A 57,671-nucleotide genomic window follows, 5' to 3' on the forward strand; every position below is an offset into this window, starting at 1 on the left:
TTTAGCGATTGTTGAAATAAGAATGCCTATAGATAATGTACATAGCACAAAAAGAAAACCCAACCCTAGAAATAGTGGCAAACTACCAGCAATGTGTACTCCAAACAGTAAGACACAAATGATTAGGGAAAATAAAAACCCAATATAACCGATTACAATATAAGGTATTAATTTACCAAAAATCAGCTCGCTCGCTTTTACAGGAGTTACTAATAATTGCTCGATTGTCCCCTTCTCCCGTTCTCGGACAAGTGTGAATGCCGACAGCATAATGGTGATATTCTGTACAATCAGAGCGATTAATCCTGGAATACTGAATACGGAGTTTTCCATCGTAGGATTATATTTAATATCAGTAGCTAATACTAGTGAAGTAGATCCAGAGCTTTCTCCAATACCAAGAAGGTTCATACGTTTCCCGGTTAGGTCTGTGATGTACTTTTTCCAGACAAGAGATGCACTATTTAAAGAAGTACCAGCGACTGTTGGATCTGTTCCATCAACCAGGAATTTCACCTTGGCAGCCTCTCCTAACTGTAACGCCCTCTGAAAATTAGGAGGAATCACTATTCCAGACCGTACTTTACCAGCATCAAGTAAATCAGACAACTCAGACATTGAAGCCACATCTTTAGCGACAGTAAATGATCCTGAATTAGAGAAGAGACTAACCAACTCACGACTCTCTTGTGTTTTACTCTGATCAAAAATAGCTAGAGCAATATGATCGACATTATTTTGTACCGAGTAACCGAACAACACAATCCAAACAATGGGGATGACAATAGGAACCTTTATACTGACTGGATCTCTTATAATCTGAAAAAACTCTTTCTTCACAATGGACCACAATCTTTGGAAGCTGAAGCGATTACGCATTATAGCCTCCTACCCCTGGAGAACTTTCCCTCTTGTTCATTCTGTCCACATAGCGAACAAATACATCCTCTATTCCCTTAACACGTTCCTGTTCTAACAGATGTACGGGAGACACAACATCACCAATAATTTTCCCGTTATAGATGAAACCTATTAAATCACAGCGTTCTGCTTCATCCATATAATGAGTAGTGATCAAAAATGAAGTCCCCTGATCCGCGAGTTCCCGAATGATTCCCCAGAACTCTCTACGGGAGATAGGGTCAACACCGGCAGTTGGTTCATCCAGTATCATTAGCTGTGGACGATGAATCATTGCACACCCTAGTGCCAGGCGCTGCTTCCATCCTCCTGAAAGATGTCCTGCAATCTGCTTTTCTCTTCCTTCAAGTTTGGCCATGCTTAGCAGTTCTCTTTTCCGAGCTTCACGGGCAGACTTGTTCAGTCCATAGATCCCGGCATAAAAATCCAGGTTCTTCTCCACACTTAGATCTTCGTACAAACTAAACTTCTGTGACATATACCCTAAATTCTGACGAACAAAATCAATATTGGTTTTTACATCTTTTCCGAGAACACGTAAGTTTCCAGCAGTAGGGAGCAGAACACCACACAGCATACGAATTGTAGTTGACTTCCCAGATCCATTGGGACCCAGAAAGCCAAAGATTTTGTTCTTTGGAACTGAAAAGCTAATGTTATCCACCGCAGCGTAATTCCCGAAATGTTTGCTTAAACCTTCCACTTCAATGGCGTATTCCATAACTTCCTCCTATTCCAAAGGAATAACTGCATCCACAGTCATTCCAGGTTTCAAATCTAGTTCCTTATCGATCTGCACTATGAATTTGAAAGATGAATTATCGTTGTTAATTGAATTTTTGGCATTTTCAGATGAAAAGTCAGCTTCTCCCGCTATGAATGTAATAGTCCCTTGTAGTTTATCGTCACTTCGTCCTGTAATTTCTAGATCCACTTTTTGATTCAGTTGAATGCGATCCAGATATGACTGTGGAATATAGAAGCTTACTTTTCTTTCCTCGGGATTTGTTAAGGTAGCAACTGCTGTTCCAACACTAATTATATCTCCGATTTGAACGAATCTATTTGTATATACGCCTGTTACGGTTGCAATAATCTTATGTTTCCTAAGCAATAGATTAGCTTGTTCTAATTGAGCACTTGCAGCATCGACGTCTGCGGTTAGTTGTGCAATAACACTTTCGGACCCCACACTTTCATTTTGGGCTTCTTTTAATTTCTCTTTTTTGCCTCGAACAATGGCTTCCTGTTGTTTTACTATTAACTGCTGCATAGAAGAATCGAGCACCAACAACGCTTCTCCCTTTTGTATCGAGTCACCTTCTTTTTTTAACACCTCGGTAACTGTTCCACTAACTTCACTTCTAACCGTATAATTATCCCCCTCGACATTACCACTTAATCTAAGTTTGGTTTCAGTAGAGCAGCCGGATATTAGCAATGTACAGAAAATGAGGGTTGCTGTAATAATACTTTTTGCTAACAGAGCATTCGGTCCAGAAGTATTTATCATTTTCCTATCTCCCATCATCATTATCTCTACCTCCAGCATCATTATCGGATAGCACTTCTATTTTTCCGCTCATCCCGTCCATTCTTATCGTCTGCCCTGTTTGCAATCGACTAGTTGCATTTATCGCTCCTACAATTGCTGGGATACCATATTCACGTGCAACAACAGAACCATGGGTCATCATCCCACCGACCTCCATTATTAATCCCCCTGCAATAAGGAATAGCGGTGTCCACGCGGGATCTGTTGCAGGACATACCAGTATATCCCCAGGTGTTAGGCGAACTTCTTTAGGGTCGTGCATCACACACACCCTTCCCTCCACTATACCGGGTGAGACGGGATTGCCGGATAACGTCTGTGATACCGCTCCACTTCCAAGTTGCTCATCGTAAAAAGCGGTCCCATCACTAAGCAATACACGCGGAATCCGTTTCCGCCGGGTCTCTTGCAGAAATTTTTCTTTTCGATCCTCAATCACTTTTCTCCAGTTATTTATAGCTTCGAATTGCCCATCTTCACTTACGACCAATTGCTCCACTTCATCAATATGCAAATAAAAAATATCTTCTGCGGCTGCAAGCAGATCTTTCTGGGTCAGTTCTGTTCCAATATGCATTAAATTAATGCGCATCTTATCCAAAAAACAAATAATTGCAAACTTCGGTGTTTCACGCAATCCCCCTAATAAGCGCAGTCGCCTCGCAGATATCAGGGCCAATCGTCTTTTCAGACTGCCGCGTAAACCTTTTTTGAATGATGACTCTAATTCACGCTCTGCTTCTGCGGCTCTAGTCACACCCATTTGATAGAGTTCAACAGGAGAAGACTGCCCATCTTTGATCTCTAAATAACTTTTTAATACATGAAATATATGCGTTGGGTCCTCTGACCATCTTTTTCGTCCAATATCAATTTCTGCAATTCCCCGCATCCCATATTTCTGGAAAAAATCCACCAGGAGCCCCTGTACTTTAAGCGGCAGTCGATTCTTCAAGTACTGATTGGAAAGCTCTGAATCAGTCAAGAGACGGATACATTCGTAACTTTCTTGATCCTCCTTCACAGCTAATGCAATCTTCCATAATTGAAAATCCATTTCAGAAGTAATGTTATGGGGAAGACTTCGCGTAAGATCCAATGAAAGTTGCAATCCTTGGGGTAGAGTCGAAGTAAGTTTAAGTAGCACTTGCATTGGAAGATGGCCGGACAAAGTCCCTGGCAGCAGGTATCGAAATAAAAGCTTAGGTAGAACTGCTGAATACTGTTTGATTTGCCGTAATAGTACGATTGACGTATCTTGATTTTGTCTGGCAATATTGGCTAATGCTAAATCAATAGATTTTTGCAATTTATCAGGAGCTCTTTGGGGAAACATTAAATTCCTAGCTGTTCCTGCCCACATTTGCCCTAGTTTCCACAGAAAAGATGGCTTCTTTAGAAGCTTTATTGCTTGCGAGGAAGAATTGAACCGCGGGTCTCCTTCTCCAGTAATCCTATTTAAAATATGATGAATTGTCGGATCTAAGGAAGACATAATCGTTAAGATAACTGTATGCCCCAAAGTGTCACGTACTAGTGGAGTAATATTTACATAGAAACGTTCTGCTGCTGTATAAAAAGCACGCTGTTTAAAAGTAAGCTCTTTAAATCCTAAATATCTTGATATATCTCCGATGATGCCTGATAAAATACTTTGCCCCATTGGAGTAAAGGGCGTCATGACCCCTTGCCAAGAAGCAAAAGAGAACCAAATCTGGAGCGACTTCTCCTCCTCTTTCGAGTATTGCTTATGGTAGGTTTGTGGTATTGGGAACAAAGAAGTTATTGAACGAGACTGAACGATATAAAAGTTACCTCGATCATCTAGAGCCCACTCTACATCTTGAGGATGCTCGAAGTACTCTTGAATCCGCTCCCCCAGCGACACTAATTCCATGATTTCAGAATCGTTAAGCGCTGGCTCAGATGAACCCGCTACTTTTTCGACCTCTTCAGTGCCTCCTTCTGGTTTACCACGAATTATTAATCCTTTCTTGCCCAAATACGTTGATATAATTTCTCTAGAGGACACGTCTATTACAAAATGATCCGGGTCTACTTGTCCTGAAACTAAAGACTCTCCCAAGCCCCATGTAGCATCGATCACAATTTCAGTTCTTTTTCCCGTCAATGGATTTGCAGTAAAGAACACTCCTGAAGCTTTGCTTGGAATCATTTGTTGTACAACTACTGCTAAAGCCTGGTCCTCATGGACAACAGCATTGCGGTTGCGATAGTCTATCGCTCTTGCTGTCCATAAACTGCTCCAACATTGAACAATATTCGAAAGCAGAGAATCGATCCCGGTCACATGTAAAAAGGTATCTTGTTGGCCGGCAAAGGACATATGCGGAAGGTCTTCAGATGTCGCAGAAGATCGCACTGCAACCGGACACGAATCTCCACTATCCGTTTGGTGATTTAGCTGCTGATAAGCCTGCTCGACTTCTTTAATGATTTCAACAGGTATCTTTCCTGCATCAAAAAAGGCTCTGATCTCCGCTTCCGAAGACTGTGTGTTGAAAAAAAGCTCATCTTCATTTTCAGTTAATGTATCTACGATTTTCTGAGCCAACTCATTACTCTTCACAAAATGCCAATAGGCATCCGTTGTAATGCAAAAGCCTGGGGGAACCTGAAAATCCCCTTTAATCAAATGTCCAAGGTTGGCAGCTTTTCCGCCGACCAGACTTAACGTCTCTTCATCAATCACATTTAAAAATTTAATATATTTCAAAAAATGCTCACCGCTTTCCGCGCTAAATCACTTAATAATTCCATTGAAAAAAATGTCAAGTATTCCTGCTGTACTATACGTTTGTTTCTCGCCAAGGCCGACTAATTGAATGGAAGCATATGTACCTTGTATAAGATTTAGCAGAACTATCGCAGCCTCTTGTGAGTTTATTGGTCTAAATGTACCCTCTTCTATTCCCTGATCAATAGCTTGAGATAGAAGTGATAGGTAGCGTTCATAGATTGGAAGTAACTCCAGCTTGCTTTTATTCCAAAGTTCTGGTAATTCCTTTCGTACCAACTGTATTACTGAAGAAGACTCATACAAGAAGGCAATAGTTATTTCAGCACTGGCTGTTAGTCTCGCTCTAGGTTCGGTTATTTCGCTTATTGATTGTGCAACATTATGAAATTGAGAGATAGTTAGTGTCAGCAACTGTTGCACAATAGCTTCTTTATCAGGAAAGTAGTGATAAATTGTCGCTTTTGCCAATCCGGAATGTTCAGCAATCTCCCTAATCGAAGTCCCTTTATAGCCCTTTGTTTTAAAAAGCATATTTGAAACTTCCAATATTCTAGCAAAAGAATTATCTATGAGTTCTCACTCCTTAGTTAGGCTTGTAGCCGACCGTCCGATCGGTCGGGACGATTTATAGTTATTTTATTTCCATTTTATGCTATTGTCAATAACCAAAAAAAGTAATTTAATGTTTTTTTAATATATATTTACAATTAATTTATTCTGTGTTAAATTTAATCCAATTTACACCATGTATTTACATATTATTCTATTAATTATTATGAGGAGGTAAAAAATGAACAGTAGAAAAATCAAAATCATGGGGACAGGCAAATATTTACCTAAAAGAAAAGTACTTTCAGAAGAGATCGATCGTAAATTAGGTTTGCCTGAAGGTTGGACAGAGCAAAAGTCAGGCGTAGCCTATCGTCATTATGTAGAAACCGAATCCACATCGGAAATGGGTGCAAATGCCGCCAGAGAAGCGATTAAGGATGCCGGTTTGGCACTGGAGGATATCGACTGCATCGTATCAGCAAGCGGTACTTATGAACAACCTATCCCTTGCACAGCTGCACTCATCAAAATTAAACTCGACATGGGAAATTCCAATATTCCCTGCTTCGACATTAATTCAACATGCTTAAGCTTCGTAACTGCACTGGACGTAGTTTCATTTCTAGTACATGAGAGGAAATATAAAAATGTGCTGATTGTATCCAGTGAAATTGCATCGCCAGGATTAAACTGGAAACAAAAAGAAAGCTGCATTCTCTTTGGCGATGGAGCAGCAGCAGCTATCATAAGTCGAAGCGAAGAGCATGAATCTTCTGAACTCTTAACCTCATTAACTGAAACCTATGTAGAGGGCGCCTCTTATACCGAGATTCGCGGTGGAGGAACCCGTATTCCTTCAACAGAATATAATGGAGATAATTTGGATGATTATTTATTTAATATGAATGGTCGAGCCGTCTTTAAACTTTCCTCCAAAGTCATTCATAATTTCATGAAGCGGCTTTTCGATCAGACGTCTATCAGCAAGCAAGACATACATATGGTTATACCACACCAAGCTAGTGGTTTGGCCATGAGGATCATGAGACAGAAACTAAATTATAAAGAAGAGAAATTTATGAATATCATTTCCACACACGGCAATGTAATTGCAGCCTCCATCCCTATGGCCCTGCATGAGTGCATCAAACAAAAACGAGTCCAAAGAGGAGAAAGATTATTGCTGATGGGTACTTCTGCTGGCCTTTCTCTTGGGGCCGTGGTTTTGGTCTATTAGTCGTTCATTTAGCCGAAATTCCCCTCATTTTTGCACCTACACTTGCCCTTCTTCTTAATATTTAATCGATTTAAACTAAAACAGCGTATAATTTGTGTTATACGCTGTTTTTTTAGGGTGTTTTTTACCCTCTATTAGACTGGCCAGCCTGATGATTTCCTGAGACATTTTGCAAAAAAAGTCCCTGTTCTTCTAAAGAGAACGGGACGATGACCTGCAACTGAATCTGGCCAAGAACCTACTTAGTCAATGGTTATGATCCTCCATATTCCATCTTTGCCTTTCTCAAAATAGAACGTATATTGTACGTCGGGTGAAAACCCTTCTTCTATTTTAAGACGTTCGCCTACAACGGGTATCAAAACCCGATTGTTTTCATCCATAGCTTTATATATCCCAGTAAATCTTACCGGATAATTCAACAAATAATCATGAGCTGTTCCAATGTTTGGAGCAAGCGCAGCGTGAAATTGATCCACATCATTTGAAACAAGAGCAGATATTGCTGTTTTGAGTGTTGTTAGCATGTCATCCTGAATCAGAGGGTCTTTAATTTCATTCCATTTGATCTCATCCAGGGAATGCACCGCAGAGGCTGATGGAGTTACTTGTGGTTTTGCGGTTTCTGAAACTGTCGGTCTTGTTGTTTCGGTGGATGTACCTATCGCTTCCCGCTTATCACAACCAGCAAGCATGCTCATACTTCCGCAGAGGATCAGTAAAGCGATGATATAAGCAGATTTAATCATTTTTTGAATAACACATCCCTTCTCTTACAATAAACGAATATTATATAGGGAAAAGTTGCACTTAATATGCAATTATTGGTTTTCCCCTCAGATTTCCAAGGTTAACAATACAGTAAAAAAAGAAAGCCGCAGAATTAGCGACTTTCTTTTTTCCAAACGTTGGCATGTGCTTTGGCAAACTCCTTAAATGACATAGGTGCTCGGCCAGTTACCTTTAATACTGTATCGGTGATAATATCTTCCGACCCTTCCTCACGAATTCTGTGGTCAAGTTCAGTCATGAACTCCGCATACTCCTCTCCTAGCCCTAACGCTAACCATCCACGGGTGAGTTCATGATCTGCGATAGATGTATGTTTTATTAGTCTTCCCGTTACATAGCTTATGATTTGACTGACCTCATCATGTGAGAGTGAATCCGGTCCGGTAATGATGTGCTCTGTATTATGGGCATGATCATCCACAAGTGCTCTTACCGCAACTTCGGCGATGTCTTCCGCAGTAACAAATCCAATCTTCCCTTGGCCTGCAGCGCTGATAATCCGATCTTCACGGGATATGGTCGCTGGGTGCTGACCTTCAGTAAAATTTTGCATGAAGTAGGATGGTCTGAGTACTGTCCACTCCGGGGCTTGCTTCTTCAGCAATCGATGAACTGGGCCAAAGACTGGACCGTTCTCTGAGACGGATGCGCTGCTAAGCAGCACAAAACGTTTTACACCCTTTTCCAATGCCAGCTCGATAAATGGTTTCATGACTTTAATAGGTTCAGGATCGCCTACTGGCGCCACCAGATAAACGCGTTCAATCTCCTTTAATGCCGGGAGAAATGTGGAATTATCGTACCAGTCGAAGTGGACTTCACTTGTAGAATCTGTAATTGCCTGAGCGTTCCGAAGAGTAGTTATATAGGAATATCCTCGTTGTTCTAGCCTCTCTGCGATTCTCGTTCCTGTCTTCCCTCTTCCGCCTGTAATGAGTATTTTGGGATGATTCATCTTAAAGTACATCTCCTTGTTATTTGTTAGTCCAAGCATCTAAACATTCATAGTTTCAAAATAAAAGCGTCGGATTCCAGTAATCCTTAAAATGCGTTATCTTCCCGTCCCTTGTGTGTATAACTGAAATATACTTCTGGTAGTACGATTTTTCAGTTCCTAGGACCTCTCCTTGGCACGTATACTCGGCAACAATTCGATCGTCAGAGACGATTAGTTCAGGTTTTGAAAAAGAGTGTATATTCAGCAGCTTGAACAGCTCATTAACGTAATTGCGAATCTCTTCAATACCGGCAAGCCTTTGTGTATAGCCCTCCGGAGCGTAAGGAAACTCGAAGATAGCATCTTCGCTAAAAAGGCTAAACCAGCTCTCAAAATCCCGTGCTACTAAATGGTTTTGAAATGCCTGTACAATTTCCGTTGCCTGCATCTCATTTGAATTTCTGTGTGTCATCTATGTTCCTCCTGTTTTTTCATGACCATTCAGTCCAGAATGATCAAAAAAATAACGTGATTAATAATTTTCCAGACTATTCAGTCTGGAATTGATAAAAATAATAATGAAGCAATCTATGGCTCCATTATTATTCTAATACAGATAAGCTGATCTTAACGTAATCATCCATTACAGCGGGATCATTCGTCATTTTTGCCAGCTGGGTTAGGGAATGTCTTGCATAATTTAAGTAACGTGCCAAGGCCCGTAGATCCCGGTCGCTTGCTATTTCTCCATTCCTTTGGCCGCGAAGCAGGGTCTCGTAGAAGACTTCCTCCAGCGTATTCAAATCTTGGGATAGAAAGTCTTGGATTTCCTGATCATGCGGCATCTGATCAATGGCTGAAAAGATGATAAAACATTCCTTTTGCCGGTCCGGATCTTTTAAAACCGCCGCTACTTCATGAAATACATTGGTTATGCCCTGCTTTGCCGATTCGGAGGTCGTTAAATACCGTATTGCCGCGTTGCTCTTCTCCGTAACATAATGCTTCAAAGCAAGGATAAACAAGTCCCTTTTCGTACCGTAGGTATCATATAAGCTTTGCCTGGCAATTCCCAGTCCTTTTAACAGCAGAGGTAGGGAAGTTCCTTCGTATCCGTAATGTCCAAAGACCTCCATAGCTTTATGCAGCACTTCTGTCGTATCGAATTCTTTGTTTCTGCCCATTTCATCCTCCTTTGATCCTTATCTTATCCATTCTAGATCAATCAGTCAAGAAAAACCGGAAGCAAATATAAAAAACCACAGCAAGCCATGAGAATTCTCTCATAATCTTGCTGTGCATTCTTCTTATTGGTTTTGCAAAATCTCTTTGTTCTTATCAAAAAAACGAGCATTATGAGACGAGACACCGGCCATATCGGTAGCCGTAGGCTCCAGATACATCTTTGCGCTATTCACAGCCAGAACGGCGTCATTAAATGCGCCGGCAATTAACCGGACTTTGCTGCCATAGGTGATAAAATCACCGGCACCGAAGATCCCTGGGAGACTGGTACGCATACGCGGGTCGACGGAAACGCCGTAGTCTTCTTTTTCCAATCCCCATGTCAAGAGTTGTCCAAAGTCACGGTCAAAACCATGACTCACGATCACTTCATCGACTTCAATCTGCTCAATGTCACCGGTCTCGGAATGCTCCAACGCAACTTGCCTAATCCGGTCCCCCTCCCCGTATAAGCGAGAGATGCTGTACGGTGTCATCACCTTAGCCGAAGCTCTCATCTCGGCAACCGGAAGTTCGTGTGCTGTAAACTGATCCCGTCTATGGACAACGGTAACCTGCTTGGTCCATTTGGCAATCTCATTCGCCCAATCTACCGCAGAGTCGCCGCCGCCGGAGATGAGCACCCGTTTATTCTTAAATCTCGAAAGATCTGTAACCAGATAGTGCAGATTCGTCAGTTCATAACGGTTCGCACCTTCCACATCCAGCTTCTGCACTTGAGTCATGCCGCGGCCTGCACAGAGTAGAATGGTACGTGTATAATGACGTTCCCCTGTTTTCGCTGTTAATACGAAGACTTGGTCCTCGCGACGTTCCATATGGGCAATTTCCTGACCAAAGATAATCGTTGGATCAAAGGTTCTCGCCTGTCTCTCCAATGAATCAATCAACTGTTCACACAGAATTGGATCAACACCACCAACATCCCATACCAGCTTCTCCGGGTAGGTCCGCATGAATCCCCCTAATTCGTGCTTGGCTTCGATGATTTTGGTGCGCATTGCTCTCATCCCACTATAGAAAGCTGCATACATCCCTGCGGGACCGCCGCCGATAATCGTAATGTCATAGATATCTTGCTCTTGTATACTCATTAAGGCACCAACTTTTCTACAATATAGTCAATAAGCATGCCAGTTCCGATTGGACCCTTGGCTTGAATATAATCGTTGGTACGTAATGGGAATACATGATTATTTTTAACAGCGCTCAGGCCTTTCCACAGCGGGTTGTCTTCTAATTCTCCTAAGGATTGTGTGCTATCAAAGTCCACCATACTTCTTGTTTCCAAGAAAACATAATCCGGTTTGATAGCTGGTAAAATTTCTAAGGAAAACTGTGTAAACCATACGTCCGAATCCTTAGTAACTTCAGGGCTGGTCAGCCCAAGCGTCTGATAAAAGAATCTACTAACATCGTCATCCGCTTTTGGACCCAAGTAGCGGTATCGGGTAGGTTCTACTCGAAGTACAAGTACGGTTTTGTCACCAATCGCTTGCTGAATTTTATCTTTAGCCTCGCTCGCCTTCTGATCTAGGGCAGTTAACACCTTGTCTGCTTCAGTTTCTTTATGGAAAAGCACGGACAGCTCTTTCATCGCGTCATGTACGCCAACACCAGCCTTTAGAGCGACTGTCGGTGCTATTTTGGATAACTCATCATATACCTTGGCTTCCACGCCTTCACCTGCGGTAACAATCATATCCGGCGATAAGCTCAGCAATTGCTCGAAATTGTATTCATATTGTGCTTGCGATATTGTTTTAACCCCATGCTTCTCCAAATAAGGGGTTCTGTAATCAGGTTCAATCTCTGGAACTACCACTGCATACTGCGGGGGAATCCCCATCTCAATTAAATCCTCTGCATAGCTTGAACTCGTGACAAGAATGTTTTTCGGGTCGGTCGGAATCGTTACATCACCAAAAATATCACTTACAACCCTTGTTTCACTATGACTTGCAGGTGCTTCTTCAGACACCTCTTCCTTCTTACTGGATTCATTGGAACACGCAGCTAAAACAACAACCAAAAGCGCTGTTCCAAGAAACTTAGACAATCGTCCTGCCATTATGTACTCGCCCCTTTTTTATTGATAATAATTATCATTATCAAAGATTATCAAATAAAAAGCCATCCTTCCATAGCGAATGGTGCGAATTCAAATGGATTATTGTGCTACACTCTATTCATGCCCCATTAAGCTGCTAACCACTTGATCAATGATAATGGACTGGCCAATGACTCCACACCCATCCACCCACAGGCTTGTATCAATGTAGAATACGCGATTGTTTTTTACCGCTCTCAAATCCTTCCACTGCTTACTTTCCCTTAGTTTCTCCATATTTTCTTCCGCATTAAAATACTCCATCCTGCGTTTCTCTACGAATAAATATGCCGGATCGGCTGCAGACAATTGATCCATTGTACAAGGGTTAAACCATGCCTCCCCTGCCTTTAGAGACTCGGGAAGCGCTAGCTCCAATCTCTGATACAGTAGCTGTGATACTCCGCTGGAGGTGCCGCCCAAATATCGATATCCGAACGGTTCTACTCGCAAGACCATTACTGTGGCCCCTGATTCAATGATTGATCTTAATTGTTGTCGTGCTGCATTCACTTCATTGTTCATTTGAACCTGGAGCGTGTTCGCTTCTTCTTGTTTATGAAACCAAGCACCAAATTGTTGGAGCAGGATCTCTACATCATTAGTCAGACCCGTTATGATTGGAGCGACCCCGCGCAATTTCTTCTTGATATCTTCGGTTATGAAATGCCCCATAATAATCTCAGGCCGCTCTTGTTGAATAAATTCAATATTAGTCTCATACTGGGGAACTTCCAGCAGTTTAATCCCATGACTTTCAAACAGCTCCCGTTGATGCTGAGGCAGTAATAAAGGTGTTACCATTACAGCTTGGGGAATGATCCCCAATGAGACGAGCAACTCGGCGCATAGTGCAGAGATCGATAATACCTGCCGCTCCCCTAAATGCTGCACATAATTTCTTGGTGACATGCCTGCAAATTGTTTGAAACGACGGCTGAAATAATGCACATCTTCAAACCCTACTTTTTTGGCAATTTCTTGAGAACTGGCTGAAGTAAGTAGTAACTCTTCCTGGGCACGATGGATTCTGTAATTTGCCAGGTAGTCTAGAGGAGGCTTGCCACACATTTCACCGAATTTGCGAGAATAATGCCACTGACTGACACCCGCAATCTGTGCCAGCTCTTCACGAGTGATCGTCTCATGATAATGCTCCTGCATATAAGCAATTGAACGCATTATGCCTTCTTCTGTCGTAGGCTGATCACTCGCTGGTTTATGATATAAATTTTTCAATAATCCATATAAAAGAAACTGATGCTCAACAAGCTGCTCGGAAATCCCCATAGACTGTAATGTATTTAAAGAATCACTTATGCTCGTTAAAAAACCGCCAGTCAGTTGCACAACCTGGTATGTACTACCTAGCGGTACTTTCCAATCTGTTTTCACTACCGTTCCTTCTGCTTTGAGAATGGAGTACGTATGAAATTGGATATGCCAACCTGCTAAATCCAGATTTCCACCTTCTAATACCTCAACGAAAGAGTTCTCTTCGATGGCAATTAATTGACCAAACGTTACATGAACAATCTGTCCGTTAATATTCCAAATCGCTTGGCCATCTGTGATCACGATTAATGTATGGGAGGTACAATAATTGACTTCGCCAGCAGTCATCCATTTATCGGATAGCAATGTGGTCGTCTCCCATTGAGCGATCCATGGTCTTACATACGGTTCCTGCTGTTCTGTCCAGCTCAAGATGTCTTAGCCTCCTTTTATCCTCTATAGCTCCATAACGCGCCCAATTGTCCACATTACAGTGCAGAGACTTTCATTCTACACGAAATTGCTATGAGACAGAAGTGAGAGCTGGACGCAAAAAACACCCCCAAATGCTATTCATTGGAGGTGTTCACTATTTCAATGATTCAGAGAAGCTCAACAAACCTCTTGCTCTTACTGCGGATGCGGAAGACTTAATTGCCAAGATACCCCGAAACGGTCAGCGGTCCAACCAAATTTTTGACTGAATGGGTATGCGCCTAATGGCATGAGGATTTGTCCTTGCTCCGACAGCTCTGCAAAGATCCGGTCAATCTCTTCTTCGGATTCGCAGGTGACGAACAGGGATATCGCAGGTGTGAACGTAAAGGCATGCTTGACATGGCTATCGATACACATATAGACTTGACCGTTCAACGAAAAAGTAGCCTGGACCACACTTCCTTCAGGACCGGCCTCATTGGGTCCATATCGCTTGATACTGATGATTTCAGAATTTTCAAACAAAGAAATATAGAAATTCATCGCTTCTTCGGCCTGTCCTTCGAACATTAAGAACGTGGCAATTTTCTGTGAAGCTTGTCCCATATATAATCAACTCCTGTATTTTAAATTATATGCGCCTCATTTTAACTTAGTTAGAAAGGAATCGCTACAACGCTCAGCTCCATTACCATCCTTATTCCTACTCCGCTGGAGGAAAAACAACTCTCTCATATACCTTTAACCGGGCATATACCGTTTGCAGGATAGGGTAATCGCCTTTATCCGAAGCGGCTAACGCAAGTAGAAAACCATGCAGATGATCGGCTTCGATCGGCAGCTGCTTCTGCATGTCCCGTTGCATAGATGACATCATTGATGGCTGTAAGGACACCATGGTTTGCAAGGTGGTAGCCTCCAGATCTGAATCCACCGGCATTCCGGCACGACGGGCAAGGGTGACAATTTCCTTGAGCAACCGAGAGTATATCTCCATGGCTTCAGGCGTGTGAAGTATCGGCCCAACCGGAGACTCCATGAAAGTAGTAATGCCGCTAAAGCTTGCGATAAATACATATTTCTGCCAAATTACACGCTGAATATCCTCTGAAAGAACGACCGTGAACCCCGCCTGATCCAGGTGGCTGAACAATTGTTGTGACCGCTCAGATCCCCCGCCTGACAATTCTCCAAATACAATACGATGAAACGGACTGGTCTGAATAATTGTTCCTTCATCATCTAGCGTAGATTCAATATAACACAGTCCGCCAAGCACTTTCTCCGGGCCAAAATGGTTGGCTAACGTGCCAAAATGGTCGTAGCCGTTAAGGAGCGGAAGAATTAATGTATGCTCTCCCACATAAGGGGCGATATCTGTCAGCAGTCCCGGCAGATGGTAGGCTTTAACCGACAGGAGGATACAATCAAATGGCTCCGCTTGGTCACCATATGTAATCGTGCGGATAGGGGTATGGAAATCTCCATGCACACTTTTAACCTTCAGCCCGTGATCCGCCAATTGACGCTGTTTGGACGGGCGAACTAGAAAAGTAACGTCTTCTCCTTTTTGAACAAGACGACCACCGAAGTAACCGCCAACTGCACCTGCACCTACAACCAGAAAACGCATATTTGCCATAAATGTTCAAATCCTCTCTATAACCTTATTGGGATAAATAAAAAGACCTCTTAGCAAATCTGCTAAAAGGATCCGACAGGCAAAAAAAGAGTCAAGTTTTGACCGTTCTTTTGTCTCGGTCCTTGCGGATCAGAGCAAAATCCAACGAGTTCACCTCCATGGCTTACGTGTAAAGCTATTCAATTCATGCAATCACGAAGGAGCACCATTCGACCCGGTCGATACAGCCTCCTTCGTGAGTATAACAGAACAGGTATACCTTGCCTATCTTTTTCACGATACGTCAGTTTCTTGAAACTAAAAGGTGAAGAGAACGGATGATTTCTTACACTTTTACTTCCCCCTTTTTCAGATAGAATTATACCTAAGATAAAGATAAAAAATAGAAAATCAGAACGGATTAGGAGTATTTCAATGAAACAACACTTGAAGCACATTCACCCGCTTGCCTGGACGATTATTATTGGTACTCTATTTGGACGTCTGGTGACCTCCATGAGTATTCCATTTCTCTCGATTTACCTAACTCAAGTCCTTGGCGCCACCCCAACCCAGACAGGGGTCACGGTTGCTGTCAGTTCATTGGCAGGCGTTCTAGTTAGCTTCTATGGTGGTTATATCTCCGATATCATCGGCCGTAAGCTTGTCATGCTGATCTCCGTATTCGGATGGGCGGCTGTGTTCTTCGGCTTCTCTGAGGCACGATATTTATGGGTCTTTTTCCTTGTGAATACACTCAATGGATTATGCCGGGCCGTGTTCGAGCCTACTTCACGAGCGCTATTGTCAGATATTACGCCTGCGGATCATAAGCTGCTGGTCTTTAACCTGAGATATGCCGCCATCAACCTTGGGGTTGTCTTCGGGCCCATTATTGGTTTGCAGTTAGGTGCTGCTGAGTCGACCTTCCCATTCCTGATCGCGGGATTCGTCTATATTGTCTATGGTTTGGTATTGTTCCTGCAATTTTACGTTCACCGTGCGAGCATGCCAGCCCGCTCTCATGCCACAGCTCCGCGTCTTCGGGAGGCGCTATCAACCACAGGCCGGGACCGCGTTTTTCTGCCAGTGTTGATTGGAACCACCTTCTGTATACTGGGCTATGGCCATTTTGATTCTACCTTGGCGCAATATTTGGCAATGAATACGCATTTTGCAAACGGGAGACAGCTCTTCACCTACATGTTATCCCTTAATGCAATCACTGTGTTAATTGTGCAATATCCCATTGTCCGAACTGCACGGAAATTTCAACCACTGATGCCTTTGATTCTGGGAAATGCCTGTATTGTCGCGAGCTTGCTTCTTTTTGGCATCAATAGCAGTGTCTTTCTCTTGATGTTCAGTGTCGTGCTATTTACGGTAGGAGAAGTATTGCTGTTCACGATGATGGATATGCTGATCGACAGGATTGCCAAACCTGAATTTAAAGGGACTTACTTCGGCACGATCGGCTTTAACAACATGGGGAATGTATTAGCTCCCGTGCTGGGTGGCATTATGCTGGATCGATTCGGTGCGCTTAACGGCCCCGCCGTCTTTGTCCCACTCGCTCTGATCAGCGCGCTAGCTTTCCCCTTCCTGTTCACAGCTCATAAAAGATTGACTGCCCGTGAAAAAGCTGCTGATAAAGCGGGAGAGGCCATGAATATAGCTTAATTGTATATTCAATAAAACGGACAAGACCCGGTAAAGAGATGAGTTCTCTTCGCCGGGTCTTTATTTTAGCGCATGTGTGTGCGAGAACGGAAAGCAAACTATAATTCTAAGAGCGATTATTACCAGTGGATCAATTGGCGAAGTTAATGCTTGTACGACTCAATGGAAGAGTAAAGTTAACATAATATTATTTCCGTAAACTTGGGTGTGTACTTCCTGAACATTGTAGCGATGCGCTCGCTGACAAACTTTCTCATATCTAAAGGGTCGACGATTTCAGCATAGCTCATGAGCTTAAGTGCTGTGTTACAAGCCGGCCCATAATCGTACATTGACTGTAAAGCAGCTGCTGTTCTCCCTCTTCTACCACGCTTGTGATCTCCAGATTCCCGAGCGCTTGAACATACTGTAGCTCTACATTGAGCCTAACTATATAGTACTCTGCTACTTTCCGCACCTGCGATGAGCCCCCCGCTGCTGTGTTTCTTGAGAGGGTCTTTAAAATCAGGTTTAAGAGGCTTTATACACTCATCCGGCGATTACTATGCGGAGTTGGAACAACACCCTGGAACGGAGATTTGATCCATAATTTCGAGAGATCCAGAAAACCAAAGGTGCTGGTGTGTAATCCATATAAACTTTGATCGAACAGCGCTCTCTTATTAAGATGGCATCCGTAAAGCACCCAGGCATTGTCACGCAAAATACTCTCTGCTTGATTCAGCAGCCTGGCCCTATCAGCTTCGTTCTGCTGCGCAAAATCCTCCAAGCTTCGGTCGATAACATCACACTGGCTCTTGAGCAGGAGGATACGCAAGTAATTGGACTCATTTTTAAAGTAGGTAATCATTCCCCACTGCCAATCCTCTTCCAGGATTTCTTCACCCAATATCAGATCCGCATGCTGCAAAACCTCTTGGGCGTTATGTTTCTTAAGCGGGTGAAACTTAAGCGTTATTCCCACCTCGGCACAACGCCGCTGCAGCCACTGCGCTTCTTCAACTTCTTCTTTTTTAGACATAAAAGCAGCAGTAATTGCTTCACCGCCATATCCGCAAGCTTGCAGCAGCTCTTTAATCTGCTCTGTTGAATCTGCTGTATTCTCCCAGTTCCTCTCTTTGCTATTCCAAGGCAACAAGCTGTCTGCCGGGGTCAATCGACTGCCTCCAAGCTCCTTGATCATAGCTGTCCGGTTATAAATCAGACGCAGGGCCTGCCGAAACTTAAGCTTGTGATGTATGCCTTCCTTATGGAAATTGAACAGAATATAGCGGCAGCCGAGCGCCGGATAATCAATTCGGTTATTGTTATCATTACGAGCATCATGTGCCTTCAGCAGCTGATCTGGCAACTCATATTGTCGTTCTGGCGCAACGTCATGGAGCACAAACCAGATTTCTACCCGGTCGAGCAACGCACGCAAACCGTAGTATTGGTCAAATGCCTCCAGCACAAGAACATTCTCATTCAGTTCCTTGACCCGGTAGGGTCCGGTACCGACAAACTCTGTGCTGAACTCCACGTCATAGGGCACAATGCTCATATGAATATTGCTGAACAAATGCAAGATAAACAAATTCGGCCGATTCAGATGAAAATGGACACAATGTTCGCCTTTCGTCTCGGCACTAATAATATCGCGAAAAAACCAAAGTGTCGGGCTATGCAAATTTCGCAAACGGTCTAGCGATCCAATCACATCTTTGGCGGTCATGACCCTTCCATGATGAAAACGGACCCCTTTACGAAGATAAAACACCCAATGGGTGTGATCCTCGCTGCTCTCCCACATATGAGCCAAACCCGGCAAAAAGCAATCGTTAACAGTGTCATAGATCACGAGTGTGCTACAAATTTGGCTGAGCAAATAGCATTCAAACGCAGAGTAGACAAAGGCAGGGTCCAGCTTATCCAAAGCTCGATTGCGAACCATCCGCAGCACATCCTGTCCCGAAGTAGACTCAGGCTCACTTTGAAAGCCAAGGTGTTTGTTAAGCTCATCCAGCAGACGTATCTTGAGCGGTTCATTTCCGGTGGCATTACCTAGCACCAAGGTCGCTTCTTTTATTTTCCCCTTACCTAGCAATTCCTGAAAGCTATTCTCCAGTATCTCCTCTTTACTCTGCAGGAAGGTAAGCTGGGACATATTCCCTCTCCCTCTACCCGGCTGCCACTGAATTAATCCCTTCTCTTCGAGCTTGCGCAGGATGAATTTCACATTACGGGAGGTGCAGCAGAGGATCTCGCTAAGTTCTTCAATACTTACAGGAAGCGGTTCATGTAGCCGAAAAGCAGGATTTAAAGATTCTGCCATACACAAATAATGCGATGTAGTCTGGTTATACATAAGGCCCCCCCTTTTTTCAAAAAGGTGAAAAGATGAAGGAATATATTACACTTTTACTTCCCCCTTTAATCATTACAATTATAATTAAACATTTATGAAAGATACAGAAAATTTACAGCGAATTAGGAGAACAGCTATGAAACAGCATTTGCAGCAGATTCATCCCTTGGCCTGGACCATCATTGTAGGTACAATGTTCGGTCGTTTAGTCACTTCCATGAGTATTCCCTTTCTGTCTATTTATCTAGTCCAAGTGCTCGGAGCCTCTCCAACGCAGACTGGCATTACGGTTGCCGTCAGCTCGCTTGCAGGGATTCTGATCAGCTTCTACGGCGGCTACATTTCTGATAAAATCGGCCGGAAGGTCATCATGCTGATTTCCGTCTTTAGCTGGGCCGGCGTCTTTTTTGGCTTCGCGGCAGCTAAAGAATTATGGGTCTTCTTTCTCGTTAATATGCTTAACGGAATCTGTCGCGCAGTCTTTGAACCCAGCTCTCGCGCACTGTTATCAGACGTTACTCCGGCTAAACACAAACTACTTGTTTTTAATCTGAGATACGCTGCGATCAATCTGGGGGTTGTATTCGGACCGATTATCGGGCTGCAGCTCGGCTCGGTACAATCCAAGTTTCCTTTTATCATTGCCGGGATCGTCTATATTATCTATGGACTGGTCATCTTCCTTCAGTTCACTTTGCATCGCTCCGCTCTGCCCGTTCACACCGATGTCACGACACCACGTCTCCGGGAAGCCTTAACCACTACAGGGAAGGATGGCGTGTTCGTGCCGGTACTCATTGGTACGATCTTTTGTATCATGGCTTATGGACTTTTTGATTCCACGCTAGCGCAATATCTAACCATGAACACGCACTTTTCTAATGGCAAGCAGTTGTTCTCATATATGCTATCGCTGAACGCAGTGACCGTATTGGTTATGCAATATCCTGTTGTGCGGATCGCCCGCAGATTCTCACCCCTAGTCCCGTTGATCTTAGGGAATGCTCTTCTTGCGTGCAGTATGATGCTCTTCGGCTTAGCTGGAGGCATTGGCTTAATGAGCTTTAGTGTTGTGTTATATACAATCGGTGAAGTACTGCTCGCCTCGATGATGGATATGCTGATCGACCGGATCGCTAAACCTGAATTGAAAGGCACCTACTTTGGCGTTATCGGGTTTAACAACTTGGGGAACGTAATAGCCCCGATTATAGGTGGTCTTCTGTTGGATGAGTTCGGCATGCAGAACGGACCTGCCGTCTTTCTCCCGCTGGGATTAATCATAGCTCTCGGTATCCCCTTCCTGCTCATCGCCAAGAAAAAGCTTGCTGCCAGAGAGCGAGAGACTGTGCAAGCGAGGGAGCGCATGGATATAGCTTAATTACATCTTCAATAAAACTGACAAGACCCGGTGAAGAGATTAGATCTCTTGGCCGGGTTTTTATTTTAGCGCATATAGGAGATTTTAAAGTGAAATGTAATTCAAAGAACGATTAATGCTTGCGGGATAATTGGTTAACATAATATTATTTCCGTAAACTAACTTATGTACTTCCGGGACATTGTGAAGATTCGTTCTTTGACAAACTCCCTAAGAACTACAGGCTCGACGATTTCAGCATAGCCCATAAGCTTCATTGCTGTGTTACAAGCCGACTCATAGTCGTACATATTCACGGTAAGCAGCTGTTGTTCCCCCTTTTCTACCACGTTTATGATCTCCAGATTCCCGAGCGCTTGAACATACTGTAGATCTACTTTGAGTATAACTTCATACTGCTCCGCTACCTTCCGCGCCTGCTTGAAATTCTGCTGCTGCGAGTGCCAATGTTCTTCCAGCGAAAAGTCTCCTGGAATCGTGTATGGATCTTCCAAAAGCTTAACCGCCACAACACGCTCGCATTTGAAGGTACGTATTTCCCTTGCCTTTAGACAATAGGCGACCAAGTACCAGTCACCGAGCTTAACCACTAGCCCATATGGATGCACAAGACGAATACTCTCGCTACCATCTATTTTGCGGTACTGAATCTCTATAGCTCTTGTCCGCCAGACGGCCAATCTCAAGGCTTCCAGACAAGGAATGATTGCACGCGCTATCCACCATGGCGTATCGTCGAAATAAAACCGTTGTTTAGCCTTTGTGACATCCTCCTGGTAAGCGGGTGGCAGTGTCTTTTCCAATTTCAAAAGAGCACTCTTCAGCTTCAATCCCGATTCACTCCCCGCTGCTGTGTGGATACCCATTCCCGTCAAATATAAATGGACTACATCCTCCCCGTGCAGCTGCTTGAGCTGAAGCGTATAGCCTTCCATTAGCGAAATACCGCCATTAGGACCTGGCGTAGATAGAATTGGAATACCTGACTCCGCCAGTACATCCACATCTCGATAGATCGAGCGCACGGACGTCTCTAGCGCAGCGGCTAGTTCACTGGCCTTCATTTTGCCCCGAGACTCCATCAATAACAACATTGCGATCAACCTGTGCAGTCTCAATTGAGATTCTCCTCAGCCATATTTAATTCTTGCCAATCTGTTGTCAACAATTGAAGTATATCATAGAGACTATACAAGGAAGGAAGTAATAACAATGAAAATTGGAATTTTGGGCACCGGATTCGGAGCATATCACACTCAGTTATGGCAAAAGTCAGGACTCGCGGAAAGCATCATTGTATTTGGAAGAAACGAAGGTAAACTACAGCATTTGCAAAGTGAATACAAGGTGGATGTCACAACCCGCATCGATGACATTCTGCAAGATCCAGAGGTTTCGCTGATCGATATTTGCCTCCCCACTACACTTCACCGTGAATACACGATTCAGGCTCTGAAGCATGGAAAGCATGTCTTCTGCGAAACACCGCTGTGTCTGACAGAGGAGGATCTACTGGCGATGCAGCAGGCCGAACAGACCTACGGACGTCGTGTATTTGTGAACCAGTTTATTAAATTTGATCCCCCTTACACCTATCTGCATAACGTAATCTCGGGGCAAAAATATGGCAAGCTCCTCTCTCTTACCCTTAAAAGAGAAACACCTCCCTTGTGGGGGGATCTCGGACTGAAACTCATCGCGACGAATCTGATGATCCATGAGTTGGATTTTATTAGTGGAATCCGGGGTCCGCACAATCCGGCTATGGTTTGGGGGACAAACGCTGAGAAGCAAGGTCAGGCTTTGGTACGAGTAACCTTACAGCACCCTGAAGGATTGACTGAGGTGATGGCGTCTTCACAAATGCCGGAGAAGTATCCTTTTATGGTTGGATATGAGGCTTATTTTGAACACGGTAAGCTTGTATATAATGAGAACGATTATGGCACAGGCCCTGCCGAGTGCACGTTGTTGGAATATACATCACAAGGCCGGCAGCAAATTCACCTTGAAGGAGCCGATCCGTATGAGAAAAGCATTGAACATGTGGCCCATGCCCTTCAGCATGGAACAGATTCTTGTCTCTCGATTGCTCACGCCGCTGTGTCGCTTGAAACGGCCTTTACAATCAGGCAGACACTTATGAAACATGAAAACTTAGAGTTCTAAGTAAAGTGAGAGGGGTGAGGGTTACCTTTTTCCATGGTTTTGTTGATAGATATGATTAGCGTGTGTATTTGCGTTGTATGAGATAGATGTAGAGGGTTGTTTTGGTTTTCTATTGTGAATTTTTCATATGTTGAAATTACAGAATTTTGGGTTTCTTTTTGCTAATTGCTTTGATTCGGTGGTTGGTTCATTTTGTTGCTTTGTTCATTTTGTTGTTTATTTTTTTGATAGTTGGTTAGTTGCCCATTTGCTCATTTGCCAGATCACTGCCCTTAATTGTTCATGTTACTGACAAAAGCAAACTATAAGTTTACCTAATTATTATTATGTTAACTATATTTTCGTCTCCTTCTCTTTCCACCAAAAAAGCATCGTTTACCCCAAGAGGTAATCGATGCTTTTAAAGGGCTGCTCATGTAGATACACAAGTTTAGGGCATCAGAATACCCAAGCTTTCACTTGATCGCCTGTGCTGCTAAAGCTGCTGTGCCACCGTTTTCCTTCGTGTAGCGTTTCTTTTTCCAAAGTTCTCCAAAGTCTACTCAGTGTTTAAATAGCGGCATTTTTGTACCTTATATTGATGATTTTAGCGTGAAAAAGGGAATTAAGAGCATTATTGCACCTTATTTCCCTACATATCCCTAAAAAGGCGACATCCCCAAAGAATTAACATACAAAAGTGCCCTTAATCGATGTTCCCCCTTCGTTGCCGCCGAATTAAGGTACAAAAATGCACTTATTTGCGTATCCACGCGGATGGAAGCAAACCGGTGCTGAGCCAGAGTGTCCTTCCCCTGCCGTTCCAAAGATAGAACAGAGGTTTTCGAGGCACTATTTTATAGTATTGATATTTAATGTGCTGAAATATTGGCTGGGATTACCTTCTCTCGGATTAAACCGCTCCTGAAAAGCCCCATTAGTATAACTGCCGATCACCCGGTGCCAAAAATTGCGGGCTGGAATGTTGGCACGGACCTGTGACACCTTCCAGTCACCCGGGAACATGTCGAAAAGCTTGTGCGCAGCCCAGGTGCCAACACCGGTGCGGCGGTATTTTTTCATTACAAAAAATTCGGTCATATAGAACTGCCCTTCCGTGCTACGCAGCAGCCTGTCCACCAACGCAAAGCCAGCTGTCGCACCGTTCACCGTCATCAGGTAGGCAAATTTGTTATTCCCGCTGTTCCAATAGGCTTCGAGCCCCGGATATGTCGGAAAAAGCCCGTCGCGATTCACATCAATCTCCAGATACTGCGTGAAATCATACAGGTAGAGCTGCATCAGATTGCTGATCACTTGTTTACGTTCCTTGGGAACCAGCTCAATTCCAAGTTCCATGAGGTTCACCCCTGCAAGTCGCTTTTTATAACTCATCATATAACTTTGTCTCTTCAGGAGCAAGGCGCGTCCACCTGCAAGCATCCTACATTTGGGGTCAAGCCTCACAAAACATGATAAGATAAGGAGACAGTACCTGATGGAATACATACAAGAAGGTGATTATTGATGAGCATTCAAAAGACCAACGATCGCAAGCATCTGGACCTGAAGCTGCCGCTCATGCCCTGGTTTGTGCAGCAGTTTATCGATTATAAACGGCCTGACCTTTCTCCCTCCACGCTGCTGGAGTATATCCGGGATTATGAGTCATTTTTCAATTGGCTGCGTGCGGAGGGTCTGTCCGTTGCAGAGAGTAACGCCGGAATAACGCTGCTGGAGCTGGAGACGCTGCATATGGACAGCATTATCGGCTATCGGCTGCATCTCACAACCCGTGCGGAGAGTACGAACAGTAAAGTCACCGTCTCCCGCAAGCTGTCCTCTCTTCGCTCCCTGTTTCATTATCTGAGCCAAATTGCGGAAGATGAGGATTTCTACCCCCTGCTCAAGCGCAATATTATGGCCAAGGTGGAGATCAAACGCATTCACAAGCCAAAGGATACAGCCGCCAAATTGAAGGGTAAAATTCTAGAGGAAGAAGAGTTACTAGAGTTCGTAGGCTACATTTATGAGGGATATGGGCGCGATGTCGAGGGCAACAAACAGGCCTATTATTCTTTTCAAATCAATCGGGAACGGGATGCTTGCATCGCCAGTCTGATTCTCAACTCCGGTCTGCGTGTATCAGAGGTCGTTAATCTCAACGTGGACGATCTGGATCTGAACAATAAAATGCTGTATGTATACCGCAAGGGGCACAATGATGAAACCTTTAAAACCCCAGTCTATTTCCGGGAACAAGCCAAGGATGATCTCACACAGTATCTGAGTCTGCGAAGTTCACGCTACAAAACTCCCAAGAAAGAAAAAGCACTCTTCATCGCTCTCCCCAACGGCAGTCAGGAGGGCAAACGAATGACCAAGCGGGCTATGCAGGAGATGATCATCAAATACGCTAAGCGGTTCGGCAAGCCTTATTTGACAGTTCACAAGCTGCGCCATTCTTTTGCAACCGACTATTATTTGCAGAATGATATCTATAAGACCAAGGAACAGCTTGGACACGCCTCTACGGAGACGACAGAGGTCTATGCCCATCTGACTGATAAAACGATGTCTGAAGCGATTGAGCGGCGTCTGGAATCCTAGCTTGACTACATCGGCGGCTCTGCCCTGTCTGCATTCTGGGTTGGGGCCGCTGCTTTTGCGACGAGGTGTTAAAGACGGATCGATATATGAGTGTGTGGATATTTTCGTGTTTACTATTGTGAATTTTTCATATATTGTAATTTGCTAAACAGAGAGTAAAAGAGGAACTTTATCTTTTGCTTTTGCTGTTGTTGGTGGTTGTGAGCTGCTTGTTGTTGTTATTGGTGTTGGTGTTGGTGTTGGTGTTGGTGTTGGTGTTGGTGTTGTTCTTGGTTCGTTGTTCTTGGTTGACCGTTCATTCATTTCTCTATTAAAAAGAAAACGGATACCCTCTTCCGAAGAAGATTTGTATCCGCTCTTATAAAAATTTATTTTTAATCGTTAAACTATATGTTACAGATTTCTAGTGTATTTCGTAGCCCGTTTGAGACGTTCTATCTCCTGATCGGATAGCTTCTCCTTGCCAAGCAAATGATTATATACTTGTTTTGTCGTAAACTCAGGCGTGGCATTGGCTTTCTTGTCTGTGAGGTCTGAATCCCAGATCGAACCGATAGTCGCACCTTTTAGCATTGTTTTACCAATATCTTTTAAAGAGGTGATCGTCTGTTTCTCATCCTTCATCGTGATTCCCTCCTGTGAAATTATTGCCTTGCTACTTTAGTATTACGACTGTTATGTAAAAAAGGTACATCAAAACGCTGGTAAAATCAACTAATTCCACCCGTAACTAGAGAACCAGCGGTCTTCCTTACGGTCTTTCAGCGCTTGTCCGATAAAAGGGATGAGGTTGTCAGGAAGGTCATCCATGGGGAACCAGCACATATGATCGCATTTATTCGGCTCGGCATTGCGGATCTCTCCCGTCCAGCGCTCTGTGATGAAGAAAAAATCAACCCGCTCGTTAGCAGCTTTGATGTGCATAACACCAGTCATCTCCAGATCATCCGGTTGAATCACAACACCGCATTCTTCTCTAACTTCCCGAATAGCTGCCATCTTCACTTCTTCGCCTCCGTCCAGCTTTCCTCCCGGGGGCCCATACTTGCCATCCTCATGTCCGGTGTTACAACGGCGCATCAAGAGTATTTGCTGATCCTTAATCAGGAACATATGAGCTACACTTACCAGTTGGAAATGACTCATCCGTTAATCCTCCAATGTGTACAGTAAAGTGGGAAAAATAGAACATATGTTCTCTAATCCAGAATACCACACTTTTTGATTGGTTAACATTCATTTTTCAAGACGATATCTTGTCTTCTAACATCCTTTTTCAACCTCGTCTCATAAAAAAAGCAGAGCCGCTCTTACTGACGCGTCTCTGCTTGAAGCTTGGGTGTCACCTACCCCTTCGGCCGATTTTACCGGTACCAAAGCGGGTTTTGGGCTTGCTAATTTTGGGCTTCGGCGCATTGAAAAAGTCGGACCCGCTCTTCTTACGGGTAATGCTGCCTTTGCTTGTACCGCTATCACTCTTGCTGCTTCCTCCGCCCACACTGCCCGGATCGGTGACACTCTTGCTGCTACCCCTACGGGTGATTTGTCCCTTCCGTTCTACGGTGACCGGTGGCGCAATTTTTTTATCCTGTTCGGTCGGCTTGTGATACGTTCCTTGCTTGGGTTTATATTCATCCTTGCTTCCATAACCCCGGTAAGAGCCATATCCGCCCCCCGAACCGAACAAATCGCCGATTAGCCTGGCCGCAAGATAAGTCTCCAGAAAGCTTGAGTTATAGTTGCTACGCACATACTCTTCTGAATCGACTTCGACCAGCGTATCCTCCGGCTTTTTCGGGTCTTGTTGCAAATGGTACCACTGTTTGCCGTAGACCAAGAACATATGTTCCGAATTAGCAGATGAGATCTGATCCGGCTTCTTCTGTGACGCCAGTTCATCCGCTACTTCCTCTACCGATTGGCCACTTGCCCTGTAGACATAGGAGGTGGAATGGCCTTCCTTGTTCACGGATTCCAGCGGATAGTTCTCCTTGAGGTCGGGAGCACTGCCGCATGCGGCAAGCAGGGAAGCCAGTAGCCCCAGTACCATAACTAAGGATAACAAGCGTGCTAACTGTCTTTTCATGGGCACCCTCTCCTATGAAGCCCGGATTACCCTTACATCGCCCGGGATCACTTTCTCACCTTCATACAGCATAAACCGTCCGTTCTGCCATTCTATGCGTAGCAGACGGAAGTCATCGGACTGGTACTGCCACACATGCTGCTCTCCCCCATTCATGAATGGGGTCTGCCCCGCCACCGCTACATGACCTTCGTATTCTTCCTCCAGGAAGAACTCATGGTCATCCAATTCCAGCGTCGTTGGCACTTCTGCAGGATTATCCAGCCGTCCGTCAATCGGTTTATACAACCCATATTGTAGCTGCTCCCGCTCCTCAATATGCAGATAGGCGATTTCACTGCCATCGCGCAGTGTCAGCACAACTGCATTCCGCCCTCGGTTATGGGTCCTCCCAGTGACCTGATACGTAACCAGCGAGACTTCGCAGATATCCCCGGGTGCAAGACTAAGCATGCTCTTGGGTACTGCCGGAGGCTCCGGCTTGGAGAATAAATTGCCTATGCGTTTCCAGATACTCAACCTCCATCATTCCTTCCTACAAAAAAGCTGAAATAATTAAAGCCCCGACGATATGCAGCGAACCCGAAAGCAAACCATAGCCAATCTTCCCCTGCTGCGTCCCATGATCCAGATCCAGCTTGCCCCAAACGGCAAACAACAGGCGCACAGTCCGCTCAAGCAGCAACAACAGCGCAAAGGAAACCACCGATACAAGCAGCGCTTCTCCGAGCCGGTTTGAGGTAGAAATGGAGGTCGATAATATGTATGCCTGGGTCAGCAACTTCAGTACGAGCCGTGTCGTGACAGCCATATTGCCCGCTTTCAGTTCCTCAATATCGTTATAACGGGTAAAAAGTGAATCCACGTACATCAGCACGAACAGCAAAATAACACTACATACCGTCCATACCACCATGGATACCAGTATATGGAGATCCATTGACTTCAGCCCCCGCTTCATCAATTTTTATACCCTGTACTTGCATAGATAAAAGCGAAGGAGAAACGATCGCGCTGTCTCCCCTTCGCCTATTGATATTAAGCCGTTACTCCGGCTTTACCGTTCTTACTTCTTGTCGTATTGCTTAAGTAGTGCAGCCAGTTCGTCTTCCACAGCCTGGTCCTTGTGAAGCTTCTCGAATTCGTCATCCAGCGATTTGCTGCCGGAGCTCATTTCGTTGCTGGCTTCCGCCTGTGCTTCCGCTTGAAGCATCTTCTCTTCCATCCGTTTGAGGCCTGCGGAGGCCGAGTCGGTATTGAATCCGCTCATCGCTTTGTTGATTTCAGTTTGTGCTTTAGCAGCGTTATAACGCGCTACCAGCGTCTCACGCTTGTTCTTCATTTGGACAAGCTGCTTGCGCATCTCTTCCAGCTTGCCGCGCAGGTTGTCTGCGGAGGCTTTATTCTGATCAAAGCTAGCTTTGTACTCCACCAGTTTGGCTTCTGCTGCTTTCTTCTCTTCAAGTGCACGGCGGGCAAGATCAACGTTCCCGGCTTGAGCAGCGGCGTGAGCCTGTTGGTTACGCTTGTCGACGAGTGCTTCTTGCTCTTCGTAAAGCTGTTTGAATTTCTTCTCAATGGCGATTTGAGCAGCTACTGCTTTCTCAGCATCCTCCAAATCTTCGGTCATGTCGCGGATGTATTGATCCGTCATCTTGATCGGGTCTTCAGCCTTATCGATAATCGCATTAATATTGGACATTGTGAGATCGCGCAATCTTTTAAAAATAGACATTATTCATTCCTCCAAAAGAAAGTTTAAAAAACTGTTTGTTATCTCTTACGCAAAGATGCCGCCGCCGTTTCAACTTTGTTGCAATAAATATTGTTCAACTTTGGCATTAACAATTTCCACAACCTGCTGAATACCTTCCTTGGTCAGATCATCATAATGAATGCCCATGACTACCGTCACTGATCTTTGCAGTGCGGTTGCTATCCTATGAGCAATTCCCTCACTCAAAGTGTGTTCTTTGTGATGAGGAACAGCCGAGGTCAGCACTTCAACTTGATCTCCGATCAGAAAAGCTGTACTGGCTGCACCGATATGACTTACACCACCGGTAATTAGCAGCAGCAGATCACGGCCAACCTCCAGCGCGGTCAGTTCAATATCGCCCGGATGAATGTTCTCGTCAGCCAATTTCATAGCCTCCTCTTATAATAACCGAATCATCAAGAAATAACTTCCTTCCCACCTGCTACAGCGGCAAGGTGAAACCTTTGTTACGTACTTTACTATATCATGGAATCGTCTGTCTCTGGTAGAACACAAGCAGCCTTACTAATAAATCATGCTTCGTTAAGAAGGATTGTTACCAGTCCGTCAATATTTTTTCAACGATTTCAAAATTTTCCTGAAGGCTTACACTTCCGTCCACTTCAATAACATGCCGATGCAGTTCTGCAGCTTCTCTGTATACATATCGTGCGAATGAAGCATCCCTATCCATCCAGTTGTCAAAAGCCATTACGGGATTGTCCGTCTGTCTCAAAACGTCGTGAATCCACGGCCGTTGGCTATAGTGCTCTCTTTGAAAAGACTCAGAAGGCACAATCCATAACGCTCGATGATGACTATGACTCCTCAAGTAGGGATCGACAAGGCACGGTAATAGCTGGTTACCTTCCACAATAATAGGCCGATCTGCACGCTTTGCAGCAAGGTCTTCGATTACAAAAAGGAAGTCCTCCATAAAGAACTGGATGTAATGTCTGAGCTTTTCCTGAGGATCAGTGTGACAGAAGGCTTCATTGAAATCCATCACCGCGCTCTTATGCATGGCCGGATGATGTTGTGGGGATATCAGTTTCAGATGGACTTCGGAATGGAAATCGCAGGCATAAAGATCCAGCCCATATTTCTCCGCATACTTTGCAGCGATCGTGCTTTTCCCGGAGCAGGCGGAGCCGCCGATCCAATAAATAGTCTGGTTCAGATTCATGTTCATATCCCCACCGCTTTCTTTATCCGGCTCAAACAGGACTGAATTTGGAGAACAGCCCCCGCAGAAAACGGGGGCTGCACCTATATTTTATATAATTCCGCGAATTTCGTCCAAAGAACTGATCTTTTCTTCTTCCATAAACTTCCGCAATTCGTCTACCAATGTGCTGCCGGCCCGCAGGTTCATGAAATTGTAAGTACCCACCTGAACCACCGTTGCACCAGCCATAATAAATTCAATTATATCGGTGGCTGAGGTGATTCCGCCCATGCCCATGACCGGAATGTTCACGCTCTTGGCCACTTGATGCACCATCCGCAGGGCGATAGGCTTAATAGCCGGACCGGATAATCCGGCGTACAGGTTGTTAAACACACTGCTACGCTTACGGACATCAATTTTCATCCCGGAAATCGTATTGATGAGCGAGATTGCGTCCGCTCCTTCCGCCTCGCACATTTGTGCCATCACGGCGATATCTTCCGCCTGGGGCGACAGCTTCACCGCGAGCGGAAGCTGTGTGGCCCGCCGCACGGCTCTGACCACTTCTTGCGCGGCCGGTGTTTTGATGCCAAAAGCGATCCCGCCCTCCTTAACGTTCGGACAAGAGATGTTCAGCTCGATCATGTCTACAGCCGTTGTTCCTGCGCGCTGACGGGCATCTGCGTCCTGCTGGATCAGTTCCGCACCGCGCACATAATCCTCAAGCGTCCCCCCACCCAGATTGACGATACGGACCGTATCAAGGTTCTCCCAATAAGGACATTCCTTGGCGAGGAATGCTTCAACTCCGGGATTCTCCAGTCCAACACTGTTGAGCATACCGGAAGCTGTCTCGTATACGCGAATCCCAGGGTTACCCGCCTTGGGATTCAGTGTCAGGCCTTTGCCGGAGATTCCTCCGAGTGCGGATACATCATATAGCTTGCCATATTCATGTCCAAAGCCAAAGGTGCCGGAGGCCATAACAAGCGGATTCTTGAAATGTACATTGCCAATCTTAGCGCTCAGATTAATCATGGAAAATCACCTCTTCCGCCAGAAAAACAGGCCCATCGGCGCAGGGTTTGCGCTGTCCGTCACGACAGGACACGCTGCAGACCAGGCAGGCGCCAATGCCACAGGCCATCCGGTTCTCCAGCGACAGATACACCCGGGTACTGCTTCCAGCTTCGACAGCAGCCTGGCCTTTCTGCTGAGCTGCTTTGAGCATGGGATGTGGTCCACATACGAAGATATGGTCATACGCAGTAAAATCAACACTGTCGAGAATCCGTCCGCCCACATCCACCGTCAAGGATGCGGCACGGGAAGAAAAGGCATCCGTGCGGAAGGCTTCCCTGCTGAAGCCCAAGTAAACGTCACTGTCTGGCAGCTTCTCAGCGCAATAAAAAAGCGGGGCAATGCCAATCCCCCCGCCTACGAGTGCTACTTTCCCGGACACATGCGGAAATCCGTTGCCAAACGGCCCTTCCAGATTTACCGTGTCACCTGGATTCAATCCAGCCATAATTTCTGTACCTTCGCCAACCACATGATACAGAAATTCAACCCCATTATCGTTCACCTGATGTATGCTAAGCGGTCTGGACAGCAGCGGATAGGCTCCCCATGCCCGCAGCATGTAGAATTGACCCATTTGTCCGCCGTGATTACCCTCCACCCTAAGATGGAATACTCCATCTGCCAGCCGTTCGTTACTTATAACTGTCGCCACGTTATCAAGCTCCTTCAAATTTAATCTTATTAAAGATTGCCTTAGAAGGAGCTTGAAATCTGTGACAATATTCACACTAGATAAGAAGAACTTATGATTCGAACGCTAGGCTCGGTCGTCACTACGGTGGAATGTTTGGACTTCCGGCCGCTGTTGTTCCCAGATTTCTTATTTATAACCGCTTCTAGCGGTTGAAATCTGGGAACAGCATGTGCTTCCGATGCGAGCTTTCCTGCGGAAAGCTTTCAGGCGGTCGCTATCGCTCCTACAGTTCCAAACTTCCCCCTTCGTTCCTTCTCGCTTACTGTTACTTTCTATTGTTCTTCTTATATAATAATCTATTTTCTGTTCCAGAGCCCGCGCTCATAAGCTTTAGGCACCTGATTTACGCCTTCCAGCGCTTCCTGTGCATGCAGCGCCCAATAAGGATCACTCAGCATGCCACGACCAACCGCGGCCAGATCCGCCCGTTCTTCTGTTACCACAGCCTGTGCATCCGCATAGGATTCCAAGCGTCCTACCGCAATAACAGGTACTTGCAGTCCGGTCCGTATGTACTCGGCCAGATCGACCTGATATGCTGAACCCGCATTTGGCCCGCCGTTCGAGCCGATTGGACCTTCCCCGCCAGTCGAGATATGAAACAGATCTACCCCGGCATCGCGATAGCGGGTGCAGAATTCTAGCGCATACTCACGGTCATATCCCCCGTCTACATATTCCTTGGCGGAAACCCTCATGATGATAGGCATGTCCGCAGGGAGCACTTCTTTAACTGCTCTGACTACCTGCTCACCAAACAAGCTAAGATCCTTGCCATATTCATCTTCTCTGACATTCGTCAGCGGGGAATGGAACTGATGGATCAGGTATCCGTGCGCACCATGAATCTCCACGCTGTCAAATCCCGCTTCCACCGCTCTACGCGCAGCTTCGCGATAAGCTGTCACCAGTTCGGCAATCTCTTCGCGCGTTAAAGCCTTGGGAGTCTTGGAACGACTGTCAAAAGGTATCGCAGACGGTGCAACCGGCGGTTCTGCATCCAATGCCTTGCGTCCGGCATGCCCAAGTTGAATCGCAATTTTGGCGCCCTGAGCATGCACAGCATCTGTGAGCTTGCGATAAGCTTCAACCTGCTCGTCATTCCAAATACCGGTGTCTTTGTTCGTGATTCGGCCATCCGGGTGAACGCCCGTCATTTCTACAATAATAAAGCCTGTACCGCCCACGGCACGGCTGACATAATGCACAAAATGCCAGTCATTAGGGATACCATCCTGCTTGTCCACGGAATATTGGCACATTGGAGGCATCACAATCCGATTTTTCAGTGATAGTCCTTTCAATTCATAAGGGGTGAATAAATTCGGCATACTTGTCTCCATCCTTCCATGATCCCTATCTATTCGGGCATTTCCATGTCCCGTTCCATAAGTATACACGCATTGCCTGCTGGAAGAAATATAGGACACGGAGACACTGGGAACAGCATAAATTCCGGCATTTTAGGGGATAACAAAGGAAGATAATGGCCGTGATCATGACGAAAAAGGAGGTGCTTTCGGATGAATTACTTGTCCAAGGGCTGGAGACTGACCCTCATGACAGCGGCGACCTGTGCCCTGCTACTTTCTCCCCCTGCACCATTAAAAGCTTCAGCGATTGCTAATCAAACCCCAGTGCAGTGGTTTAGCTCCAATGATCCCGAGGCCTCTTCTTCCATTGGAAATCCCGTCGGCCCAGCAGCTGAAACAACCTCTTCCAAAGAAGCGGCCCGGCCGCGAAAGGATTCCAAAGGGCTTACACTGAGCCAGCTGCTGCACAAGTATCCTGAGACGATCAAGACCAGCGGCCCGCGGCGGAAGATCATCGCCCTTACCTTCGATGATGTACCCGATCCGCGCTTTACGCCGCAATTGCTAGATGTCCTCCGCAAATACAAAGTGAAGGCCACCTTTTTTGTTGTAGGAAGCCGGGCAGAGAAACATCCAGGACTCGTTGCCCGCATGATCAGGGAAGGACATGTCATCGGCAACCACTCTTATAATCATCCGCAGTTCGTGAAGCTACGACTGAATGATTTTCGGTCACAGATCGTCCGTACGGAAAATATTTTGCAGGCTATCGCAGGCTATAAGCCTCGGCTCATTCGCCCCCCTTATGGAGATATCAATGAGCAGCAGCTTAAATGGGCGAAATCTCACGGCTATAAGCTGGTTAACTGGAATGTGGATTCGCTGGACTGGAAAGGACTCTCCAAGCAGCAGGTCAAGAACAACATTCTTTCTCATGCCGGCAAGGGAGCGATCGTGCTTCAACATGGCGGAGGGGGACATGGGAGCAACTTGAGGGGAAGCATACAGGCTCTACCTGAGGTGATTACGAGCTTGCGACAACGGGGCTACACTTTTGTAACGGTTCCCCAGCTGTTGCAAATCTCGAAAAGCAAATAACAAAAATGGAGGACGCCGCGCTTAGCGGTCATCCTCCGTTTGTGTTTCATGCTATGTTTTAAATCAACTATTGAATCACGTATAATTGTACATACTGATATCCAAAATCAGCTACAAAGCTTGGGCTTCCCGGGATAAAAATATCAATCCGATTGCCCTTGATGGCACTCCCCATATCAGTAGCCGTAGCAACAAAAGCGGACTTTGGTAATCCAGGGTGGGAATAACCCGTCACCAAAACTTTGGTCCCGATTGGAATGACGGAAGGATCGACAGCAATCGTTCCAAGCTTCAGCGGATTGCCAAGGTAGTCGACCGCGCCCCATTTCCCGTTCTCGCTGCTCGCTGACGAGTAAGCCGAAGCTTTAACTTGCAGTGTCCGGTCATAGTTGAATACTTTGCCCCATGCTGAAACCGTATTGGTCTCTGGTTGCACGTTAAGATTAGGAGTAATAATTTCAGCTTTGGCAGATTCGCTTTGAGCTACCAGCTTAGGCGTCTGGCCAGGAATGTTCAGTTTCAAGCCTTCATAAATGTTGGTTGCAGACACCTGCGGATTAGCTTTCATTAGGGCGTCTACACTAACTCCGTATTGTTTGGACAACGTATAGAAAGTGTTCCCTTCCTTGGCGGTGTGGATGCCGTCAGCATGGACAGGAACGGCTTGCAGCGCAGCGCTGATTCCTACAAGAGCAGCAAAGGTTTTAATCATTTTGAAATTGATCTTCATTTCTTCCTCCTTGGTTTACAATGCACGGCGGCCGGTAACGGCGCACTGCGCAAGTCTTTACCCTGAGCTATGTATGAATTACTAAGGGCATCAAGATGCAGCTCTTTGTAAACTAACAGAATCGAATATATCACAATTTTGTAACCAGCGCCAAAGCAATTGTTACCATTTTGAAAGAACTGTTCTTTTTAACGAAAAAATGAGAGTTTATTTGGAAAACAATGTAGTTTACATATTCTTTATTATGTTAACTTTAATTCCACTATCCGACCTGCATCGGCAAACTTTCAGCAAATTAACCCAAAGATTTTACACAGATTTAACAAATCTATCTTCTTCAAAGGGTAAAATGGTAAAATATACGATAAAGCCAAAATTGCGGCTGCACCGCTACAAAAGCGGTAACGAAAGAAAAAAGAATGACGTGGAGGGGCCATGAGTAAAATGATCGAAGAAGAGAAAAAGAATATCTTTAGCAGCAGTCCTGCCACTGCCTATCTCAACCGGGACCTCAGTTGGGTCGAATTTAACCGCCGGGTGCTGCAAGAGGCCCAAGATGTGGACAACCCCTTGATGGAACGGGCCAAATTTCTGGCTATTGTATCCAGCAATCTGGATGAATTTATCAGCGTGCGTGTAGCGGGCATCCAGGATCAGATCCGTGCAGGATATACGAAAAAAGACTTCACCGGTTATACTCCATCCGGCTTGTACAAACGTCTCTTCAAACGGGTCTCCAAAATCATTGCTGACCAGTACCGTACATTCCGTGACATTTCCAGAAATCTGCACAAGGAAGGCATTGTATTCGTAGATTACAGTGATCTGACACATGCCCAGGAACAATCCATAGAGCAGTATTATCGCGATATCATATATCCTGTACTTACGCCGATGGCAGTGGATCAGAGCCGTCCATTTCCGCTGGTACATAGCCAATTCATCTATCTGGCGGTGGTTCTCTCCCGTAAAAATGCTCTGGAGGAAGAGCCGTATTTTGCAATCCTGCAAATTCCGTCCAATCTGCCAAGATGTATCCCTCTGCCCCATCGCTCTAATAGCAAGAAGCGGCAGTTCGTATTCATAGAGGATGTCATCAGACATCATATCCAGACCCTGTTCAGCGGTTATGAGCCGGTCTCGGTCAGCGAGTTCCGTCTAACGCGCAATTCGGACCTTACGATTGACGAGGAAGGCGCTGAGGACCTGCTGGAGGAAATTGAAAAGGAGCTGCGCAAACGCAGACGCGGCGTACCCGCCCGTCTGGAAGTGCAAAAAGGCATTCACCCCTATGCGCTAGAGCAGCTACAGGCTGAATTCGAAATCGAGGATTTCGTGTTCGAGATTGACGGTCCACTGGATCTCGGATTCTTGCGCCAGTTTGCAGGCAGCCTTAAGGGCTTCAGTTATCTGAACTACCCTCCGGTCGAGCCACTATATCCGGTGGAGTTTGAAGAGAACGAGGACTTCTTCGAAGTGCTGCAAGAGCGCGATGTACTGGTATATCATCCGTATGAATCTTTTGATGCGATGACAGATTTTATTATTCAGGCCTCTGAAGACGAGCAGGTCATGGCCATCAAAATGACACTGTACCGGGTCAGCGGCAATTCCCCACTCATAGCTGCTCTGGCGCATGCCGCCGAGTCGGGCAAGCAGGTCACTGTCGTCGTTGAGCTGAAGGCCCGCTTTGACGAGGAGCGCAACATTGCCTGGGCGCGCAAGCTAGAGCAATCAGGGTGCCATGTCGTCTACGGCCTGGTTGGGCTCAAGACCCATGCCAAGATCACGCTGATCGTGCGCCAAGAAGGCACAGAGCTGAGCCGGTATGTGCATGTCGGCACCGGGAACTATAATGACAGCACCGCCAAGGCTTACACGGACCTGAGTTTGTTCACTGCGAATGCCGACATTGGTCTGGATGCTTCCGAGCTGTTTAATCAAATGACCGGCTACTCTGCCAATCATGACTGGAATTCGTTCATCGTCGCGCCAACCAACATGAGCCTGTCCTTGCAGAAGCTGATGCAGCGTGAGGCTGAGCATGCGGCAGCTGGACGTCCGGCCCGCATTATCGCCAAGATGAACTCCCTGTCCAACCAGCAGGTTATCGACGATCTCTACATTGCAGCCCAGGCCGGCGTATCCATTGATCTCATTGTACGCGGGGTCTGCTGCTTACGGCCGGGGATTGAAGGATTAAGCGAACGGATTACAGTGCGCAGCATCGTGGACCGCTTCCTGGAGCATTCACGCATTTATTATTTTGAGAACGGCGGCAAGCCAGAGGTCTATCTTTCCAGTGCAGACTGGATGACACGAAATCTAACCCGGCGAATCGAACTGATGTGCCCCGTGCATGACAGCAACATTCGGGCGCAGATTATCAAGATTCTCGAGCTGACACTTAGTGATAACACCAAATCAAGTTTCCTCCAGCCTAATGGATATTATGAACGTGCAGACGACAAAAAGGCCCCTTTCCGGAGCCAGTTTGCTGCTATGGATGTTACACGTTGGAAGGGAAGTCGAGCTTTACCTTCAAACCCCAAACGTTCCTGAATGCTTTCAGAGCGTTCTCAATATCTTCTAGACCGATCAGAATGTCTGAGTTGCCCTGAAGGCTCATATGGAGGGTATTGCCTTGCATATGGCCTTCCAGGCCCCTGACAACACCAATCTCGGTGCTGTCCAGTGCAATACTCAGCTGAACAAGCGTTCCAAGCTTGTGAATCCACTCTTCGTCGGAAGCCAGTAAAATGTCCTTGTGTTCAGTGGACAATTTCTGCTTCCGGCTTTTTGTGCTATACGAAGATATCAGGGCGCAGAGGATGAGCTGCCGATGCGTGAGACCGCGGATGGGCGAGTTCATTAGCCAATATCTTGTATGCCGCTTGGACTGATAATAGTTAATATTCGATCCCGTTCGGTGCAGCATAATGGAGACGTAGACCAGCATCTCGATTTCCCGGGTATCGCCTTCGATCTTCAGAATGGACAACAGGTTGCTAGCCAGTTTGTATATATGATCCAGATGAGCCTTGGAGGTGCGAATATCAAAGCGGATGATCGTATCGAGACTAAATTCCAAAGCACTGTCTCGCACCGGCTGCTCCGGCTTCAGCAGATCATGCAGCATGCCTTCCCGCAAGCCTTCTCCGCTGATAACAGCCTGCACAGCACCGACATACTTATATACGGTGTGGAAAATAATCAAGCCGGAGACAATGATATCGGCGCGGCTTTTGGACAAGCCATCCAGATCTTTACGTTTCTCAAGCGGCAATGCCGGTAGCGTAGCCACAAATTGCTCAATCGTCTCGGATGAGATCGTATATCCGTGCGAATTCGGCAGCGAGTAATCATTTTTCTTCTGATCCAGCTTGCCCAGTGACCGTAGTGTACCGCCCAGTCCGAACAGAGGTAGTCCTTCCCCTTCAGTCAGCCAGTCATGCTCCACAAGACGCCCCAGCACGTAAGCCTGAAGCTTATGAACCTGCTCCGCAGTCCAGTTGCCGCCGTGGCCGAACATAATATTCGTATTCACAGCTCCGAACGGGAAAGAAATGCTGTGCTGATACCGCCGGCCTCTAAACAGCGTGATCTCTGTACTGCCGCCCCCGATATCGATCACAAACCCATCGTCAACATTAAACGCATTAATCACCCCAAGGAATCCAAAATAGGCCTCCTGGTGACCACTGATAATTTCAATCGGAATGTCTGAAGCTTCTGATAGGAAGGATATAATTTCCGCTGAATTGGCAGCATTACGAATGGCAGCTGTCGCACCTGCCCGGATCCTCTCCACACCAAATCCGTCGCAGATCTCCTTGAACTGGCGCAGTACCGGCACAACGGTCTCCATATCCTTCCGATCCAACCGTCCGTCTCTTGTGATCTTCTCACTCAGACGGGCAGAGTATTTGCATTCCTTTATGATCTTATAGCCTCCCGCCGGCGTCGTGTCATAGATTACCAGACGAATGGAGTTGGAGCCAATATCAATAATGCCGATCCGGCAGAGGTCATCTTTCATATGTATGTACTCCTTTTCAGGTTCATTAACCACTTATTATACATGGTTTGGGCGCATAAATGAACTTTAAAACAAAACGGCCGCCGGTAATTCACCGGGGCCGTTTTATATGTCATGCATTACAGCACTTTGCTCAGGAAATCCTGAGTCCGCGCATGCTTGGGATTACCGAAAACTTCCGCAGGGGTGCCCTGCTCAACAATGTAGCCCCCATCCATAAACAGAATGCGGTCTCCGACTTCACGGGCAAAGCCCATCTCATGCGTCACGATCACCATGGTCATGCCATCTTCAGCCAACTTCTTCATGACCTCAAGCACCTCTCCGACCATTTCGGGGTCAAGCGCTGAGGTTGGCTCATCAAACAGCATCACATGCGGTTGCATGGCCAAGGCACGAGCAATCGCGATCCGCTGCTTCTGTCCTCCGGACAACTGATTCGGATAGGCATCCTTTTTATCCTCCAAGCCTACGGTACGAAGGAGATTCAACGCAATTTTCTCAGCTTCCTGCTGCGACTGCTTCTTCACCTTGATCGGTGCCAGAGTAATGTTCTGAAGCACAGTCATATGCGGGAACAGATTAAATTGCTGGAACACCATACCCATCTTCTCACGAGTAAGGTTGATATCATGATTGCGAGAGGTAATGGACTCACCCTCGAAGGTGATTTGACCGCCGGTTGGCTGCTCAAGCAGGTTCAGACAGCGCAAAAAGGTACTTTTGCCAGAACCGCTGGGGCCGATCACCACGACAACCTCCCCTTTATGAATATCCAGATCAATGCCTTTCAGGATTTCCAATTTTCCGTAATGCTTCTCCAGATTCTTAACGGCGATCATCGGTGTTCAGCCTCCTTTCGAGTCTGCCAAGCAGTTTGGACATAGTAAAGGTCAACACAAAGTACATTACAGCAACAACAATTAACGGTGTAAACCCGTCATAGGTAATCGTAGTTACCGCACGGGATTGGAACATAAGATCTGCCACACCGATAAAAGAAACGATCGAGGATTCCTTGATAATCGTAATAAATTCGTTGCCGATGGCTGGCAGTACGCTTTTCAAAGCCTGTGGCAGCACGATATGGCGCATCGTCATTGCCTGTCTCATACCGAGTGAACGAGCAGCCTCCACTTGCCCCCGATCTACCCCTTGAATCCCCGCCCGGAAAATCTCGGCCAGATATGCGGAGCTGTTAATGGAAAGTGTAATCGCACCCGATTGTACTGCGCTAAACTCGATACCAAAGCTGGCCAGACCATAGTGAATCAGGAAGAGCTGCACCAGCATCGGTGTACCCCGTAGGAACTCTACCCATGCCGTGGCAATAAATCTAAGTACAACCAATTTGGACATGCGAAGCAGCGCAATGGCAATCCCCAGTACAAAACCGAAGAATACGCCGAGCACAGCCAGCAGCAGGGTGTACTGTAGACCAGACAGGAAAAAGTTCCGGTAATCATAAGCTAGATTAAAAATGTTCATTATACCTGCACAACCTCCAATCTCCAAAAAAATAGAAAACAGCGGAACAAGCACCGCTATTTTCTGTAAGTACAGCTGTTCATTCCAAGTTGATAACAGATTAATTACTTCTCAGCCAGTTCGCTTGCTTCTGTTACGTATTGATCAATCTTACCTTCGGAATTCAGTCGGCTCAGTGTCTTGTTGACTTGATCCAGAAGCTCCGTGTTGCCTTTCTTGATCCCTACCACATAGCCGTCATCTTCAGCTTCTGGTTTGGCATCTGTGATCACGATTCCTTTGACGTTCTTGACAAAGGATTTCGCAACAGGACCTTCAATAATTGCAGCATCTACGCGGTTGGATTGCAGCTGCAACACGATCTCGGAGATTTTGCCAAGGGAAGTCAATTGTGCACCTTCAATACCTTTAGCAAGCTCTTCCTGGATCGACCCAGTCTGAACACCGATCTTCGTTCCTTTAAGCGAGTCCATCGTGGAGAACTTGTCCTTGTCCGCTTCGCGAACAACTACGGATTGCTCGGCTTTGTAGTAGATATCGGACAGATCCACAGCTTTCTTACGCTCTTCCGTTGGACTAAGACCGGAGATGACCATATCGATTCTTCCGCTCGACAATTCATTCAGCAAGGAATCGAAGGGCAAATCTTTGATGACAAGCTCTGCGCCCATGTCGGCGGCAATGTCTTGAGCAATGTTGATGTCAAAACCAACGATGCTGTCTTTCCCGTTAATTACCTTGTGGAATTCATAAGGAGGGAAATCCGCGCTGGTACCCAGTGTCAGTGTTTTTTTGGCAGCAGATCCAGTGTTGGCTTCGCCGCTGGCTGCGGAATCATTTCCATTCTTATTTTGACCGCAGGCCGTCAATAGTCCTACTGCAAGCAGCAAAGTTAGTGAGAGTGTACCCCATTTTTTCATTTCTATATCTCCCTTTTCTGTATTTAGCGCACGCTGTTTAATTAGACCGATTTATTATAAATCAGTTCGTATGAATATGCAAAGACATTTTTGCTACAAATGCATATTATTATGTGTAATTTTCAGCAAATTAAAATCATTTTGCACAGTATTGACATAAAAAGTATATACTTAACTTGAATCCAGGACGCCCATCAAGAAGTTGATTCATTTCACATTTTCAAAGGGTATTAACATGCAAACACACTGATGCCAAGCGCATAAGCCTTGCTCCGAACTTATTCATTTAGGAGGTGCTGTCATGCTTTTGGAAGCTTTGTACCATGTTCCCCGCGACAAGTGGGCCTACGCTTACGATACTGAAACAATACACTTGCGTGTCCGCACCAAACGGAATGATGTAGATTATGTAACAGCCCTGACCGGCGACAAATATGACTGGAAACACACTTATTATGAGGTCCGGATGGAAAAAGCCGCTTCCGACGACATGTTCGACTATTGGGAGGCGGCCGTCAGGCCCAAATACAAGCGGTTATGTTACACGATACGGATCAGTTCTGGCTCCGAAGTGATTTATTTGCTCGACAACGGCATCGTTCGCCACGAATATCCCACCCCTCCGAATCATTATTATGAATTCTCCTACATTCACAAGATCGATGTGTTCAAGGTACCCGAATGGGCCAAGGATGCGGTCTTCTATCAAATAATGACGGAGCGGTTCGCAAACGGCAATCCTTCGATCAGTCCTGAGGGTACGGAGGAATGGGGTGGCCGACCGAAGCTGGACAATTTTTTTGGCGGAGATCTACAAGGGGTGCTGGAGCATCTGGACGATCTTCAAGACCTTGGCATTAATGCTATCTATTTTACCCCGCTATTCCTCTCTCCCTCCAACCATAAATATGACATTGTGGATTATAAAAAAGTCGACCCCCATTTTGGAGATAATGCTACTCTGAAGCGTGTGGTACAAGAATGCCATTCACGCGGTATACGCGTCATGTTAGATGCGGTCTTCAATCATTGCAGCGATCAGTTCCCTCCCTTTCAGGATGTACTACAAAAAGGCGAATACTCACTGTACAGGCACTGGTTTCATATTAATTCTTTTCCAGCCGAGATTGTCGATGGGATTCCCACCTATGACACCTTCGGTTTTTTTGGCAATATGCCCAAATTCAACACGGCTAATCCCGAGGTCAGATCCTATCTGCTTGAGGTTGCCGAATACTGGATTAAGGAGATCCAAGTCGATGGCTGGCGGCTGGATGTTGCCAATGAGGTGGACCATCATTTCTGGCGGGACTTTCGTAAAGTCGTGAAGAACGCCAACCCCGAAGCCTATATTGTCGGAGAGGTGTGGAGCGATTCACTGACCTGGCTGCTCGGCGATCAATTTGATTCGGTCATGAACTATCCCTTCTCGGGAACGGTGCTGGAGTTCTTTGGCGGCGGCATGAATGGGGTGACGTTCGGCCATCGAATCGGTGGACTGCTGATGCGCTATCCACAGCAGACGAACGAGGTCGTCTTTAATCTTCTTGGTAGTCATGATACCCCTCGCCTGCTGACCTGTGTAGGTGAAGATAAACGCCGCCTGAAGCTCGCTGTAGTCTTCTTGTTCACATTCATGGGCACGCCCTGTATTTTTTATGGGGATGAGATTGGCCTTAGCGGTTACGAAGATCCGGACTGCCGAAAATGCATGGAGTGGGACCCCGCAAAGCAGGACCGGGAATTATATGATTTCTACCGGACGATGATTGCCCTCCGTAAGGAACATAAGGCGCTGCGCGAAGGGCGGTTCCGCCTGCTGCATGCAAGTAGGGACGATGCCTGTATCGTCTACGAACGGGCTGATAATAAGCTGCACTTCACGATCTGGATGAACAATATGCCGGAGCAGCGCACGTTGAGTCATCCCATGGAGACAGACGACTGGCAGGACGCCCTGACAGGAGAATCGGTCTTTCCGCAGAACGGGATCATGAATATTCGGCTGGAGCCATACGGCTACCGGATACTGTCTCGTAATTTAGATTGAAAAAACAGGCTGTCCTTTGTGCCATTATTTATGGCAGGGACAGCCCGCTTCTATTATTCCTCCGGCAGATCTGTTACAGCACCTTTCGCCGCTGAAGAGACCAGACGAGCATATTTGGCGAGTGCGCCTCTTGTGACTTTAAGCGCTGGCTTCTTCCATGCCGCCCTCCTGCGCTCCAATTCTTCCGGTGTAACCTCGAATGAGATCTCCTGAACCTCGCTGTCGATCGTTACCAGATCATTAGTCTGCAGCAGTGCGATTGGTCCACCAACTTGTGCTTCCGGGGCTACATGGCCCACGACAAAGCCGTGGGAACCACCGGAAAATCTACCGTCAGTGATCAACGCCACATCGCCGCCAAACCCTTTTCCAACAATCAAAGCGGTTACCGAGAGCATCTCCGGCATACCGGGTCCGCCTTTGGGACCACAATAACGGATAACGACAACATCGCCTTCGCGTATTTCATTGTTCAAAATGGCATCCGTAGCCTCAGATTCACTGTCATACACTTTTGCCGGGCCAGTGAAGCGAAGCTTCTTCATCCCGGACATCTTGGCGATCGCGCCTTCTGGTGCCAAGTTGCCCCGGAGCACGACCAGCGGTCCGTCAGGCTTGAGCGGCTGGTCGAAGGGGCGGATTATATCCTGATCTTCCGGAAGCGGCGCAGCCTCAGCCAAATTCTCTGCCAGCGTCTTGCCAGTGACAGTCAGACAATCCCCATGCAGCAATCCTCTATCCAGCAGCACTTTCATGACGCCGGACACGCCGCCGATATCATTCAAATCCTGCATCACATATTTGCCGCTCGGCTTAAGATTAGCAATATGCGGAACGTTGACGCGGATACGCTCAAAATCATCATAGGTCAAATCAACCTCTACCGAATGAGCAATCGCAATAAGATGCAGGAAAGCATTCGTGGAACCACCAAGGGCCATGACTAGTGTTATGGCGTTCTCAAAAGCTTTTTTCGTCATGATATCCCGCGGGTAGATCTCCTTCTCCAGCAGATGCAGCACCTGTTTGCCAGCCTTGGCACATTCCGTTGCTTTATCCGGGGAAATCGCAGGTGTCGAGGAAGATCCCGGCAGGCTCATGCCCAATGCTTCGGCAGCGGAAGCCATGGTATTAGCGGTGTACATGCCGCCACAGGCTCCTGGACCCGGACAGACGCTACATTCAATCTTGTGCAGCTCCTTATCGGTCATTCGGCCGTCATGATACTGTCCGACCGCTTCGAAGGCCGTGACGATGTCCACCTTCTTGCCATCAAGCGTACCCGGTTGTATCGTTCCACCGTATACGTAGACTGCGGGCAGATTCAGCCGACCAATCGCCATTAGACAGGCAGGCGTGTTCTTGTCACAGCCACCCACGGCGACGAGTGCATCCAGGCGTTCCGCGCCCATAACAATCTCGATGGAATCGGCTATGGCTTCCCGGCTAGGCAGAGAGAAAGACATGCCCTCATGCCCCATTGCAATTCCATCTGCAACCGTTATGGTGTTGAAGATCAGCGGTGCACCGCCGTTATCCTTCACTCCTTTTTTAGCCTGAACCGCCAGTTGGTCAATATGCATGTTACACGGGGTGACTTCGCTCCAGGTGCTGGCGATGCCGATCATCGGTTTCTTGAAATCCTCATCTGTAAAACCTACCGCCCGCAGCATCGCCCGGTTCGGCACACGATTGACACCTTCGCTGATGACTTTGCTGCGTATTCTCAGATCTTTGCTTTTTGTCATGTTCTCACCCTTTTTCGTTAAATTAATTCATCTCCTGCTTCCACAATGAGATTGTGAAACTGTTCATCCAGCTCCATGGCCTGATACGGCTGGCCGTTCTTAATAGCTTTTCCAAACTGCGTATTTAATTCCTTTAAATCTTCAATACACTTTCAGAATGTGAAAAGCCTCCCGAATTGGTGAAAAACCGCTCCTAGAGATCACTTGATCTTAAGAAACGGTTTATTGGAGTTTAAAATCTATGTTCTACCAGGAAAATTACTTGGAGGCTATCCTGTAATCCTCTTATAGATATCAATATACTGCTGTGCAGATACGTTCCAGCTGTAATCGCCAGCGAACGCGTTCTTTGTGACTCTTTTCCAATGCTCAGGTTGGTTATAGGTAGAGATCCCCCGGCGCAAGGTGTGCATCATATCATGCGCATTGTAATCCTTGAAAGTGAACCCGTTACCTTCCCCTGTCACTTCGTTATAGGAATGCACGGTATCATTCAGTCCACCCGTCTCCCGCACCACCGGAATGCTGCCATAGCGGAGGGCAATCAGCTGGCTTATGCCGCATGGTTCGAACTTGGAGGGCATCAGGAACAGATCGCTAGCAGCATATATTTTGCGGGAAAGACCCTCGCTGAACGTAATCTGTGAAGACAACTTGTCAGGATACCGCCAGGCCGCTTCGCGGAACCAGCGCTCATAGGCCTCATCCCCCGTCCCCAGTACGACAAATTGCAAATCATCAGTATAGAGTAGCTCATCCAGCACCCGTGTCACGAGATCCAGGCCTTTGGAATCCACGAGGCGCGTAACCATGGCAACCATCGGAACTTGCGGATTCACGGGTAGTCCTAACTCCTGCTGTAGCCCTACCTTATTCTCCGTCTTCTTAGCCAGATTGGAGCGGTAACGGGTAAAGAGATTAGGGTCCGACGCTGGGTTGTAGCTCTTGGTGTCAATTCCGTTCACAATACCGCTCAAATGGCCTGCTCGTTCATTCAATAACCCGTCCAGGCCATAACCATAATAAGGTGTGCGGATTTCTTCGGCATAGGTCGGACTCACGGTAGTAATATGGTCACTATATACAAGGCCGCCCTTCATATAGTTCACGTTGCCGTAGTACTCCACACCGAGGAAATAATTGTCGTCCAGGCCAAGCAGCTCTCCGAGCACCTCATACGGAAACACTCCCTGGTACAGCAGGTTGTGGATCGTGAACACCGTGCGGATCTCACTGTAAAAAGGGTTGTGGCGATAATGCCCCTGCAATAGCAGCGGAATCACCCCGGCATGCCAGTCATGGCAATGCAGCACATCTGGCTGAAAGTCGATGGCCGGCAGGCATTCCAGCACTGCCCGGTTAAAAAAGGCAAAACGCTCCCCATCGTCCATATATCCGTAAATGGCATCCCGTCCGAAATAGTACTCATTGTCGATAAAATACACCGTGATCCCGTCATGCACGAGTCTTTCAATGCCGCAATATTGGCTGCGCCAACCGACCGGAACGTTAACTACGGTAACGGGTTGTAGCTGTGAAGTGAATTTTTCAGGAATTCCGCGATACTTTGGCATAATGACTCTGACATCTACCCCTGCACCCTTCAGTGCTTTGGGCAGAGCACCAATAACATCGGCCAGACCGCCCGTTTTGATAAACGGATGCGCTTCGGCTGCGGCAAATAAAACCTTCATGTTTATTTCCCCCTTCGGCTTCTGTATTTGTTCACGGTCACTCGGACGTTTCGATCTTCTTAGTTGCACGAGGTGCCTTCTTCAGTACCACAAAGCTCAGCGGCGGAAGAACCAGTTCAATACTGTTGGTCTGATTGTGCCACTTCAGCTTGCTGCTCTTCAAGGGTGCATTAAGGATACCGGAGCCGCCATAAGACGGAGAATCCGAACTGAATACTTCCTCGTATACTCCCGCACGCGGTACTCCAATACGGTACATGCTGCGTTCCACCGGCTGAAAATTAATGATAATGAGGAGCGTGTCGACAGGACGTTTGCCCCGGCGAATGTAAGAAATGACACTCTGACCATTGTCATCGGCATCGATCCACTGGTATCCCTCTATGGTATGGTCCTGCTCCCATAATGCTTTTTCACTCCGATACAGCTTGTTCAGAGCTGCGGTGTAGGCCAACATCTGGCGATGACGCTCATAATCGAGCAACAACCAATCAAGCTGCTCCTGATCCTTCCATTCGATGAATTGTCCGAATTCACCACCCATAAATAACAGCTTTTTGCCAGGATGAGTAATTTGGTAACCGAGCAGCTGCCGAAGACCGGCAAATTTCTGCTCATAAGACCCAGGCATCTTGTCCAGCAGCGATTTCTTACCATGCACGACCTCATCATGTGATAGGGGCAAGGTGTAGTTCTCAGAATACGCATAACAGATCGGGAAGGTAAGCAAATTATGATGGTAGGGCCGTGCCCCGAAGTCATGTTCTATGTATCCAAGGGTGTCATTCATCCAACCCATGTTCCACTTGTAATTGAAGCCAAGTCCTCCCTCATGAGCAGGTGCAGTCACACCCGGCCAGGCACTGGATTCTTCGGCCATCATTAAGGCATGGGGGTAATGCTGGAAAATTGCTTTGTTCAGGCGCTGTAGAAAGGATATAGCTTCCAGATTCTCCAGCCCTCCATTAGCATTGGGGCGATATTGATGGTGCTGTTTCTCGAAATCAAGACGCAGCATGCTGGTTACCGCATCCACTCGCATCCCATCTATATGGTATAGGTCAAACCAGAACAGCGCATTGGAGATCAGGAACGAAGAAATTTCAGGCTTGCTGAAGTCAAAGGAAAGTGTTCCCCAGCCCGGCTTTTCGGCCAACAGCGGGTCGGTATACTCATATAGTGGAGAACCGTCAAAACGTCTCAGACCATGGGCATCCTTGGCGAAGTGGGCAGGCACCCAATCCAGAATCACACCGATGTCTGCTTGATGGAGATGGTCGATCAGGTACATTAGCTCATGTGGCTCGCCATATCGACTTGTGGCTGCAAAATAGCCTGTCCCCTGATAGCCCCAGGACAAGTCATACGGATGCTCTGCCAGCGGCATAAATTCCACATGGGTATAGCTCATTTCCACCAGATACGGTATCAATTGATCAACAAGTTCTTTGTAAGTGTAGAATTGCCCGTCTTCTTTCTGTCGCCATGTGCCTAGATGCATTTCATAAATATTGAGGGGTTTGTTGTACGGAGTCTTGTTCTTGCGCCGCCAGGATGCATCACCCCAGCGATAGCCCCCGAGATCAGTCACAACCGAAGCCGTTGCCGGACGAACTTCGGCCTTGAACGCATAAGGGTCGGCTTTGAGGAAGCTTGTACCATCAGCGGCAATAATTCTATATTTGTATAACATTCCCAGCTTCATCCCCGGGAAAAACCGACTCCAAAATCCCGAATCGGGTATCTTATATAACGTGTCCATGTCCTGCGTTCCGTCCCAGCCATTGTGATCGCCGGCCAGACCTACATATGTCGCATGAGGAGCCCACACGGTAAAGCGCACACCGGAAGTCCCTTCCCAAGCGGCAATGTGCGCACCCAGGATGTTATAGCTGTGATAGTGCGTGCCCTCATGAAACAAATAAATATCGATATCATCCGTTGACGGGAGGGTTTCTGTTCTTGGTGTCTCAGCCAATTCATCACCACCTTTATAAATAGGATGCACCTATAACATTACCCGAAAATTATCCATTTGAAAATGATTTGATTTGAAAAGAAATTTTTTATGGATAAAGAAAATAATTCATGTAATTTTTACAGTTTCACAGCAATATACTTCACCTATGTCGTTTCAAGACGGGATCGGCAGTGTATATTACAAGCATTGACAAAAATATGGGAGGGATAACAAATGAGTAAAAAAGAATGTATCGCCATGTTATTGGCCGGTGGGGAAGGACGGAGATTGGCACCCCTGACGTCCAGTATGGCTAAACCGGCTGTCCCTTTCGGCGGACAGTATAGAATCATTGATTTTCCCCTCAGCAATTGTGTCAATTCCAATATTGACACTGTAGGCGTACTTACGCAATATGAAGCAGAGTCACTGCACAGTCATATTGGGGAAGGTGAGCCTTGGGGGCTCCATACAAAGAATGGCAAAGGTGTGACTTTACTCCCTTCCGGCACTGAAGGCAGAGACCTTTATTCAGGAACAGCCGATGCTATTTATAAGAACATTGATTTTATTGACAATCAGAACCCGGAGAATGTGCTGATTCTCTCCGCTGATCATATTTACCACATGGATTATCAGAAAATGCTGGAATACCATTTAGGCAAAGAGGCCAAAGCCACCATCTCTGTGATGGAGGTGCCTTGGGAGGAAGCCAGCCGCTTTGGTGTAATGAACGTGAACGAAGCGCTGAAGATTTCTGAATTCGTCGAAAAACCCAAAGTGCCACAAAGCAATCTTGCTTCGATGGGCATTTACCTCTTCCGCTGGGACTATCTGAAAGAGCATTTGCTACGTGATGCGGCCAATACTGACTCCAGCCATGACTTCGGCAAGGATGTCATCCCAAGCATGCTTGATACCAATGATGACCTGTTCGCTTATCGCTTTCAAGGATACTGGAGAGATGTAGGTACTGTGGACAGTCTCTGGGAAGCGCATATGGACCTCTTGACAGCAGACAATGGTTGGAATCTTGAAAATGAAGTGTGGCCGATGTACAGTCGAGCCCGCCGCGCCAAGATCTCCGTTCACAAGCCACGTAGCCAAATGTCAGCGGCCGACTGCCTAGTGAACGACTACTGCACACAGGAAGGCAGTCTGCAACGCTCAGTCGTCTTCGGAGGCGTTGAGATCGGCAAAACATCGGTCATCAAGCAAAGTGTAGTCATGCCTGGTGCCCGCATTGGACGTGGAGTGCATATTGAGAACGCGATTATCGGCGAAGGTGCTGTCATCAAGGACGGGGCCATCATCAAAGGTAGTACAGATAACATCGTTGTCGTCGGACCACATGAGATCGTCGCTGCGAAGCCGGTGATTCGTACCCAGCCCTCACGCCTGCTCCAGGATGTCTATGAGAAGACCGGCCGTCTTCGGACCGCTGAAGGGCTTCCTTCCTAAGTCCGGCATACCAGATCAACACTTTTACCAGATCATTACTTTTGATCAGATCAACATTTTGTGTTCGTTGTCTGGTTCAAGGCTGTAGAATTGCATTAAACGGTAGCTCAAAATAGTATATTTTCCTATAACAACTATAAAACGCGCTTCCTCTTCATTAAAGAGCTGCGCGTTTTTTGATGTGCTTTGTGATCTAACCCTCCACTCTAATGAGCGTTTAGCCAACTTTTTATAACCAACCACTATTTCACAACATCCAAGTCAGCGACAATAGACAATTGCTCCCGTACGCCGAGCCCACGTTCGAGCCTAAGAAGTTGGATAACAGGAAAATATACCGTTAATGCTCTCCTTTCACCTTATCTGTCACAAATAACGGGAATTTCTCCAGTTAAAAACCTCCATTATCCGTAAATGGGTAGTCACGAGGTAACTTAACAGGATAATTTCCAGTTTTCTTCAGAAAAGAAGAGAATTCAATAAAAACAACAGGAGTTATTCCCGTTATTCCCATGCCCTATCGAGTGAAGTTGAATTATTCGACGGATTTGTCACCTGGCCAGCTGCTCTGTACCCCGACAATATTAAAAAAGCCGCCTTCAGCACGGACACTCCGCGCCAAAAGCAGCTTTGCATGCAAGATATACTAAATTTAACGTGAACGCTCCTGCCACTCCCGGTTAAGAAGGCTCATTTCCAGGCAATCTGCATACCGTCCAGCGATCAAGGCTGCTTCGCGCTGTGTCCCTTCATGGACAAAGCCTGCCGCTTCATAAGACTTGCGAGCCCCGGTATTAAAGTCAAATACACCTAGCGAAAGCCGATGCAGCCCAAGTCCTACAAAGCCAATCCGCAGGGTCTCCTCCAGCATACGCGTCCCAATTCCCCGACCCCTGAACTGCGGATCAACCACTAGTCGGCTAATCCGAGCATTGCTGTCCTCCCGATTAATCTGGCTCAGACTGACGTGTCCAACCACTGTTCCGGTAGCCCTGTGCACAGCACTATAAATCAGTAGCGACGATTGTGCCGGATGATTGGTATCCTTCATATATTTGTGCAGCTGTTCGTTGTCCAGAGGATACGTCAGTGAAGGTCCTGCCCATTGCTTCAGAAAATCCGGCGATTGACTCCAGCTCTGCAGCAGCGGGAAGTCAGCCTCCGAGAAATAGCGAAGCAGAATATCGTCCCGGTCTTCACTGTTCTCATGGTACTGATACAGATTCACAAGACGTCCGCCCCCCGCATCATTCGTGCCCTGATAACGGAAACCCAGGCTCTGATAATAACGATTCAGCTTGACATTGTGTGATACCGTATCCAGTCTAAGTCCCTTACGGTCCAGCTTCAGCGCTTGTTTGGCGGCGAACATAATCATTTGCTGTCCAAGACCGCTACCCCGATAACTCCCAGCCACGGTAAGACGGTGCAGGTAAGCAAAGCCATCATCATTTTTGTTCCCCCAATATTGGGGATCGCTGAATTGGAGCGTGAACAGCCCTACAGGAGCCTCCCCATCCAGTGCCAAATACACTTCTCTCGCGTCAAAATAACCCGCGATCTCCTCAGCCGTGAATTGATCCGGGGACCACTGGCGGATGCCGATATCGATCATCCATTGGGCGGCCGCCCTCAGCATCTGCAGAATATCCTCCGTCCTGTCCACACCCACGCGTTCGATGCGAATTGGATTTTGCGAGACCTTGTTCTCCCCATTCTCTCCTGTAGCTGGTATCGCCATGTCCAATTTCCCCTATCCTGATATTTATCTAATCTCGATCGAATTGTATTAGACTAATGCTTGCTCTGTAGCCAGCGGCAGAATAACGGTGACCTGCGTCCCTTTGCCCAGTTCACTATGCATTTCAATCCGGCCGTTATGCAGCTCGACAATCTGCTGGGTGATGGCAAGCCCGAGTCCAGTTCCACCATTGAGTGCATCCACCTGGAAAAAGCGGTCTCTAACCTTGGCCAAATGGGCTTCGCTGATCCCGATTCCGCTGTCGCGCACAATAATGGCGATTTCCTGATTAGACAGATGCTGCACAGTCAACACAATGCTGGAATCCTCATGGGAGAACTTCACGGCATTATCCACAAGATTCAGGAATACCTGCTTCAGTCGGTTACCGTCACCCTTTACAAATACAGCTTCGTCGCATTCTAGAACCAGATGGATTCTCTTCTTCTCTGCCTTCGCCCAGATATTCAGGATGGTCTCCTGCAGCAGCACCTTCATATCGACAATGCCAATAGACAGCTTCATTTCATTCTGCTGCAGCTTGGAGAAGTCAAGAATCTCCTCCACCAGCCCAATCAATCGATCGCTTTCCTTGGAGATGATGCTCATGCCAAGCTTCGTCTCCTCCGGATCATAGCCACCGGACACCAGCGTCTCACTCCAGCCCTTGATACTGGTGAGCGGTGTGCGTAGTTCATGAGAGATTGACGAGATAAAGTCATCCTTGATCTGATTGCTACGCACAATCTCCTGGGACATATAATTGAGCGTGGAGGCCAGTTCCGCAATTTCGTACCTGTAGTTACCCTTAATCCTGGTATTGAATTTGCCTTTCGCCATTTGAGCGGATACAGCTGTAATGTTATTAAGCGGCTTAACGATGGAGTTGGCAAGTCCGAAGCTGAATACCGCAACAATAGCCAGTACGGCTGCGCCGATCCCTACAGTGAGTAGGGTAAGGTTCAGCAGTCCGCTGTTAACCGACTCCACCGAAGTGAGGTATCTCAGGATGTAGGCATCACGACCATGAATTTGCAGCATTTTGGAAACTGCCATAACACTCTCGTTGGTTCCTGGCTGTCTGCCGACCCAGCGGCCAATACTCCCTCCTGCTGCTTCTGGGACATCGCTGGTGGTGATTGTCCGGTCTGGCTGAAAGCCTGTAGAACTGGTAACAATATCACCGTTAAGTGTCAGCACCTCAAGCTCTGTGTTATTCAACGGGAAGCTGTCCAGCAGATCCTTCAGGCGAATCGTAGTATCCGTGTCATTAACCCGATACTTCTGAAAGTAGATCTCCGCCATGCTGATTTGATTAGCAATCTTATTATAAATGCTATCATAGTAATAGGTCCGAATAGCCAACAGGAAAATCACTTCCACCAGGAGAAGCGCCAAGAAGACTACAAGAATGTAATGCAGTACGATCTGTCTGCGCATCCCCTTCTTAATCATTGTCCTTGGCCTCTCCATTTGTAGCCGTGGCCCCACACCGTTTGCAGATATTCAGGCTCAGACGGATTATTCTCGATCTTTTGACGCAGACGGCGGATGTTCACGTCCACGATTTTGGGATCTCCCATATATTCCTTGCCCCACACATGATCGAGCAGCAGATCACGGCTAAGTGGGGTGTTTTCTTTTTCCAGGAAGAATTGCACCAGCGAGAACTCGGTTGGAGTCAATTCAACGAGCTCCCCACTACGCTTGAATTGCTTGGAGATCAAATCCAACGTAAAATGCCCGGATTGGAACGAGACTTTGGCCGAGGGCTCTCGGTGAACGTTAACCCGGCGCAGCAGCGATTGAATGCGGGCAATCAGCTCCGTGGGACTGAACGGTTTGCTGACATGATCGTCAGCGCCTACGGACAATGCGTAGACCTTATCCTGCTCTTGAACTTTGGCTGTGAGGAAAATAATGCCTAGCCGCTCGTTGCTCTCCCGTACGCGTCGACACACTTCAAAACCATCAATGCCGGGAACCATTACATCCAGGAGCGCAATATCAATATCAGGAATCGTAGTCAGCTTGTGCAGCGCTTCGTTGCCGTCCGCCGCCTCCAATACCTCGAACCCATTACGTTTCAAATTGATGACAATAAAACTGCGGATGGACTCTTCGTCCTCCAGTATGAGCACTTTACTCATCTATTCCCTTCCTTTCGATCGGGGTGGTAATTTTGTTGCTACTTCCCCCGTTGGTCTTCTGATCCAGCTTGCCGCGGTAACCTATGAATGTATTTCCGTCGCGGGCCCAAAGCTCCCAGTTGCTGCTCTTCAATTGCTCCCATTCCTGAGGAGAGAAGAACGATACTTCGGCAACCGTCTCACCGGTATCCGCCAGAATAAACTTCAGGTATTTATCCAAGACAGACTTCGTATCCACCGTGACGTTTCCATGCCATTCCGGCGGAAAATTGATGTAGAAACGGTCGGCGGGATCACGATACTGCTGCATGGCAAATGTCAGGCCGTCCTTGCCGTCCCATTTATAATAGGAATTGAAATACGGTATCGTGTTGGGTTCAAAATACTCCCAGCCCTTAGGTTTCTCCAGCAAACCGATTTCAATAATACCATCGCCATCGATGTCCTCGCTAACAATTTTTCGGTCTTTCAGGGTCCGATCATCCCCAGGCACAACTACCCGAAGCTTGTTGTTCTCCATGACTACCACAGAGGTGTAGGCGGAATTGGACTCCACGGCTGCATCCAGTACGATACCTTCTTTGTTCTCCGCTACTTTACCTGCGACAATATTGTAATAATTATTAAAATACGGATCGATGTTATCCAGCTTATCTAGAATTTTGAAGCCTCCATCGGCGTATTGATAAGTCGTAATAGTTGCATATTCATTGCGCTTGAAAGAAACCACGGTAATGTCCTGGATACCGTCGCGATTCAAATCATCTATAATATATTTGGTATAAGGAACCTGCAGCACTTCTTCCAGCGTACCGTTAGAATAACTATAGACTACCATTCCCTTGTCTTCACCACGAGAATATCCGGCAATGATATCCAGCTTCCCGTCGTTCGTAACATCCTTCAGATCCAGGGATTCAAGCACTGTACCATCACCGTCAAAGACCAGCTTCTTGACCCAGGCATCTCCCTGCTTTTCCAGAAGCATGCCATGAATCTGCACAGCCTCTCCCGGTGTCTCGTAGAAAACGATCGTCTCCATGATCCCGTCCTTGTTCAAATCCTCTGTACGGATCGAACTGTCATCGTCATTCTTTGGCCGGATCAGCGAAGAACCCGAAGGTATCATCGATGTAATCGCAGTCATCAATGATGCCTTGTCCGCCGACAACCGCGGCGTTTTCATCTGAGCTACCGGGTCGTTGATGAACGTACACCCCGAGAGCAACGACACCGCCAGTGACGCAGCGGCCAACCGGCTTATGATTCTTCTATTCAATATCATCACTCTTTTCCTTGATTAAAGGCTGAGACGCTCCTGTGAGGTCAAACGGCGGCCGTTAACGTCATGCTTAATACGACCATCCTTCAATACCCACATTCGCGAGGCATAACGCTCCGCCAGCTCAATAGGCAGAACCGCGATGACCGTTAGGCCACTTTCCTTGCATAGCTTGCGAAGGTTCTCCATGACCCGCTCTGCGGACTTCGGATCAAGCCCTGTCACGGGCTCATCTGCCAAGATGACCTTGGCGCCATGCACCAGGGCACGGGCAATTGCCACACGCTGCCGCTCGCCACCACTTAATTGGCTTGCTTTAAGCTTCGCTTTGTCCAGCAGACCCAAGGCCTCCAATTCATCCATGGCTCCCATATAATCATCCGAGCGGACCATTCCTGTTACCATACGCCACATTGGGGTTTGGGCGGATTGGCCGATCAGCACGTTCTTCAGTGCAGTCCGATTGGGATTGAGCTCGGCATTCTGTTCAAGATAGGCCCATTCACGGCGGATTTTCCGTTTGCCGGAGAAACCGCTCTTCAATATATCTTTTCCATCTACGCGAAAATTTCCTCGATCCCATTTTTCCCGTAACGCCAAACATCGCAACAGTGTAGATTTACCGCTGCCGCTCCCCCCGAGCACCGCAACAAATTCCCCTTCTTCCAACTGAAAACCGATGTCTTGCAGTACCGGAAGCTTAGTCTCCCCGACTGCTTTGGCTAAATGTTCAACTGTGATCATAGTTCAGCTCTCCTGTCCTCATCTCTATACTATAGTGTATTGGAAAGTGAGATTAAATTCCATGCGAGCACCTGTTCCTATTTTACTTCAAATTTGTGATCGTGGCGAGAACAATAATCCCAGCAGCCCAAACAAGATATAGAGCAAGCCCATGAGCCCGAATACACCGCCGCCCGAGCCGACTTCCAGCAGCAGCCCGCCCAAAGCCGGACCAAGAATACTGCCAGCACTAAAGTGAAAAGATGCCACAACATTAGCCGCCGGTAGCAAGTTACGCGGCAGAATATCTGCTGCATAGGCTAAGCCAAGTGAGAAGAACGAGCCGACAAAACCGCCGGCACAGGCAAGCAGCACTAGTGACAGCATGAAATGGTCCCCGACCAGCGGCAGTAGAGCGAAGCCCAGACCGCCACCGATACCGGCAAGCATGAGAATTTTTTTGCGGCCGAATCGGTCGCTCCACATCCCGAGCGGAAGCTGAAGAACAAGCCCCCCGATACCGGCAAAAGGCAGCAGAGCAGCAATCTGGTCCGCACTGTAACCAATACGCAAGCCATAAATTGGAAAGTTGCTGTTCAGGCTGGCCTCCATATACCCGTATAACAGCGCAGGAATCAAGGCATACCAAGCGAGACTGTAACTTCGCCCAAAGCGGCGCGCCTGCCCCTCCCTGCTCTCAGAGGTTTCCGGACGGGATTCCGGGAGCTTGATCAATGTCAGTAGTAGAGTCATCAGGAACAGCACAGCTAATACCAGAAAAGGCGTGGCCTGCCCGAAACGCAACAGACTGATCCCCACAGGACCAAGACTGAAGCCAAGGCCGTAAGACATACCGTAAATAGAAAGATTA

Annotated in this window: 53 protein-coding genes and 1 pseudogene (2 of these 54 running past the window's edge); 9 read left to right on the plus strand and 45 right to left on the minus strand. The window is 46.8% G+C overall.

What is annotated here, in order from left to right; all coding sequences use genetic code 11:
- The 5 genes in view from AC3Y23_RS23585 to AC3Y23_RS23605 are tightly spaced (at most 27 nt apart) and all read right to left on the minus strand, a layout consistent with a single transcriptional unit that may run on beyond the window.
- Positions 1 to 879, minus strand: partial view of an ABC transporter permease gene (locus AC3Y23_RS23585; RefSeq protein WP_379203675.1) — the 5' portion only. 270 nt of this gene lie to the left of the window's left edge; only the first 879 of its 1,149 coding nucleotides appear in the window; the start codon lies at positions 877 to 879; its stop codon lies off the left edge, out of view.
- Positions 872 to 1,642 carry an ABC transporter ATP-binding protein gene (locus AC3Y23_RS23590; protein ID WP_379203677.1) on the minus strand — a complete coding sequence of 257 codons (771 nt, stop codon included), beginning with the start codon at positions 1,640 to 1,642 and terminating at the stop codon, positions 872 to 874. Before AC3Y23_RS23590 ends, AC3Y23_RS23585 begins: the two co-directional genes overlap by 8 nt.
- 9 nt (positions 1,643 to 1,651) lie before the next feature.
- Positions 1,652 to 2,455: an efflux RND transporter periplasmic adaptor subunit gene (locus tag AC3Y23_RS23595; protein ID WP_379203679.1), complete on the minus strand. Its 804-nt coding sequence runs from the start codon at positions 2,453 to 2,455 to the stop codon at positions 1,652 to 1,654.
- Positions 2,439 to 5,213 carry a PEP/pyruvate-binding domain-containing protein gene (locus tag AC3Y23_RS23600; protein ID WP_379203681.1) on the minus strand — a complete coding sequence of 925 codons (2,775 nt, stop codon included), beginning with the start codon at positions 5,211 to 5,213 and terminating at the stop codon, positions 2,439 to 2,441. The genes AC3Y23_RS23595 and AC3Y23_RS23600 overlap by 17 nt, the downstream gene beginning before the upstream one ends.
- Positions 5,214 to 5,240: 27 nt before the next feature.
- Positions 5,241 to 5,783 (minus strand): TetR/AcrR family transcriptional regulator, encoded by a 543-nt coding sequence (locus AC3Y23_RS23605; protein WP_379203683.1) that lies wholly within the window; start codon positions 5,781 to 5,783, stop codon positions 5,241 to 5,243.
- A gap of 244 nt (positions 5,784 to 6,027) precedes the next feature.
- Here AC3Y23_RS23605 and AC3Y23_RS23610 point away from each other — a divergent pair, with 244 nt between their 5' ends.
- Positions 6,028 to 7,026, plus strand: a complete 999-nt coding sequence (locus AC3Y23_RS23610) for a beta-ketoacyl-ACP synthase III (protein WP_379203685.1) — start codon at positions 6,028 to 6,030, stop codon at positions 7,024 to 7,026.
- Between the two features lie 242 nt (positions 7,027 to 7,268).
- Here AC3Y23_RS23610 and AC3Y23_RS23615 read toward each other — a convergent pair whose 3' ends face one another.
- The 9 genes from AC3Y23_RS23615 to AC3Y23_RS23655 all read right to left on the minus strand — a co-directional run bounded on the left by AC3Y23_RS23615 (position 7,269) and on the right by AC3Y23_RS23655 (position 15,456).
- A complete protein-coding gene (locus tag AC3Y23_RS23615) occupies positions 7,269 to 7,775 on the minus strand; it encodes a hypothetical protein (protein ID WP_379203687.1) in 507 nt (168 codons plus the stop codon).
- Between the two features lie 134 nt (positions 7,776 to 7,909).
- Positions 7,910 to 8,773, minus strand: a complete 864-nt coding sequence (locus AC3Y23_RS23620; RefSeq protein ID WP_379203689.1) for an ergot alkaloid biosynthesis protein — start codon at positions 8,771 to 8,773, stop codon at positions 7,910 to 7,912.
- A 55-nt stretch (positions 8,774 to 8,828) separates the two neighbouring features.
- Positions 8,829 to 9,227 carry a nuclear transport factor 2 family protein gene (locus tag AC3Y23_RS23625; protein ID WP_379203690.1) on the minus strand — a complete coding sequence of 133 codons (399 nt, stop codon included), beginning with the start codon at positions 9,225 to 9,227 and terminating at the stop codon, positions 8,829 to 8,831.
- Between the two features lie 130 nt (positions 9,228 to 9,357).
- The gene (locus tag AC3Y23_RS23630) at positions 9,358 to 9,939 is read right to left on the minus strand and encodes a TetR/AcrR family transcriptional regulator (RefSeq protein ID WP_379203692.1); all 582 of its coding nucleotides are present in this window, start codon (positions 9,937 to 9,939) and stop codon (positions 9,358 to 9,360) included.
- Between the two features lie 123 nt (positions 9,940 to 10,062).
- Positions 10,063 to 11,094, minus strand: a complete 1,032-nt coding sequence (locus tag AC3Y23_RS23635; RefSeq protein ID WP_379203693.1) for an NAD(P)/FAD-dependent oxidoreductase — start codon at positions 11,092 to 11,094, stop codon at positions 10,063 to 10,065.
- Positions 11,094 to 12,071: an ABC transporter substrate-binding protein gene (locus AC3Y23_RS23640; protein ID WP_379203696.1), complete on the minus strand. Its 978-nt coding sequence runs from the start codon at positions 12,069 to 12,071 to the stop codon at positions 11,094 to 11,096. Before AC3Y23_RS23640 ends, AC3Y23_RS23635 begins: the two co-directional genes overlap by 1 nt.
- Before the next feature lie 114 nt (positions 12,072 to 12,185).
- A complete protein-coding gene (locus AC3Y23_RS23645) occupies positions 12,186 to 13,817 on the minus strand; it encodes a helix-turn-helix domain-containing protein (protein WP_379203698.1) in 1,632 nt (543 codons plus the stop codon).
- A gap of 198 nt (positions 13,818 to 14,015) precedes the next feature.
- Positions 14,016 to 14,429 carry a VOC family protein gene (locus tag AC3Y23_RS23650; RefSeq protein ID WP_379203700.1) on the minus strand — a complete coding sequence of 138 codons (414 nt, stop codon included), beginning with the start codon at positions 14,427 to 14,429 and terminating at the stop codon, positions 14,016 to 14,018.
- A 97-nt stretch (positions 14,430 to 14,526) separates the two neighbouring features.
- Positions 14,527 to 15,456 carry a ketopantoate reductase family protein gene (locus AC3Y23_RS23655; RefSeq protein ID WP_379203971.1) on the minus strand — a complete coding sequence of 310 codons (930 nt, stop codon included), beginning with the start codon at positions 15,454 to 15,456 and terminating at the stop codon, positions 14,527 to 14,529.
- Between the two features lie 423 nt (positions 15,457 to 15,879).
- On the opposite strand from AC3Y23_RS23655, the gene AC3Y23_RS23660 reads away from it, so the two are divergent.
- Positions 15,880 to 17,124 (plus strand): MDR family MFS transporter, encoded by a 1,245-nt coding sequence (locus tag AC3Y23_RS23660; protein ID WP_379203702.1) that lies wholly within the window; start codon positions 15,880 to 15,882, stop codon positions 17,122 to 17,124.
- A 286-nt stretch (positions 17,125 to 17,410) separates the two neighbouring features.
- On the opposite strand, the gene AC3Y23_RS23665 is transcribed toward AC3Y23_RS23660, so the two are convergent.
- Both AC3Y23_RS23665 and AC3Y23_RS23670 read right to left on the minus strand, forming a co-directional pair.
- Positions 17,411 to 17,581 (minus strand): hypothetical protein, encoded by a 171-nt coding sequence (locus AC3Y23_RS23665; RefSeq protein WP_379203704.1) that lies wholly within the window; start codon positions 17,579 to 17,581, stop codon positions 17,411 to 17,413.
- Positions 17,582 to 17,644: 63 nt separating this feature from the next.
- Positions 17,645 to 19,471 (minus strand): ABC transporter substrate-binding protein, encoded by a 1,827-nt coding sequence (locus AC3Y23_RS23670; RefSeq protein WP_379203706.1) that lies wholly within the window; start codon positions 19,469 to 19,471, stop codon positions 17,645 to 17,647.
- A 136-nt stretch (positions 19,472 to 19,607) separates the two neighbouring features.
- Between AC3Y23_RS23670 and AC3Y23_RS23675 the strand changes: the two genes are divergently transcribed.
- Positions 19,608 to 20,852 carry an MDR family MFS transporter gene (locus AC3Y23_RS23675; protein ID WP_379203708.1) on the plus strand — a complete coding sequence of 415 codons (1,245 nt, stop codon included), beginning with the start codon at positions 19,608 to 19,610 and terminating at the stop codon, positions 20,850 to 20,852.
- 158 nt (positions 20,853 to 21,010) lie between these two features.
- Here the strand turns inward: AC3Y23_RS23675 and AC3Y23_RS23680 are convergent, their stop codons facing one another.
- Entirely contained in the window at positions 21,011 to 21,970 is a 960-nt protein-coding gene (locus tag AC3Y23_RS23680; protein ID WP_379203710.1) for a helix-turn-helix transcriptional regulator, read from the minus strand.
- A 94-nt stretch (positions 21,971 to 22,064) separates the two neighbouring features.
- Between AC3Y23_RS23680 and AC3Y23_RS23685 the strand changes: the two genes are divergently transcribed.
- Positions 22,065 to 23,021 carry a Gfo/Idh/MocA family protein gene (locus AC3Y23_RS23685; RefSeq protein WP_379203712.1) on the plus strand — a complete coding sequence of 319 codons (957 nt, stop codon included), beginning with the start codon at positions 22,065 to 22,067 and terminating at the stop codon, positions 23,019 to 23,021.
- A gap of 831 nt (positions 23,022 to 23,852) precedes the next feature.
- Here AC3Y23_RS23685 and AC3Y23_RS23690 read toward each other — a convergent pair.
- The gene (locus tag AC3Y23_RS23690; protein ID WP_379203714.1) at positions 23,853 to 24,398 is read right to left on the minus strand and encodes a GNAT family N-acetyltransferase; all 546 of its coding nucleotides are present in this window, start codon (positions 24,396 to 24,398) and stop codon (positions 23,853 to 23,855) included.
- 129 nt (positions 24,399 to 24,527) lie between these two features.
- On the opposite strand from AC3Y23_RS23690, the gene xerS reads away from it, so the two are divergent.
- Positions 24,528 to 25,610 (plus strand): tyrosine recombinase XerS, encoded by a 1,083-nt coding sequence (xerS, locus tag AC3Y23_RS23695; protein ID WP_379203716.1) that lies wholly within the window; start codon positions 24,528 to 24,530, stop codon positions 25,608 to 25,610.
- Between the two features lie 144 nt (positions 25,611 to 25,754).
- Here xerS and AC3Y23_RS23700 read toward each other — a convergent pair whose 3' ends face one another.
- The 12 genes from AC3Y23_RS23700 to AC3Y23_RS23755 all read right to left on the minus strand — a co-directional run bounded on the left by AC3Y23_RS23700 (position 25,755) and on the right by AC3Y23_RS23755 (position 33,734).
- The gene (locus AC3Y23_RS23700) at positions 25,755 to 25,913 is read right to left on the minus strand and encodes a hypothetical protein (protein WP_379203718.1); all 159 of its coding nucleotides are present in this window, start codon (positions 25,911 to 25,913) and stop codon (positions 25,755 to 25,757) included.
- Between the two features lie 90 nt (positions 25,914 to 26,003).
- Complete coding sequence (locus AC3Y23_RS23705) at positions 26,004 to 26,234, minus strand: hypothetical protein (RefSeq protein WP_379203720.1); 231 nt, start codon at positions 26,232 to 26,234, stop codon at positions 26,004 to 26,006.
- A gap of 90 nt (positions 26,235 to 26,324) precedes the next feature.
- Positions 26,325 to 26,756, minus strand: coding sequence for an NUDIX hydrolase (locus tag AC3Y23_RS23710; RefSeq protein ID WP_379203722.1), 432 nt, complete (start codon positions 26,754 to 26,756; stop codon positions 26,325 to 26,327).
- Between the two features lie 196 nt (positions 26,757 to 26,952).
- The gene (locus AC3Y23_RS23715) at positions 26,953 to 27,696 is read right to left on the minus strand and encodes a DUF4247 domain-containing protein (RefSeq protein WP_379203724.1); all 744 of its coding nucleotides are present in this window, start codon (positions 27,694 to 27,696) and stop codon (positions 26,953 to 26,955) included.
- A gap of 12 nt (positions 27,697 to 27,708) precedes the next feature.
- Entirely contained in the window at positions 27,709 to 28,215 is a 507-nt protein-coding gene (locus AC3Y23_RS23720; RefSeq protein WP_379203726.1) for a DUF4178 domain-containing protein, read from the minus strand.
- A 16-nt stretch (positions 28,216 to 28,231) separates the two neighbouring features.
- A complete protein-coding gene (locus tag AC3Y23_RS23725) occupies positions 28,232 to 28,636 on the minus strand; it encodes a DUF350 domain-containing protein (RefSeq protein WP_379203728.1) in 405 nt (134 codons plus the stop codon).
- A 126-nt stretch (positions 28,637 to 28,762) separates the two neighbouring features.
- Complete coding sequence (locus tag AC3Y23_RS23730; RefSeq protein WP_379203730.1) at positions 28,763 to 29,431, minus strand: PspA/IM30 family protein; 669 nt, start codon at positions 29,429 to 29,431, stop codon at positions 28,763 to 28,765.
- Between the two features lie 69 nt (positions 29,432 to 29,500).
- Positions 29,501 to 29,839, minus strand: coding sequence for a prenylated flavin chaperone LpdD (gene lpdD, locus AC3Y23_RS23735; protein ID WP_379203732.1), 339 nt, complete (start codon positions 29,837 to 29,839; stop codon positions 29,501 to 29,503).
- 172 nt (positions 29,840 to 30,011) lie between these two features.
- Positions 30,012 to 30,641, minus strand: coding sequence for a hypothetical protein (locus AC3Y23_RS23740; RefSeq protein ID WP_379203734.1), 630 nt, complete (start codon positions 30,639 to 30,641; stop codon positions 30,012 to 30,014).
- Between the two features lie 90 nt (positions 30,642 to 30,731).
- Entirely contained in the window at positions 30,732 to 31,664 is a 933-nt protein-coding gene (locus AC3Y23_RS23745; protein WP_379203736.1) for a dihydroorotate dehydrogenase, read from the minus strand.
- Positions 31,657 to 32,361: a dihydroorotate dehydrogenase electron transfer subunit gene (locus tag AC3Y23_RS23750; RefSeq protein WP_379203738.1), complete on the minus strand. Its 705-nt coding sequence runs from the start codon at positions 32,359 to 32,361 to the stop codon at positions 31,657 to 31,659. Before AC3Y23_RS23750 ends, AC3Y23_RS23745 begins: the two co-directional genes overlap by 8 nt.
- A 338-nt stretch (positions 32,362 to 32,699) precedes the next feature.
- On the minus strand, positions 32,700 to 33,734 hold the full coding sequence (locus AC3Y23_RS23755; protein WP_379203739.1) for an NADH:flavin oxidoreductase/NADH oxidase: 1,035 nt from the start codon (positions 33,732 to 33,734) through the stop codon (positions 32,700 to 32,702).
- Positions 33,735 to 33,926: 192 nt separating this feature from the next.
- On the opposite strand from AC3Y23_RS23755, the gene AC3Y23_RS23760 reads away from it, so the two are divergent.
- A complete protein-coding gene (locus tag AC3Y23_RS23760; protein WP_379203740.1) occupies positions 33,927 to 34,814 on the plus strand; it encodes a polysaccharide deacetylase family protein in 888 nt (295 codons plus the stop codon).
- A 67-nt stretch (positions 34,815 to 34,881) separates the two neighbouring features.
- On the opposite strand, the gene AC3Y23_RS23765 is transcribed toward AC3Y23_RS23760, so the two are convergent.
- Complete coding sequence (locus AC3Y23_RS23765) at positions 34,882 to 35,544, minus strand: 3D domain-containing protein (RefSeq protein ID WP_379203742.1); 663 nt, start codon at positions 35,542 to 35,544, stop codon at positions 34,882 to 34,884.
- A 444-nt stretch (positions 35,545 to 35,988) separates the two neighbouring features.
- Between AC3Y23_RS23765 and ppk1 the strand changes: the two genes are divergently transcribed.
- Positions 35,989 to 38,106 (plus strand): polyphosphate kinase 1, encoded by a 2,118-nt coding sequence (gene ppk1 / locus AC3Y23_RS23770; protein ID WP_379203973.1) that lies wholly within the window; start codon positions 35,989 to 35,991, stop codon positions 38,104 to 38,106.
- Here ppk1 and AC3Y23_RS23775 read toward each other — a convergent pair.
- The 4 genes from AC3Y23_RS23775 to AC3Y23_RS23790 all read right to left on the minus strand — a co-directional run bounded on the left by AC3Y23_RS23775 (position 38,054) and on the right by AC3Y23_RS23790 (position 41,991).
- Complete coding sequence (locus AC3Y23_RS23775) at positions 38,054 to 39,583, minus strand: Ppx/GppA phosphatase family protein (RefSeq protein ID WP_379203744.1); 1,530 nt, start codon at positions 39,581 to 39,583, stop codon at positions 38,054 to 38,056. The genes ppk1 and AC3Y23_RS23775 overlap by 53 nt on opposite strands.
- Before the next feature lie 119 nt (positions 39,584 to 39,702).
- Positions 39,703 to 40,425 carry an amino acid ABC transporter ATP-binding protein gene (locus AC3Y23_RS23780; RefSeq protein ID WP_379203746.1) on the minus strand — a complete coding sequence of 241 codons (723 nt, stop codon included), beginning with the start codon at positions 40,423 to 40,425 and terminating at the stop codon, positions 39,703 to 39,705.
- A complete protein-coding gene (locus AC3Y23_RS23785) occupies positions 40,412 to 41,071 on the minus strand; it encodes an amino acid ABC transporter permease (RefSeq protein ID WP_066361493.1) in 660 nt (219 codons plus the stop codon). Before AC3Y23_RS23785 ends, AC3Y23_RS23780 begins: the two co-directional genes overlap by 14 nt.
- A 104-nt stretch (positions 41,072 to 41,175) precedes the next feature.
- Positions 41,176 to 41,991: a transporter substrate-binding domain-containing protein gene (locus AC3Y23_RS23790; protein WP_379203748.1), complete on the minus strand. Its 816-nt coding sequence runs from the start codon at positions 41,989 to 41,991 to the stop codon at positions 41,176 to 41,178.
- 301 nt (positions 41,992 to 42,292) lie between these two features.
- Between AC3Y23_RS23790 and AC3Y23_RS23795 the strand changes: the two genes are divergently transcribed.
- Entirely contained in the window at positions 42,293 to 44,041 is a 1,749-nt protein-coding gene (locus AC3Y23_RS23795; RefSeq protein ID WP_379203750.1) for an alpha-glycosidase, read from the plus strand.
- A gap of 53 nt (positions 44,042 to 44,094) precedes the next feature.
- Here the strand turns inward: AC3Y23_RS23795 and ilvD are convergent, their stop codons facing one another.
- The 4 genes and pseudogenes from ilvD to glgB form a co-directional block, all read right to left on the minus strand.
- Positions 44,095 to 45,789 (minus strand): dihydroxy-acid dehydratase, encoded by a 1,695-nt coding sequence (ilvD, locus tag AC3Y23_RS23800; protein WP_379203752.1) that lies wholly within the window; start codon positions 45,787 to 45,789, stop codon positions 44,095 to 44,097.
- 29 nt (positions 45,790 to 45,818) lie between these two features.
- A pseudogene (locus AC3Y23_RS23805) lies at positions 45,819 to 45,905 on the minus strand (GntR family transcriptional regulator); the annotation flags it as partial.
- Between the two features lie 153 nt (positions 45,906 to 46,058).
- Positions 46,059 to 47,483: a glycogen synthase GlgA gene (glgA, locus tag AC3Y23_RS23810; RefSeq protein ID WP_379203754.1), complete on the minus strand. Its 1,425-nt coding sequence runs from the start codon at positions 47,481 to 47,483 to the stop codon at positions 46,059 to 46,061.
- A gap of 37 nt (positions 47,484 to 47,520) precedes the next feature.
- Positions 47,521 to 49,461 (minus strand): 1,4-alpha-glucan branching protein GlgB, encoded by a 1,941-nt coding sequence (gene glgB / locus AC3Y23_RS23815; RefSeq protein ID WP_379203756.1) that lies wholly within the window; start codon positions 49,459 to 49,461, stop codon positions 47,521 to 47,523.
- Between the two features lie 216 nt (positions 49,462 to 49,677).
- Between glgB and AC3Y23_RS23820 the strand changes: the two genes are divergently transcribed.
- Complete coding sequence (locus AC3Y23_RS23820) at positions 49,678 to 50,904, plus strand: glucose-1-phosphate adenylyltransferase (RefSeq protein ID WP_379203758.1); 1,227 nt, start codon at positions 49,678 to 49,680, stop codon at positions 50,902 to 50,904.
- A 652-nt stretch (positions 50,905 to 51,556) separates the two neighbouring features.
- Here AC3Y23_RS23820 and AC3Y23_RS23825 read toward each other — a convergent pair.
- The 6 genes from AC3Y23_RS23825 to AC3Y23_RS23850 form a co-directional block, all read right to left on the minus strand.
- A complete protein-coding gene (locus tag AC3Y23_RS23825; RefSeq protein ID WP_379203760.1) occupies positions 51,557 to 52,645 on the minus strand; it encodes a GNAT family N-acetyltransferase in 1,089 nt (362 codons plus the stop codon).
- A gap of 48 nt (positions 52,646 to 52,693) precedes the next feature.
- On the minus strand, positions 52,694 to 54,100 hold the full coding sequence (locus tag AC3Y23_RS23830; protein WP_379203762.1) for a sensor histidine kinase: 1,407 nt from the start codon (positions 54,098 to 54,100) through the stop codon (positions 52,694 to 52,696).
- Positions 54,097 to 54,795: a response regulator transcription factor gene (locus AC3Y23_RS23835; protein WP_379203764.1), complete on the minus strand. Its 699-nt coding sequence runs from the start codon at positions 54,793 to 54,795 to the stop codon at positions 54,097 to 54,099. Before AC3Y23_RS23835 ends, AC3Y23_RS23830 begins: the two co-directional genes overlap by 4 nt.
- On the minus strand, positions 54,788 to 56,080 hold the full coding sequence (locus AC3Y23_RS23840; RefSeq protein ID WP_379203766.1) for a hypothetical protein: 1,293 nt from the start codon (positions 56,078 to 56,080) through the stop codon (positions 54,788 to 54,790). Before AC3Y23_RS23840 ends, AC3Y23_RS23835 begins: the two co-directional genes overlap by 8 nt.
- A 15-nt stretch (positions 56,081 to 56,095) precedes the next feature.
- Positions 56,096 to 56,821, minus strand: a complete 726-nt coding sequence (locus AC3Y23_RS23845; protein ID WP_379203769.1) for a phosphonate ABC transporter ATP-binding protein — start codon at positions 56,819 to 56,821, stop codon at positions 56,096 to 56,098.
- A gap of 87 nt (positions 56,822 to 56,908) precedes the next feature.
- Positions 56,909 to 57,671 carry the 3' portion of an MFS transporter gene (locus AC3Y23_RS23850; RefSeq protein ID WP_379203771.1) on the minus strand. 416 nt of this gene lie beyond the right edge of the window, so 763 of the gene's 1,179 nt are visible here — the last part of the coding sequence; the start codon falls outside the window, past its right edge — the gene reads right to left on this strand; the stop codon is at positions 56,909 to 56,911.

This window comes from Paenibacillus sp. MAHUQ-45 (assembly GCF_058133325.1).

Coding starts and splice junctions, on each gene's coding strand:
- AC3Y23_RS23775 (WP_379203744.1), bottom strand. CDS start 39,583: ATGAAAGATGACCTCTGCCGGATCGGCATTATTGATATTGGCTCCAAC.
- AC3Y23_RS23675 (WP_379203708.1), top strand. CDS start 19,608: ATGAAACAGCATTTGCAGCAGATTCATCCCTTGGCCTGGACCATCATT.
- AC3Y23_RS23835 (WP_379203764.1), bottom strand. CDS start 54,795: ATGAGTAAAGTGCTCATACTGGAGGACGAAGAGTCCATCCGCAGTTTT.
- ppk1 (WP_379203973.1), top strand. CDS start 35,989: ATGATCGAAGAAGAGAAAAAGAATATCTTTAGCAGCAGTCCTGCCACT.
- AC3Y23_RS23820 (WP_379203758.1), top strand. CDS start 49,678: ATGAGTAAAAAAGAATGTATCGCCATGTTATTGGCCGGTGGGGAAGGA.
- AC3Y23_RS23630 (WP_379203692.1), bottom strand. CDS start 9,939: ATGGGCAGAAACAAAGAATTCGATACGACAGAAGTGCTGCATAAAGCT.
- AC3Y23_RS23610 (WP_379203685.1), top strand. CDS start 6,028: ATGAACAGTAGAAAAATCAAAATCATGGGGACAGGCAAATATTTACCT.
- AC3Y23_RS23780 (WP_379203746.1), bottom strand. CDS start 40,425: ATGATCGCCGTTAAGAATCTGGAGAAGCATTACGGAAAATTGGAAATC.
- AC3Y23_RS23655 (WP_379203971.1), bottom strand. CDS start 15,456: ATGCGTTTTCTGGTTGTAGGTGCAGGTGCAGTTGGCGGTTACTTCGGT.
- AC3Y23_RS23725 (WP_379203728.1), bottom strand. CDS start 28,636: ATGGATCTCCATATACTGGTATCCATGGTGGTATGGACGGTATGTAGT.
- AC3Y23_RS23710 (WP_379203722.1), bottom strand. CDS start 26,756: ATGAGTCATTTCCAACTGGTAAGTGTAGCTCATATGTTCCTGATTAAG.
- AC3Y23_RS23625 (WP_379203690.1), bottom strand. CDS start 9,227: ATGACACACAGAAATTCAAATGAGATGCAGGCAACGGAAATTGTACAG.
- AC3Y23_RS23705 (WP_379203720.1), bottom strand. CDS start 26,234: ATGAAGGATGAGAAACAGACGATCACCTCTTTAAAAGATATTGGTAAA.
- AC3Y23_RS23745 (WP_379203736.1), bottom strand. CDS start 31,664: ATGATTAATCTGAGCGCTAAGATTGGCAATGTACATTTCAAGAATCCG.
- AC3Y23_RS23785 (WP_066361493.1), bottom strand. CDS start 41,071: ATGAACATTTTTAATCTAGCTTATGATTACCGGAACTTTTTCCTGTCT.
- AC3Y23_RS23830 (WP_379203762.1), bottom strand. CDS start 54,100: ATGATTAAGAAGGGGATGCGCAGACAGATCGTACTGCATTACATTCTT.
- AC3Y23_RS23730 (WP_379203730.1), bottom strand. CDS start 29,431: ATGTCTATTTTTAAAAGATTGCGCGATCTCACAATGTCCAATATTAAT.
- AC3Y23_RS23845 (WP_379203769.1), bottom strand. CDS start 56,821: ATGATCACAGTTGAACATTTAGCCAAAGCAGTCGGGGAGACTAAGCTT.
- AC3Y23_RS23590 (WP_379203677.1), bottom strand. CDS start 1,642: ATGGAATACGCCATTGAAGTGGAAGGTTTAAGCAAACATTTCGGGAAT.
- AC3Y23_RS23795 (WP_379203750.1), top strand. CDS start 42,293: ATGCTTTTGGAAGCTTTGTACCATGTTCCCCGCGACAAGTGGGCCTAC.
- AC3Y23_RS23670 (WP_379203706.1), bottom strand. CDS start 19,471: ATGTATAACCAGACTACATCGCATTATTTGTGTATGGCAGAATCTTTA.
- AC3Y23_RS23685 (WP_379203712.1), top strand. CDS start 22,065: ATGAAAATTGGAATTTTGGGCACCGGATTCGGAGCATATCACACTCAG.
- AC3Y23_RS23620 (WP_379203689.1), bottom strand. CDS start 8,773: ATGAATCATCCCAAAATACTCATTACAGGCGGAAGAGGGAAGACAGGA.
- AC3Y23_RS23715 (WP_379203724.1), bottom strand. CDS start 27,696: ATGAAAAGACAGTTAGCACGCTTGTTATCCTTAGTTATGGTACTGGGG.
- AC3Y23_RS23640 (WP_379203696.1), bottom strand. CDS start 12,071: ATGGCAGGACGATTGTCTAAGTTTCTTGGAACAGCGCTTTTGGTTGTT.
- AC3Y23_RS23690 (WP_379203714.1), bottom strand. CDS start 24,398: ATGATGAGTTATAAAAAGCGACTTGCAGGGGTGAACCTCATGGAACTT.
- AC3Y23_RS23700 (WP_379203718.1), bottom strand. CDS start 25,913: ATGAATGAACGGTCAACCAAGAACAACGAACCAAGAACAACACCAACA.
- ilvD (WP_379203752.1), bottom strand. CDS start 45,789: ATGACAAAAAGCAAAGATCTGAGAATACGCAGCAAAGTCATCAGCGAA.
- AC3Y23_RS23660 (WP_379203702.1), top strand. CDS start 15,880: ATGAAACAACACTTGAAGCACATTCACCCGCTTGCCTGGACGATTATT.
- AC3Y23_RS23765 (WP_379203742.1), bottom strand. CDS start 35,544: ATGAAGATCAATTTCAAAATGATTAAAACCTTTGCTGCTCTTGTAGGA.
- AC3Y23_RS23760 (WP_379203740.1), top strand. CDS start 33,927: ATGAATTACTTGTCCAAGGGCTGGAGACTGACCCTCATGACAGCGGCG.
- AC3Y23_RS23840 (WP_379203766.1), bottom strand. CDS start 56,080: ATGATATTGAATAGAAGAATCATAAGCCGGTTGGCCGCTGCGTCACTG.
- AC3Y23_RS23755 (WP_379203739.1), bottom strand. CDS start 33,734: ATGCCGAATTTATTCACCCCTTATGAATTGAAAGGACTATCACTGAAA.
- AC3Y23_RS23595 (WP_379203679.1), bottom strand. CDS start 2,455: ATGATGATGGGAGATAGGAAAATGATAAATACTTCTGGACCGAATGCT.
- AC3Y23_RS23615 (WP_379203687.1), bottom strand. CDS start 7,775: ATGATTAAATCTGCTTATATCATCGCTTTACTGATCCTCTGCGGAAGT.
- AC3Y23_RS23825 (WP_379203760.1), bottom strand. CDS start 52,645: ATGGCGATACCAGCTACAGGAGAGAATGGGGAGAACAAGGTCTCGCAA.
- glgA (WP_379203754.1), bottom strand. CDS start 47,483: ATGAAGGTTTTATTTGCCGCAGCCGAAGCGCATCCGTTTATCAAAACG.
- AC3Y23_RS23740 (WP_379203734.1), bottom strand. CDS start 30,641: ATGAATCTGAACCAGACTATTTATTGGATCGGCGGCTCCGCCTGCTCC.
- AC3Y23_RS23635 (WP_379203693.1), bottom strand. CDS start 11,094: ATGAGTATACAAGAGCAAGATATCTATGACATTACGATTATCGGCGGC.
- AC3Y23_RS23650 (WP_379203700.1), bottom strand. CDS start 14,429: ATGGGACAAGCTTCACAGAAAATTGCCACGTTCTTAATGTTCGAAGGA.
- xerS (WP_379203716.1), top strand. CDS start 24,528: ATGAGCATTCAAAAGACCAACGATCGCAAGCATCTGGACCTGAAGCTG.
- AC3Y23_RS23790 (WP_379203748.1), bottom strand. CDS start 41,991: ATGAAAAAATGGGGTACACTCTCACTAACTTTGCTGCTTGCAGTAGGA.